The sequence below is a fragment of the Enterobacter quasihormaechei genome (genome assembly GCF_004331385.1).
Lineage (GTDB): Bacteria > Pseudomonadota > Gammaproteobacteria > Enterobacterales > Enterobacteriaceae > Enterobacter > Enterobacter quasihormaechei.
This window is the reverse complement of sequence record NZ_SJON01000023.1, coordinates 1-56,104: the sequence shown is the minus strand read 5'-3', so window position 1 is coordinate 56,104 and position 56,104 is coordinate 1. Positions and strand designations below refer to the sequence as shown.

58 protein-coding genes and 2 pseudogenes (1 of these 60 cut by a window edge) are annotated in these 56,104 nt (G+C 53.1%); 13 read left to right on the top strand and 47 right to left on the bottom strand.

The features are described from left to right. Positions 1-482: the 5' portion of a LysR family transcriptional regulator gene (locus E0L16_RS20600; protein WP_053065097.1), read on the bottom strand. Its footprint begins 415 nt before the window's first position; the window shows 482 of its 897 coding nt (coding positions 1-482); it begins with the start codon at positions 480-482; its stop codon lies beyond the left edge, outside the window. 99 nt (positions 483-581) lie between these two features. On the opposite strand from E0L16_RS20600, the gene E0L16_RS20595 reads away from it, so the two are divergent. Then, positions 582-1,763, top strand: a complete 1,182-nt coding sequence (locus E0L16_RS20595; protein ID WP_063136847.1) for an MFS transporter — start codon at positions 582-584, stop codon at positions 1,761-1,763. 118 nt (positions 1,764-1,881) lie between these two features. On the opposite strand, the gene E0L16_RS20590 is transcribed toward E0L16_RS20595, so the two are convergent. Next, positions 1,882-2,490 (bottom strand): short chain dehydrogenase, encoded by a 609-nt coding sequence (locus E0L16_RS20590; RefSeq protein ID WP_049095464.1) that lies wholly within the window; start codon positions 2,488-2,490, stop codon positions 1,882-1,884. 97 nt (positions 2,491-2,587) lie between these two features. Between E0L16_RS20590 and E0L16_RS20585 the strand changes: the two genes are divergently transcribed. Beyond that, the gene (locus E0L16_RS20585; protein ID WP_063442867.1) at positions 2,588-3,490 is read left to right on the top strand and encodes a LysR family transcriptional regulator; all 903 of its coding nucleotides are present in this window, start codon (positions 2,588-2,590) and stop codon (positions 3,488-3,490) included. 779 nt (positions 3,491-4,269) lie between these two features. Here E0L16_RS20585 and E0L16_RS20575 read toward each other — a convergent pair. Next, the gene (locus tag E0L16_RS20575) at positions 4,270-4,710 is read right to left on the bottom strand and encodes a YybH family protein (RefSeq protein ID WP_207388514.1); all 441 of its coding nucleotides are present in this window, start codon (positions 4,708-4,710) and stop codon (positions 4,270-4,272) included. A 100-nt stretch (positions 4,711-4,810) separates the two neighbouring features. Then, positions 4,811-5,656 (bottom strand): SDR family oxidoreductase, encoded by an 846-nt coding sequence (locus E0L16_RS20570; RefSeq protein ID WP_023345593.1) that lies wholly within the window; start codon positions 5,654-5,656, stop codon positions 4,811-4,813. A 150-nt stretch (positions 5,657-5,806) separates the two neighbouring features. On the opposite strand from E0L16_RS20570, the gene E0L16_RS20565 reads away from it, so the two are divergent. The 4 genes from E0L16_RS20565 (at position 5,807) to E0L16_RS20545 (ending at position 8,510) form a co-directional block, all read left to right on the top strand. After that, positions 5,807-6,154, top strand: a complete 348-nt coding sequence (locus E0L16_RS20565; RefSeq protein ID WP_032638146.1) for a winged helix-turn-helix transcriptional regulator — start codon at positions 5,807-5,809, stop codon at positions 6,152-6,154. A 111-nt stretch (positions 6,155-6,265) separates the two neighbouring features. Beyond that, on the top strand, positions 6,266-6,850 hold the full coding sequence (locus tag E0L16_RS20560) for a TetR/AcrR family transcriptional regulator (protein WP_023345591.1): 585 nt from the start codon (positions 6,266-6,268) through the stop codon (positions 6,848-6,850). A gap of 67 nt (positions 6,851-6,917) precedes the next feature. Then, positions 6,918-7,760, top strand: coding sequence for a nitroreductase family protein (locus E0L16_RS20555; protein ID WP_048291887.1), 843 nt, complete (start codon positions 6,918-6,920; stop codon positions 7,758-7,760). A 492-nt stretch (positions 7,761-8,252) separates the two neighbouring features. After that, positions 8,253-8,510, top strand: coding sequence for a DUF2767 family protein (locus E0L16_RS20545; RefSeq protein WP_131638095.1), 258 nt, complete (start codon positions 8,253-8,255; stop codon positions 8,508-8,510). A 252-nt stretch (positions 8,511-8,762) separates the two neighbouring features. On the opposite strand, the gene E0L16_RS20540 is transcribed toward E0L16_RS20545, so the two are convergent. Together E0L16_RS20540 and E0L16_RS22260 are read right to left on the bottom strand one after the other, a co-directional pair. Then, positions 8,763-8,885 carry a Hok/Gef family protein gene (locus tag E0L16_RS20540; protein WP_223825188.1) on the bottom strand — a complete coding sequence of 41 codons (123 nt, stop codon included), beginning with the start codon at positions 8,883-8,885 and terminating at the stop codon, positions 8,763-8,765. Next, positions 8,833-8,943 (bottom strand): annotated as a pseudogene (locus tag E0L16_RS22260) (DUF5431 family protein); the annotation flags it as partial. The gene E0L16_RS20540 and the pseudogene E0L16_RS22260, both read right to left, overlap by 53 nt. 895 nt (positions 8,944-9,838) lie before the next feature. Between E0L16_RS22260 and E0L16_RS20535 the strand changes: the two are divergent. Beyond that, positions 9,839-11,275, top strand: coding sequence for a coniferyl aldehyde dehydrogenase (locus E0L16_RS20535; RefSeq protein WP_053065155.1), 1,437 nt, complete (start codon positions 9,839-9,841; stop codon positions 11,273-11,275). A 60-nt stretch (positions 11,276-11,335) separates the two neighbouring features. Here the strand turns inward: E0L16_RS20535 and E0L16_RS20530 are convergent, their stop codons facing one another. Further along, positions 11,336-12,214 carry a GntT/GntP/DsdX family permease gene (locus E0L16_RS20530; protein ID WP_117107725.1) on the bottom strand — a complete coding sequence of 293 codons (879 nt, stop codon included), beginning with the start codon at positions 12,212-12,214 and terminating at the stop codon, positions 11,336-11,338. Between E0L16_RS20530 and E0L16_RS20525 the strand changes: the two genes are divergently transcribed. The 4 genes from E0L16_RS20525 to E0L16_RS20505 all read left to right on the top strand — a co-directional run bounded on the left by E0L16_RS20525 (position 12,213) and on the right by E0L16_RS20505 (position 15,618). Next, positions 12,213-13,436, top strand: coding sequence for an IS91 family transposase (locus E0L16_RS20525; protein WP_053065153.1), 1,224 nt, complete (start codon positions 12,213-12,215; stop codon positions 13,434-13,436). The genes E0L16_RS20530 and E0L16_RS20525 overlap by 2 nt on opposite strands. A 226-nt stretch (positions 13,437-13,662) precedes the next feature. Continuing rightward, complete coding sequence (locus E0L16_RS20520; RefSeq protein WP_131638093.1) at positions 13,663-14,160, top strand: hypothetical protein; 498 nt, start codon at positions 13,663-13,665, stop codon at positions 14,158-14,160. Between the two features lie 349 nt (positions 14,161-14,509). Then, a complete protein-coding gene (locus tag E0L16_RS20510) occupies positions 14,510-15,280 on the top strand; it encodes a TraX family protein (protein WP_131638091.1) in 771 nt (256 codons plus the stop codon). 14 nt (positions 15,281-15,294) lie between these two features. Then, the gene (locus E0L16_RS20505) at positions 15,295-15,618 is read left to right on the top strand and encodes a hypothetical protein (protein ID WP_063624434.1); all 324 of its coding nucleotides are present in this window, start codon (positions 15,295-15,297) and stop codon (positions 15,616-15,618) included. Here the strand turns inward: E0L16_RS20505 and E0L16_RS20500 are convergent. From E0L16_RS20500 to E0L16_RS20320, 37 genes are all read right to left on the bottom strand, one after another. Beyond that, positions 15,596-16,399 (bottom strand): DUF4225 domain-containing protein, encoded by an 804-nt coding sequence (locus E0L16_RS20500; RefSeq protein WP_127849938.1) that lies wholly within the window; start codon positions 16,397-16,399, stop codon positions 15,596-15,598. The two genes, E0L16_RS20505 and E0L16_RS20500, sit on opposite strands and share 23 nt — an antisense overlap. A gap of 888 nt (positions 16,400-17,287) precedes the next feature. Beyond that, positions 17,288-18,301, bottom strand: coding sequence for a plasmid replication initiator RepA (repA, locus tag E0L16_RS20495; RefSeq protein WP_126497555.1), 1,014 nt, complete (start codon positions 18,299-18,301; stop codon positions 17,288-17,290). Positions 18,302-18,881: 580 nt separating this feature from the next. Then, the gene (locus E0L16_RS20490; RefSeq protein ID WP_131638089.1) at positions 18,882-19,670 is read right to left on the bottom strand and encodes a DsbA family protein; all 789 of its coding nucleotides are present in this window, start codon (positions 19,668-19,670) and stop codon (positions 18,882-18,884) included. A 28-nt stretch (positions 19,671-19,698) separates the two neighbouring features. Next, positions 19,699-25,113 (bottom strand): conjugative transfer relaxase/helicase TraI, encoded by a 5,415-nt coding sequence (traI, locus tag E0L16_RS20485; RefSeq protein WP_131638087.1) that lies wholly within the window; start codon positions 25,111-25,113, stop codon positions 19,699-19,701. Continuing rightward, the gene (traD, locus tag E0L16_RS20480) at positions 25,110-27,701 is read right to left on the bottom strand and encodes a type IV conjugative transfer system coupling protein TraD (protein WP_131638085.1); all 2,592 of its coding nucleotides are present in this window, start codon (positions 27,699-27,701) and stop codon (positions 25,110-25,112) included. Before traD ends, traI begins: the two co-directional genes overlap by 4 nt. 117 nt (positions 27,702-27,818) lie before the next feature. Beyond that, the gene (locus tag E0L16_RS20475) at positions 27,819-28,130 is read right to left on the bottom strand and encodes a hypothetical protein (RefSeq protein WP_069733725.1); all 312 of its coding nucleotides are present in this window, start codon (positions 28,128-28,130) and stop codon (positions 27,819-27,821) included. Between the two features lie 248 nt (positions 28,131-28,378). Further along, positions 28,379-28,711: a hypothetical protein gene (locus E0L16_RS20470; RefSeq protein WP_131638083.1), complete on the bottom strand. Its 333-nt coding sequence runs from the start codon at positions 28,709-28,711 to the stop codon at positions 28,379-28,381. A gap of 48 nt (positions 28,712-28,759) precedes the next feature. Continuing rightward, positions 28,760-29,491, bottom strand: a complete 732-nt coding sequence (gene traT, locus E0L16_RS20465) for a conjugal transfer complement resistance protein TraT (protein WP_069733724.1) — start codon at positions 29,489-29,491, stop codon at positions 28,760-28,762. A gap of 167 nt (positions 29,492-29,658) precedes the next feature. Next, positions 29,659-30,231 carry a hypothetical protein gene (locus E0L16_RS20460; protein ID WP_069733723.1) on the bottom strand — a complete coding sequence of 191 codons (573 nt, stop codon included), beginning with the start codon at positions 30,229-30,231 and terminating at the stop codon, positions 29,659-29,661. 15 nt (positions 30,232-30,246) lie between these two features. Further along, entirely contained in the window at positions 30,247-33,657 is a 3,411-nt protein-coding gene (traG, locus tag E0L16_RS20455; protein ID WP_131638081.1) for a conjugal transfer mating-pair stabilization protein TraG, read from the bottom strand. Further along, complete coding sequence (gene traH / locus E0L16_RS20450) at positions 33,657-35,021, bottom strand: conjugal transfer pilus assembly protein TraH (RefSeq protein WP_069733721.1); 1,365 nt, start codon at positions 35,019-35,021, stop codon at positions 33,657-33,659. Before traH ends, traG begins: the two co-directional genes overlap by 1 nt. Further along, positions 35,018-35,281 carry a hypothetical protein gene (locus E0L16_RS20445; RefSeq protein WP_131638079.1) on the bottom strand — a complete coding sequence of 88 codons (264 nt, stop codon included), beginning with the start codon at positions 35,279-35,281 and terminating at the stop codon, positions 35,018-35,020. Before E0L16_RS20445 ends, traH begins: the two co-directional genes overlap by 4 nt. A gap of 17 nt (positions 35,282-35,298) precedes the next feature. After that, the gene (gene trbB / locus E0L16_RS20440) at positions 35,299-35,910 is read right to left on the bottom strand and encodes an F-type conjugal transfer protein TrbB (protein WP_069733720.1); all 612 of its coding nucleotides are present in this window, start codon (positions 35,908-35,910) and stop codon (positions 35,299-35,301) included. Beyond that, positions 35,900-36,118, bottom strand: coding sequence for a hypothetical protein (locus E0L16_RS20435; protein ID WP_047959889.1), 219 nt, complete (start codon positions 36,116-36,118; stop codon positions 35,900-35,902). The genes trbB and E0L16_RS20435 overlap by 11 nt, the downstream gene beginning before the upstream one ends. Then, positions 36,115-36,606, bottom strand: coding sequence for a hypothetical protein (locus tag E0L16_RS20430; protein ID WP_131638077.1), 492 nt, complete (start codon positions 36,604-36,606; stop codon positions 36,115-36,117). The genes E0L16_RS20435 and E0L16_RS20430 overlap by 4 nt, the downstream gene beginning before the upstream one ends. A gap of 9 nt (positions 36,607-36,615) precedes the next feature. Continuing rightward, positions 36,616-37,398: a type-F conjugative transfer system pilin assembly protein TraF gene (gene traF, locus E0L16_RS20425; RefSeq protein WP_047959887.1), complete on the bottom strand. Its 783-nt coding sequence runs from the start codon at positions 37,396-37,398 to the stop codon at positions 36,616-36,618. Further along, positions 37,395-39,254, bottom strand: a complete 1,860-nt coding sequence (gene traN, locus E0L16_RS20420) for a type-F conjugative transfer system mating-pair stabilization protein TraN (RefSeq protein ID WP_069733719.1) — start codon at positions 39,252-39,254, stop codon at positions 37,395-37,397. Before traN ends, traF begins: the two co-directional genes overlap by 4 nt. Next, a complete protein-coding gene (gene trbC, locus E0L16_RS20415; RefSeq protein WP_069733718.1) occupies positions 39,251-39,874 on the bottom strand; it encodes a type-F conjugative transfer system pilin assembly protein TrbC in 624 nt (207 codons plus the stop codon). Before trbC ends, traN begins: the two co-directional genes overlap by 4 nt. A 10-nt stretch (positions 39,875-39,884) precedes the next feature. After that, positions 39,885-40,883, bottom strand: a complete 999-nt coding sequence (gene traU, locus E0L16_RS20410) for a conjugal transfer pilus assembly protein TraU (protein ID WP_015572105.1) — start codon at positions 40,881-40,883, stop codon at positions 39,885-39,887. After that, positions 40,880-41,203 (bottom strand): hypothetical protein, encoded by a 324-nt coding sequence (locus tag E0L16_RS20405; protein WP_069733717.1) that lies wholly within the window; start codon positions 41,201-41,203, stop codon positions 40,880-40,882. Before E0L16_RS20405 ends, traU begins: the two co-directional genes overlap by 4 nt. A gap of 55 nt (positions 41,204-41,258) precedes the next feature. After that, entirely contained in the window at positions 41,259-41,480 is a 222-nt protein-coding gene (locus E0L16_RS20400; protein WP_015572104.1) for a hypothetical protein, read from the bottom strand. 104 nt (positions 41,481-41,584) lie between these two features. Then, positions 41,585-42,595, bottom strand: coding sequence for a hypothetical protein (locus E0L16_RS20395; RefSeq protein ID WP_069733716.1), 1,011 nt, complete (start codon positions 42,593-42,595; stop codon positions 41,585-41,587). Continuing rightward, positions 42,586-42,864 carry a hypothetical protein gene (locus E0L16_RS20390; protein WP_069733715.1) on the bottom strand — a complete coding sequence of 93 codons (279 nt, stop codon included), beginning with the start codon at positions 42,862-42,864 and terminating at the stop codon, positions 42,586-42,588. The genes E0L16_RS20395 and E0L16_RS20390 overlap by 10 nt, the downstream gene beginning before the upstream one ends. After that, entirely contained in the window at positions 42,855-43,247 is a 393-nt protein-coding gene (locus E0L16_RS20385; RefSeq protein WP_131638075.1) for a hypothetical protein, read from the bottom strand. The genes E0L16_RS20390 and E0L16_RS20385 overlap by 10 nt, the downstream gene beginning before the upstream one ends. Then, complete coding sequence (gene traW / locus E0L16_RS20380) at positions 43,244-43,879, bottom strand: type-F conjugative transfer system protein TraW (protein ID WP_069733714.1); 636 nt, start codon at positions 43,877-43,879, stop codon at positions 43,244-43,246. Before traW ends, E0L16_RS20385 begins: the two co-directional genes overlap by 4 nt. Further along, complete coding sequence (trbI, locus tag E0L16_RS20375) at positions 43,876-44,289, bottom strand: type-F conjugative transfer system protein TrbI (RefSeq protein WP_015572098.1); 414 nt, start codon at positions 44,287-44,289, stop codon at positions 43,876-43,878. Before trbI ends, traW begins: the two co-directional genes overlap by 4 nt. Beyond that, positions 44,286-46,895 carry a type IV secretion system protein TraC gene (gene traC / locus E0L16_RS20370; protein ID WP_015572097.1) on the bottom strand — a complete coding sequence of 870 codons (2,610 nt, stop codon included), beginning with the start codon at positions 46,893-46,895 and terminating at the stop codon, positions 44,286-44,288. Before traC ends, trbI begins: the two co-directional genes overlap by 4 nt. Beyond that, positions 46,892-47,146, bottom strand: coding sequence for a hypothetical protein (locus E0L16_RS20365; protein ID WP_015572096.1), 255 nt, complete (start codon positions 47,144-47,146; stop codon positions 46,892-46,894). Before E0L16_RS20365 ends, traC begins: the two co-directional genes overlap by 4 nt. Continuing rightward, positions 47,143-47,682, bottom strand: a complete 540-nt coding sequence (gene traV / locus E0L16_RS20360) for a type IV conjugative transfer system lipoprotein TraV (protein ID WP_015572095.1) — start codon at positions 47,680-47,682, stop codon at positions 47,143-47,145. Before traV ends, E0L16_RS20365 begins: the two co-directional genes overlap by 4 nt. A 58-nt stretch (positions 47,683-47,740) precedes the next feature. Then, complete coding sequence (locus tag E0L16_RS20355; RefSeq protein ID WP_015572094.1) at positions 47,741-48,136, bottom strand: hypothetical protein; 396 nt, start codon at positions 48,134-48,136, stop codon at positions 47,741-47,743. Positions 48,137-48,299: 163 nt separating this feature from the next. Further along, positions 48,300-48,764: a hypothetical protein gene (locus E0L16_RS20350; protein ID WP_126497522.1), complete on the bottom strand. Its 465-nt coding sequence runs from the start codon at positions 48,762-48,764 to the stop codon at positions 48,300-48,302. Continuing rightward, positions 48,757-49,179 (bottom strand): hypothetical protein, encoded by a 423-nt coding sequence (locus E0L16_RS20345; RefSeq protein WP_015572091.1) that lies wholly within the window; start codon positions 49,177-49,179, stop codon positions 48,757-48,759. The genes E0L16_RS20350 and E0L16_RS20345 overlap by 8 nt, the downstream gene beginning before the upstream one ends. Positions 49,180-49,188: 9 nt before the next feature. Then, a complete protein-coding gene (traB, locus tag E0L16_RS20340; RefSeq protein ID WP_015572090.1) occupies positions 49,189-50,592 on the bottom strand; it encodes an F-type conjugal transfer pilus assembly protein TraB in 1,404 nt (467 codons plus the stop codon). After that, positions 50,589-51,329, bottom strand: a complete 741-nt coding sequence (gene traK / locus E0L16_RS20335) for a type-F conjugative transfer system secretin TraK (protein ID WP_015572089.1) — start codon at positions 51,327-51,329, stop codon at positions 50,589-50,591. Before traK ends, traB begins: the two co-directional genes overlap by 4 nt. A gap of 11 nt (positions 51,330-51,340) precedes the next feature. Continuing rightward, a complete protein-coding gene (locus E0L16_RS20330) occupies positions 51,341-51,922 on the bottom strand; it encodes a TraE/TraK family type IV conjugative transfer system protein (RefSeq protein WP_015572088.1) in 582 nt (193 codons plus the stop codon). Positions 51,923-51,928: 6 nt separating this feature from the next. Next, on the bottom strand, positions 51,929-52,231 hold the full coding sequence (traL, locus tag E0L16_RS20325; RefSeq protein WP_015572087.1) for a type IV conjugative transfer system protein TraL: 303 nt from the start codon (positions 52,229-52,231) through the stop codon (positions 51,929-51,931). A 3-nt stretch (positions 52,232-52,234) separates the two neighbouring features. Beyond that, complete coding sequence (locus tag E0L16_RS20320; protein ID WP_015572086.1) at positions 52,235-52,588, bottom strand: type IV conjugative transfer system pilin TraA; 354 nt, start codon at positions 52,586-52,588, stop codon at positions 52,235-52,237. Positions 52,589-52,784: 196 nt separating this feature from the next. Between E0L16_RS20320 and E0L16_RS20315 the strand changes: the two genes are divergently transcribed. After that, the gene (locus E0L16_RS20315) at positions 52,785-53,426 is read left to right on the top strand and encodes an Arc family DNA-binding protein (protein ID WP_063136877.1); all 642 of its coding nucleotides are present in this window, start codon (positions 52,785-52,787) and stop codon (positions 53,424-53,426) included. A gap of 38 nt (positions 53,427-53,464) precedes the next feature. Here the strand turns inward: E0L16_RS20315 and E0L16_RS20310 are convergent, their stop codons facing one another. Further along, positions 53,465-53,851 carry a relaxosome protein TraM gene (locus E0L16_RS20310; RefSeq protein WP_023338043.1) on the bottom strand — a complete coding sequence of 129 codons (387 nt, stop codon included), beginning with the start codon at positions 53,849-53,851 and terminating at the stop codon, positions 53,465-53,467. Positions 53,852-54,449: 598 nt separating this feature from the next. On the opposite strand from E0L16_RS20310, the gene E0L16_RS20305 reads away from it, so the two are divergent. Then, positions 54,450-54,989 carry a lytic transglycosylase domain-containing protein gene (locus E0L16_RS20305; RefSeq protein ID WP_063136878.1) on the top strand — a complete coding sequence of 180 codons (540 nt, stop codon included), beginning with the start codon at positions 54,450-54,452 and terminating at the stop codon, positions 54,987-54,989. A gap of 28 nt (positions 54,990-55,017) precedes the next feature. On the opposite strand, the gene E0L16_RS20300 is transcribed toward E0L16_RS20305, so the two are convergent. Beyond that, positions 55,018-55,839, bottom strand: a complete 822-nt coding sequence (locus E0L16_RS20300; protein WP_063136879.1) for a DUF932 domain-containing protein — start codon at positions 55,837-55,839, stop codon at positions 55,018-55,020. Positions 55,840-55,855: 16 nt separating this feature from the next. Beyond that, positions 55,856-56,104: pseudogene (locus tag E0L16_RS22135) on the bottom strand (hypothetical protein); the annotation flags it as partial.

Here is a 56,104-nt window from a genome sequence, read left to right as displayed (position 1 = left end):
AGCCCAAGTATCTTCGCATGTAAGCCGGAGTCTTTGAGTTTTCCGATGCAAACAGCAACATCACTTCTGTGTTCAAGCAAATCATAAACATTGTCATTTGAAATTATTTCAATTTCTATCTCAGGATAGCATTTCTGATATCGATGCAGAACCGGTGTAATGACGTGCAGTACAAGAGACGTGGACGCAATGATCCGAATCTTCCCGGATGGATGACGACGTTTCATGGTGACATGTTCTTCTGCATCCTCTACTGAAGCAATGATTTGTTTGGCATATTCCAGGAATGTCCTTCCTTCTTCAGTGGATTCCAGTCTCCGCGTTGAGCGTCTGACCAGTACGGTATCTAATTTCTCCTCCAGTCGTCGAAGCGCTCTGCTAACAGCTGATACGGTAAGATCCAGCTCATACGCAGCTCGTGATAATGTCCCTGTTTCTATAACAGCAATAAATATCTGCATTTCTGCTAAAGTTGTTTTCATCTTTGCCTTGAAGTCAAAAGTGTTTTAACGGCATAAATCTGTTCTTATTCACAGAGATATTTCAGTATTAATCCTTACATTTATCGATTAAGGATTTTTATGCCAATAGCACTCTTCGCTTTGACAATCAGCGCTTATGCTATCGGGACAGCTGAATTTGTCCTTGTTGGAATCATTCCCATCATTTCAGCTGATTTATCAGTTTCAGTACCGTCAGCGGGTCTGCTTGTCAGTCTCTATGCGCTGGGGGTGGCAGTAGGTGCACCTCTTTTAACTGCAGCCACAGGAAAAATGTCCCGCAAAACGCTTCTTCTGTGCCTGATGGTCGTTTTTACTCTTAGCAATTTGTATGCCTGGCAAGCTCCCGGGTTCGTTTCGCTGATTGTGGCGAGGATCATCACCGGCATGGCACACGGCGTGTTCTATTCCATTGCTTCAACCATCGCTGCCAGCCTTGTTCCAAAAGATAAAGCCACGAGTGCAATAGCTATCATGTTCGCCGGGCTGACCGTTGCTCTGGTCACCGGTGTTCCCCTGGGGACTTTCATCGCTCAGCACCTTGGCTGGAGAGCCACATTTTTGTCAGTGTCTGTTCTCGGGATGATCGCCTTTGCAGGCAGCTTGTTACTGATCCCTCGCGGCATAAAAAAATCTGAACCCGCGCCAGTAAGATTTCTACTCAGGGTTCTGACAACCCCCCAACTGATACTGGCATATTCCCTGACAGCGGTCGGGTACGGGGGATCGTTTATAACGTTTACCTACCTTGCCTCTACTCTTGAGGAAATATCCGGATTTTCACCCGCTGCTGTAAGCGGTGTCATGCTGGTATACGGTTTTGCAGCTGCACTGGGTAATCTGTATGGCGGACGGATCTCTGACAAACACGGCCCTATTAATGCCCTGAAAATTATATTTTTATTACTGTCCCTGGTGTTGTTCGCTTTATATCTGACAGCATCTAATTCATGGCTGATGCTGGTCACTACATTTGTCTGGGGTGCTGCCGCATTTGCAAACGTCCCTGTACTGCAATATCTGGCTGTCAGGGAGGCTGAGAAATTCGTTCCTGAAGCTGTGGATGTGGCATCAGGGCTGAATATATCGGCCTTCAATATCGGTATCGCCGGCGGAACCTGGATAGGTGGCCTGGTCGTAATGCATTTCGGTCTCCTGCATACCACTTGGCTTGCCGGTGCGGTCGTTTTCTTCGCTTTCCTGCTCAGTATTTTCGCGGGAGCGCTACAAAAAAGGGAAAGAAGCACTGAAGCTGCGTACTGAAAACCGTCGTGAGCATCACCCATAAATTCATTTAGTTTTCAACGCATATAGCCTGAGTCCGGAGCTATGCTCCTCCTCAGGCTATAGCAGTTACGCTGAATAACAGACTGACTGGCAGTTAGGCATCGACAAAGAGAACTTTACCGTTGATAAATCCGTCAACAGAACGCTGGAACGCTTTTCCGACCAGTTTGCCCGGAACTGGCTGGAACCCTGGGAGCATAGGGCCGTAAACATCCCAGGCTTCTTCCAGTACGGTTGGGTTCACTACATTGATACGGATCCCGCGGGGCAGTTCGTTAGCCACACACTGTACAAATGTGTCGATAGCACCGCTGGTTGTTGCGTCAGCAATAGAGCCGGGGATAGGTTTCACATTATGAATGCCGGAAATTAAAGTGAATGAGCCGCGGTCGTTGATGTACTCAAGGCCAATTTTAACAACATTGATCTGACCCAGCATTTTGCTCTGGACAGTAAGCTCCCACTGCTCAGCCGTCATATCGACAAAACTGGCATACTCGCAGTGACCAACTGCGTTAACAACAGCATCAAATGCGCCGACGCTTTTGAAAAGAGCTCTCAGAGATTCATGGCTGGTAATATCTACCTGATAGTCCGTACCTTTTCCTGAGCGACTGGCGGTGATAACTTTGTGATCCCCCAAACCGGTCAGCGCCGCTTTACCCATCTTCCCCTGAGCACCAATCAGAATTACAGTTTTCATTATTTGCCTCGGATATGTTTATGAAATACGGGAGAAATCATATACGAGGTGTGATACAATTTAAATAAATAGGTAATTGTATGAGGTACAACTAGAATTGGATTTCATTGATATCAAACACATGCGTGTATTTCTACTGCTGGTTAAAGAACTCAATGCCTCAAGGGTGGCTTCAAAGCTGGATATCTCTCAGCAGGCGGTCAGTGCATATCTTAAAAGACTCAGAACTTATTTCGGAACCGAGCTGTTTCTACGCAGGAATGCAGGACTGGAGGCGACCGACTATGCCCTTTCTCTGGTGCCTAAAGTAGAAAAAATCCTGGATGAGGTTAGCCAGCTTCGTTCACCCCAGGTATTTAATCCGAACATTCAGGACTTCAGCATATGCATAATGGCAAACGAATATGCTCAACTTACTATCATTCCATCCTTACTGAAGACACTACATATGCAGGCACCGCGGGCCAGCGTTGAAATCAAAGACTTCAATTCCAGGCACCACGTTGAAAGTCTTAATTCCGGCGATGTCGATCTGGTACTGGGTTTTTCGAATCATATTGATCCCGGACTGATACGCAAAAACATCCGGCGTGAAGAGTACTGCTGTGTGGTCAGACACGGCTCAGCTATTCCGGGAAAACTTGAAATGAAAATGTCCTTTTCAGACATTCCTGCCGTTAAATTTGCTCCGAGTGCCGGTAATATTGAAAATCTGGTTGATGATTTTTTTAACAAAGCCGGAATGAAAAATAATGTCATCGCTACGTTACCGTGTTATACGACGCTCGGCGCTTTTTTCACTGCGAATGACGCCATTGCTTTCATTCCATCAGCGATAGGAGCGCAGGGAAATTACTGTAAACTGGAGATGCCAGAAAAAATGGTCCCGTTTGATGTTACTGTCGCCTGGCATCGGAAAAGTAATGATAATCCGCTCCGAGTATGGTTGACCAAAATACTGGAAATGACGACTATTTCCGGGGGCACGAATTGTGTTTAACATTTGCGATCAGTCAGAAAAACTGATCGGCCTATACAACATCAAATGGCATATAGCTATAGTTCCAGATTCCCTATGAATTTTCTCCTGCTTTTGCATCAGCTCAAACTTATTCATTTGTAATCCTGGCTTTGATATTCAGAAGGAGGATTCTCATCGCCAGTTCTGATCCACTTAGTCAACAGATCATGCAACGTCTGTAGGTGGGATTCGACCTTCTTCCATTCGCTGTTCTGACATAAGCCAGCAAGGATTAGCGCAGGTTCCGACTTTACTTTTTTAGGATCTAAGCAAAAGAGGGAAAAGATTAATGCATTTATTGCAATAATTCACAATGATTATTGTGATTTAAGAATTATTGTCTTTTGGGAAGTAAAAGACACTGATTATTGCCGATAAAAGACAAGTTATCCTGACGGCGCATCAACGACGAAGCGGTAAGCATCAGTTTCCCTCTGAACGTCCGTCCTCCCCTTTTACATTGTGGCCGCCCTAATGTCCGCTTTGTGCCAAAAGCTGGCGTTGCTATGGCTGCTGGGTATCAACCGGTAGGGGCCAGGTCAGGGGCACGGGCGGTATGGAGGCTGGGTAATCATGCCTATGACGTCCCGGCCGCTTTAAAGGTGAATGATTATCTTCATCTGTGGGCTGGAGCCCTGGATGTAGCCGGCAACGTTTTGAACAGCAAAAACGCATGCCCTTTAAAATATTGCGCAGTTCAGGGGGGAATGTCTTGGAATGATGTTCACGCCTGATAAGCTTCCCCCCCTGTATCAGCATCAGAATCCTTCACCTTCGCCTGTTACCGCCGGGCCAGAATAATGAACCTGTGCAATTTTCCAGTTTCCGTCAGGGCCTTTTAACAGCACCTGGCTTTCGCGCCCAGTAGTATGAAGCTCATCGCCGCTATCACGAAAGGTTGCAACAAAGTCCCAGTAAAACTCTACTACGGCCGTATTTTCACCATAGTAACGGATGTCAGGCGCACCTACGGTTTTCAGTAAACGGCTGGAAAACATTTCATCCATTGTCATGCGATAAAAGTTTTGCTCAATCTCATCCCAGCCTTTTTCATGTCCGCGGGGATGAATGAAACTGACGTCATCGCCAGCCTTCCATATAGAGCGCGCTAATTCGTAATCGCATCGGATAATTGACTCGATATAATCACTGATGACATTCTCAGCTTTGTCATGCTTCAGGTTCATTTTTAACCTCATTTTTTACCGGCATCCAGATTCAAAAATTCTGGAAGAAAAGACTTAGTTAATTGACTTTGACTGTCGATGAAAGGTGCCCCGAAGTGACGGGGCAACATTGTCAGGCAAGCGCTTTCTGAACGCTTACTGCGATAGGCGTAGTTTTTCTGCCAATCAGTTTTGACAGAACATGGCTGTCATCAAACAACGCGTTCTGAGAGGCACCCGTATCCCATGACGCAATCGCCTCAGCAAATCCATCAGGCAGGCCTGCATTTTTTAGTGCCGCCGCGTAATCTGCTTCCGGGATATTACGGTAAGGAATATCTTTGCCGCTCTGAGCCGTAATTTCCGCAGCTAAATCAGTCAGCGTATAGAATTCATCTCCGGCCAGCTCATAGGTTTTGCCTTCGTGGCCTTGCCCGGTCAGCGCCACTACAGCGGCTTCTGCGTAATCCTCACGAGGCGCGGAGGAAATTTTACCTTCGCCAGCACTGCCATAAAAAGCGCCAAGGCCCAGCGCAGGTGCAATAGAACCCGTGTAGTTTTCTGAATACCAGCCGTTACGCAGGATTGTATAGTCCAGCCCCGAGTTTTTGAGAGCCTGTTCTGTCTGGACGTGTTCTGGTGCCAGGTTGAGTGGTGACTTGTCAGCATGCAGCAAGCTCGTATACACGATGCGCTTTACACCATTTTTTACAGCAGCACGGATTACATTTTCGTGCTGCACCGCACGTTGCCCGATTTCATTGCCGGAGATAAGCAGCAGGGTATCAACTCCTTTCAATGCTACATCCAGCGTATCCTGGCGAGTGTAATCAGCTTCGCGTGTAGCTACACCCAGGCCAGCTGCTTTCGCAGGGGTTCTTACCAGAGCGACAATTTCAGAAGCGTCAACTTTTTGTTTAAGTTTTTCAATAACTAACTGGCCAAGATGGCCTGTTGCACCAGTGATTGCAATCGTCATTTTATTCTCCGTATCAGGTAAAAGTTGCTCACGTTTAAACTGAAAAGGTACTATACCGATATAGATTATTTTAGTAAGTACTTACAAAAAGGTTAGTGTTAAATGACATTGATTAAAGATCAGGTTCGTGACAATGCTTCAGCGTCAGAGATGCCTGCTATCACCTGCAATGTGATGGCTGCAGGATGCCCGTCAAGGCAGGTACTTCAACACCTGAGCAGCCGCTGGGGCGTTTTGATAATGGTCGCCCTGCTATCTGAGACCCATCGTTTCAGCAGCTTAAGACGGCGTATTGAAGGGGTAAGTGAAAGAATGCTGGCCCAGACTCTACAGTCTCTTGAGAGTGATGGGATGATTAAACGGTACTCATATGACACCATACCCCCGCATGTCGAATACTCACTGACGCCTCTGGGACGCGTTGTGGCAGTGAAACTGCAGGAACTTGTTTCAATAATTGAGGCCAGCCAGGCAGAAATCCTGAATAATTCGCGTTAAAAAATTAATGTGCTGACGTTATCGTCTGCCTGCTTTTAACGATACTACTAATTATTGACTGACCGTTCCATAATTGTTAGGGTGATAACAGTTCTGAGGCAGGAGTAAGCGATGGCAGGCAGACCAAGAGAATTTGATGACCAGCTGGTAATACAGGCAGCCATGGATGCATTCTGGCGTAACGGTTTTGAAGCGACTTCGGCGCAGGAACTCGTTGACAGCACAGGTCTGGGCCGTGGCAGCCTGTATGCTGCTTTCGGCAGTAAAGAAAATCTTTATCATGAAGCCCTGCGACGCTATCACCGCTCCAGCATTGAGTTTCACGAGGAAGTTTTCCGCCAGCCCGGAAGCGTGAAAGATCGACTCCGAATTCTGCTTGAAAAAGGCATTGAGCTTGATTTCAGCGACATTGAGCGTAATGGCTGTATGGCGATATTTTCTCCTCTCGAAAGAGCGGCTAAAGATAAAACCGTTGAAGGCCTGAGTCGCAGCTATATCAAAGAACTTGAAGGGATGTTTGTTGCGCTTTTTTCTGCCGGTATTACGACCGGAGAGTTTGAAAGGGGCCGTCAGGCTCAGTCGATGGCGAAAGCATTCATGTGTGCCTACTTTGGCTTCCGGGTGTTTGGCAGGATCGTGCATGAACCTGAATATCAACAGCATGCGATTGAAGCGCTTATCGGCAGTATTCAGTAAAAGGCCAGAAGGCCTTTTTATTTAACCTATTTTTGAACGATCATTACAATTTACGGGGAGAAAATTTATGACTGACGATTTTCAGAAAGAACAGCTGATAGCGGCACGCTATGGCGAGAAAGACAGGCCTGAAAATATTATCTGGAACAAACAGATAGAAGGGTTACTCTGCCACCGTTCAGTCAGAAGCTTTTCGCCGCAACCTCTGCCTGAATACTGGTTTGAAACTCTGGTGGCAGCCGCACAGTCTGCCTCAACATCCTCAAATCTACAGCAATGGAGCGTAGTAGCGGTTACCGATCCTGAGCTTAAGGCACAGGTAAGAAAGCTGTCCGCTGGGGATAGCGGTCTGGCTAATGGCTACATTGAAGAAGCGCCTGCGATACTTTTATGGGTGGCTGACCTGTCGCGTAATCATGATATGACCGTGGCGGATGGTCTGAATCCGGGTGTGCATGAATATCTCGACTCATTTGTTATGGCGACTGTGGATGCCTCGCTTGCCTCGCAGAACGCTACTGTGGCGGCCGAATCAATCGGACTGGGAACCGTTTATATCGGGGCTACACGAAACAAGGCAAAAGAACTAGCCGAACTTATTCAACTGCCCCCGCACAGCTACGTTGTATGCGGACTGGTTGTCGGATGGCCCGATCCGAAAAGCAACGCAAGTATTCGCCCACGCCTGCCTCAGAGCGTGGTCGCTCACCATAACCGCTACAACGCATCTGACTTTGACGCACATGTTAAAAGCTATGAAGAAGCGTTCCATGCGTTTCGTGAAGGACTGGGAATGAAAGACAAAACCTGGAAACAGGCCGTACAAAGCTCAGCAACAAGCATGGACTATATGGACGGACGCCAGAACCTTCGCGCTACGCTTGAAGATCGCGGATTCGGTTTTAAATAAATCTGTTGCGGCTGTGTGTGCAGCCGCAAAAAAAGCGTCGCTTACTGCTATCAAATCAGACATAAGTATTACGTCCGCTTTTCGCTCTCAACGGACCTTAAGCTCAGCTGGATCGTCCGCTCAGTCCCGTGAGTTTAAAGCGGACATGACCTCAAACTATTTACAATAATGCTTCATTACGCGCACAGCTCAGACGGCCGGAGCGCGTTTCTGACAGGAACCGGGTGAAACAGGCAACAACCCACCAACAAACCCGCCAGAAACGAAGGAGATGAATTTTACCTCAATGCATACAAACGCACAAAAGTGCTTAGACTCTAATGTACAGTGAGGCCCTAGCTCTTCATTCCAGTCATGCTGAGAGCCATCAATCTGGATAAGTTCGCCATAACCGCGCAGCGGGTCAGGAGCTGAAGGGGCCCTTTGGTGTAGATCTGTGGCCTTTGAAATATGCTGAATCAGAGCGGAAAACGTACAGATGAGGCGGTAGCCATGCCAGAAAATAAAAGCACTACGGATGATGAAGAGAGTCTTCTCTACGATGAAGCCTGCAGGATGGTAGGGCAGTGCTGCCTGATGCTGGCCAGTAACGGTGCGGAAACCCATCGCGACCAGCTGGTTTATCAACTGAAAAGGCTTCACTGGAAATTCATGGTTGAAACAGACGTTTCATACAACGGGATTCTGTTTGCCATCGAGCAGCTCGCTACCGCGCGGGATGACAAATTCGGTTCACAAACCGGGTCATGACATCTCATACCGGCACAGTCTGTATCACATTTGTAATACAGCGAGGGAAGAGAGCGGACGCGCCGGAGGCGCTGCCGCCCTGCCCCGTTCCCCGGAGGGGAACCGCCCTTCTGTAGTCCATGCGTGCGGTCGCGCAGAAGGAGGAAAAAGGGGCTGCCAGCGAACTGACAACCCCTTCATAAAGGCGCTTGCGGTCTGACCAGACGACACCAAAAGCCCTGAAAAGGCGGGGTTTCCCCCGCCTCCAGGTTGCTACTTACCGTTGGATTCGTAAGCCAGCACTGCAGCGACCTCCCTGTCTCCGTCCTTGATCCTGAATTCGCATAAGCGAGATCGGGTAAGGCAGGTGAATATTAACAGCGTTAAACACACGATTAATACGCACCAGATAAGGGCGTTTCGCGGCAGTTTCATGGATTACTCCTCCTTGCATTGAGCACGGTAAGAGGCCATACTGGTGTTGTTGAGACATACAGTGGGCCTCGTGGTTTGGTTAATGAAAATTAACTTTACTACGGGGCTTTCTGCCCTCTGCCTCACAACAACCATAACAAACCCACAGAACGTCATGAGGCATCAGGCCTCAAGCGCCAGCGCCATTATACCCGGATGTACACTTCCTGCCCAGGATTAACAGTCTGAAAACTGTATAAATCCTCACCATTTTTCGTCAGTCACGATCCCGTGACGCAGCTTACAAGTTATCTAAAGAGGAAGTGGCAGAGCTGATTGAAAGAGCAAAAATGAAATAACACTTAGCAAGATAACATCTTCGTAAGATGTTATCTTGCTATCTTGTTATCCAGAGGGTTGAATGTCTGGTAATGAAGCTGAAATTAGCACTTACATAATATTAGGTATCTTGATGTTCACCTGTGCTTCTGTTTTCTGCAAAGGCTTACTGAGCAGTCTCGGTACTTTGGCTGCTCTGGGGATGTCAGTGTTTTCGTTGCTGACTTGGTTCTGAAAGTTCCTTTTTTCTGCCCGGTGTCAGCCATTTACTCAGGAGGGATCATCCGGCTGTCCGAATGACATGCAGGATTAACCTGAAGGGTCTGGTTAGCAGACGTAACATGATGCGTGGCCCTAACGTCCCCGGCAATGGTGTCCGCGCCGGCCGACGTCAGGCTGTCGATGACTATTTTGTCGATTATGCTCTCTGACAGACTGCATCAGATGGTAAAAGCTATGAGTCGAAACGCTTTTACAGGAGCAGGGCTGGTGTTTGTCTGATTTATGTTCTACAGTAGACGCGGCATATAACTTCAAATCACTCTTTTAAGTACACGTCTTTTGGACGTGAGTATTTCTGTGCATTTGAGGTTACCATGAAAAATCTGCCTGTCATTTTCAACAATCAACATTCAGATACCCATACCGTATCAGCTGCTTTATGTCAGCTGAGGCACGATTCCAGATCTAAACCGCTCCCACACGAGCAACGTTATTCCCTTCTTAAGGGTTGTATTCGTTTGTTGCAGGAAAACAAGGATGAACTGTGTGAGGCCTACAGTCAGGATTTTGGTCACAGGGCACATGCCAGCACATTACTTTCCGATATTTTGGGTTCAATTGAAGCACTGAAGCATTCACTGAGCGGTCTGAAAAAATGGTCGCAGGATGAACCCCGTGAATCACCCTTCCCGGATACGTGTTCTTACATTCAATACAGACCGCTGGGGGTTGTAGGTGTAATGAGCCCGTGGAATTTTCCACTGGTGTTAACTTTCGGACCACTCTCCGGTATCCTCGCAGCAGGTAACCGGGCAATTATTAAACCTTCCGAATTCACGCCATCGGGAAGTCGGCTGCTCTGTCATTTGATTTCAGAATATTTCCCTCCGGATGAAATTTTGACTGTTCAGGGTGATGCCGGTGTCTCTGCATTCTTCGCTTCCCTTCCTCTGGATCATCTGGTGTTTACCGGTAGTTCAGCAACGGGCCGACATGTTATGCGTGCAGCAGCCGAAAATCTTACGCCGGTAACGCTGGAGTTAGGCGGGAAATCTCCTGTCATCATTTCAGAAAGCGCCAACCTGAAAACGGCTGCTGAAAGAATAATGACGGCCAAAGCATTTAATGCGGGGCAGATTTGCATCGCCCCCGATTATGTTATGGTTCCAGCAAGATACGCAGACGAGTTCATCGGTTACGCTGTAGCGTTCCTGAGAAAATCATACGGTTCTTATCTTAAGAATCCTGACTTCTCGTCAATAATTAATGCAGCCCACAGCAGCAGATTAAATGAATTGATCGACGATGCCACGAAAAATTGTGAGCGCATCATTTCAGCCAGTGAGGAGCTGGATTTGCCGTCTGAGGGGAGAATCATTCCACGACTCATTCTCAATCCCTCCGACAATTCACGCATCATGCAGGAAGAAATTTTCGGCCCGCTGCTTCCGATTATTACGTATGAAAAAACGGATGAATGCATTAATCGGATCCGGAATGGAGAAAAACCGCTGGCGTTGTACTATTTTGGACAGGATGAAAATGAGTTCAGAGAGTTACAATGTTCAACCGATTCTGGTGCCCTTGTCTTTAATGATGTGATGAGTCATGTTTTGGTGCACGATCTGCCGTTTGGTGGCGTGGGGCATTCCGGTATGGGAGCCTATCATGGAGAGGATGGTTTCCGTCGATTTTCCCATGCACGCGCCATTTTTATTCAGTCTGATACAGGTTTATCGAACCTACTCATGCGGGCACCATTTACGGACGAAAAAATTAATCAAATTACCTCCCTGATAAATCAGCCCTGAGTCTGATCATCTCTTCTCGCAGGAGGATGGTGGCCTGATGCCATCCTCCTGCTTTTTCAGTCAGATGAAGTGATCAAGAATAAGGGTGGCAATAAGCGCCACAACCGAAGCAAGGATCGTTGCCCCCGTAAACTTTTTCAGCGCTTCGGATAATGAAATTCCCAGGTATTCCCGAACTATCCAGAAGGCTGAATCCGTCACGTGAGCCCAGCTAATTGAACCCGCACCAATGGCTATTACCAGAATTTCTGGAGTCAGTTGATGATCTGCGGCAAGCATCGGACTGATCATACTGGCTGCGCTTATCATTGCCACGGTTGCCGATCCCACTGCCAGGTGCATTATCCAGGCAATAAACCAGGCCAGTATGACAGGATTAATATGGGTGCTGAGCAACATTCCTGAAATAACTTCCCCCACTCCGCTTTTGAGCAGAACAGAGTTGAAGGCTCCACCTGCGCCGATAACGAATACAATCCCAGCAAGCACCGGGAAACTGCGCTGACTTATTTCAAGTAGTTGCAGCATTGAGCGTCCCTGTCGCAGACCGAGCGACCAGAAGGCAAATACCAGAGATATCATCAGCGCAGTCAGGGGCGTACCCACTGCGAGCGTAAACCGGCGTATCAGCGTTTCTTCTGCCAGACCCGAAGTCAGAGTTTTCACAACCATCAGTAACAGTGGAAGGCAGATGGTGAACAGGGTAATCCCAAACCCGGGTAACTCCCTTACCGTTTCTGTACTGTCTGTCCGGGTTCCCAGGAACTTTATTTGTGCAGGCGTAATCTCTTTTTTACACGTTATTCTGACCCAGACTGGCCCTGCAAAAATGATTGTCGGGATACCCACCGGAACGTAGCACGCCTGTGGCGTGAGCGGCGCTGCTGCGCAGCTTCGGGTGTTTGCATGACCGGAGCTCCGCTTTATACTCTGCTCCATGCATATCCCCCGTCCCGCTAAACTTCTTTTCACCGTCGATGACGGCTGGAACCGTTACCTCGAAAAACACGGCGACAGCATCAGCCAGTGGACCCGCCTCTGCGTTGAGCGCATGCTCGCCTGCGGGACCTGCGCTATGGGTGTTCGCCGCTACTGCTGCGCCTCGCCGGACTGCACACACTCCCGCTTCTTCTGCCAGAGCTGCAAGTCAAAGGCCTGCAGCGCCTGCGGCATGAAGTCCACCGAGCAGTGGATCGCGGAGCAACAGCACGTCCTGCCCGACTGTGAATGGCAGCATATCACCTTTACCATGCCCCACCTACTGTGGCCCTTCTTCAACGACAACTGGTCCCTGCTCAACGACCTGTTCCGCTGCGCCACCCGGGCTATGCTGAAGTGGGCACGCCGGCAGGGTATTGAGGTCGGTATCTTCTGCGCCCTGCATACTTACGGCCGGCAACTCAATCAGCACCCGCATATCCACGTTTCCATCACCCGCGGTGGACTTGACGTAAAGCACGGCGTCTGGCGCAGCCTTTTCTTCAAAAAGAAGGCCGTTGAGGAAATCTGGCGGGGAGCCGTTATCCGCCTGCTGCGCGGCAGCTATGAGCGGGTCAGCCCCGGCACCCTGCCGGGACTGGGACACATTCGCGATGAGCGCCAGTGGCGGCGTTACCTGAAGGCACAGTATGGCCGGCACTGGAAGGTACACTTCGCGAAGAAAACCCGGGGAGCCTGGCACAGCGTGAAGTATCTGGGCCGGTACCTGAAGCGCCCGCCGGTGTCGGCTTCCCGCCTGCGACACTACGCCGGTGGAGCGGTGGTACACCATTACCTCGATCACCGCACGGGAAAGCATAAACGCCAGACGCTGAGTCAGGAAGAGATGATCGGGCGCTTTATCAGCCACGTTCCGGCGCGTCATTTTAAGATGGTGCGCTACTCTGGCTTTCTGGCCAACCGCAAGCGGGGCTCGCTTCTGCCGAAGGTTTACAAAGCGCTGGAAATGACGGTCCGGGAAAAACCAAAACGTCCCGGGTTCGCGGTACTGATGAAAGGCTTCCTGGGCACGGATCCGTACCAGTGCATCCTCTGCAAAGGCCGGTTGCGTTTTGCCGGCGCCGTGGCGGGTGAACACGCCACAAAAATGCTCTCAGACAGGCTGCATCAGATGGCGAAAAAACGATGGCTGCGGATGCCTGAGCTGAATCAGTTCGCCTGAAAAACAGGTTTCAGGTTAAAAATACGGCGAAGATAGTATTTTCACATCAAATCCCACGCAGATCAGCAGCAGCAATGGAGTAGGCGGTGCTACTTTTCATGGTCAGGCGCTCCCAAAAGAAGCGATTCAATCTCCTAACCATGAACCGGGTCAGACAGAGCCCTGGCGCTGGCGTAGTCTGCATCAGGAAGAGCTAAAAACGAATAAAAATTAAGGAGATTATTGTATGACTTTAAAATTAACCGAAAGCAAACTGGAAATTCTTGTCGATACGTTAAATGCCATTATATGCGGTGAAGTAAATATTACGCGTGAGCAGCGCGAAAATATGGTCAGGACGGTTGCAACCCTGGGAGGCTTAACGGAACGGCAACGCCTCATCACTGCGGAAAAGGAAGCTAAAAAGCAGGTAAAAGAAGAAAAGGAAAAAAAACCACGCCTTCCGGATGAAGTGTTTCCGCGTTCAGGAAAACCGTGGGCACCGGAGGACCTGGACCTTATTCATTCGATTATTGCTGATATTCCGGATGACAGAATCGATGATCATATACTCTGGCTGTCGAAGAAACTGCAGCGTACCCCTTATGCCATCACCCTGAAAATTGTCAGTGAAGGCCGAATGAACGAGGAGTGGGCTAAAGGGTGGAAGCCTGCCGCCAAATCTATTCGTGAGGATTTTGCTCTGGTCAGGGCAAAGACTACAGCAAACAATACAGATAATTAATAAACGGTCTTAACTCACTCAAAATGAGTCGATAAATTGACTAAGGTTTAGAACGTTAATATGAAAATTTTATTAGGAATTTTCCTACTCCATTAAATATAATATTCATGCAGCCGATAATAAGAGTGTAAGAAAGGGGGCGGTGTGAACGATTTTCATAATTTAAGTATTTGTATTCAGAATAAGGATGTGGCAGGCGCAATGCGCGTGCTGCGTGATAAATCAGAATTTGCGGTGCGCAAGATTCTGGAGAAACTAAAGATCAGGGTCACAACGCAAACCGGCAGGGCATTCTGGCATTATGTCCAGGGCTGGCTGTTAACCGCGTGTCGCCAGGGGAATATACAGCATGAATCGTTCAGTACCCGACGTTCTTCCCACTATCCGGAACGCCAGCCAGCTCAGTCCCGCTGCTCTCGATATGGTCAAGCTTCTCGCACTTCTGGCCATGATTATCGACCACACCAATACGGTGTTTCTGTCGCCAGCCTGGCCGGTGATGTATGCGCTTGGCCGGATGGCCTTCCCCCTGTTCACGCTTATATGGGCGATGAACGTACAGCGCACCCCGGAACGACTGCAGAAGAGAGCCAGTCGCCTGTGGATCTGGGCAGTCATCACGCAGCCGGTGTTCAGCCTGGCCTTCTGGCATCACCAGCCCTGGTGGGCCATGAACATTCTGTTCGTGTTTGCCGGCGTCACGCAGCTGCTTGCCCTGCAGTACCGGCACGGCCGGAAAGGAATGCTCGCCGGATATCTGCTCCTGTCCCTCATGATTTGGCCCCTGCAGCCGGCAAGCTACGGGCTGGCAGGAATAACGCTGGCCATCAGTATGGCAACGGTTTGTGGCAGCGATACACCCGGAGTGCAGCGGCTGGCAGCCATCACTGCCGTGCTGTCACTGATTTGTTTAAACGGGTTATCGCATCTCCTGGATATGCCCGCAGAAACATTATTACTGGCCACGCTGCCTACTCTGGCATTCCCCCTGGCAGTGGTTTCATTCTGCAGGCAAATCTGTCCGGAGGGCCGCAGGCGTTTCATGCCGCGTAATTTCTTTTATTATGCTTACGCCGGTCACCTGGGGATTATTGGTCTGGTACAGTATACTTTCGCCTGATTAGGGAGGACGTGATGGCTATCAGTGAGAAAGAGCTGCTTGAGGCAGGTTTCAGCAAAAGCGAAGTGGACAATTTACAGGGCCGGCTTGCAGCAGGCGGAGGCACCATGCAGCATCTCATCGATGCGCTCTCACGGCGCTTCCGGATGTCGGTATGGATCACTGTCGCGCTGGTTCTGGTTATGCTGGTCACCCTCATTGCCGGCAGCCGGACACACATTCTTTCCGGGAGCATGAGTTCCCTTGTAGTCCTGATCATCGCCTGGGTGACCTTCCCACCTGTACTGGGCTGGAAGGCATTCCGACTGCAGAAGACTATTTCCCGGAAGGTTCAATAGTCAGTAAATCAAGCGCCACTTTGGCTTTAACCCCCCATCCCGCAATTTTAAGCGCCATTGCGGGACGTGGCGTGCCGGATACTTTCCTGAAGAAATCGGGCCTGGTCCAGTACCACAGCCGTTGTGCTTCGGGTTTCAGTCTCAGGCCATACGCGCCGTAGACTTCGCTGAAGAGTGTGACAGCCTTATAAGTCCCCAGCCCCTGCTGCCGGCTGAAGCCCAGAAATTCAGCGATCTCCATCGAGCCGTCAGCGAATATTCCCTCCGTCTGCTTATCACCGAGGAAGTTGTGCGCGGCTTCCCGTGAAATCGTGTTAAAGCCATTTACGACAATCACCGCGCCGGCCACCACGCCCACCGGCGTCATTGAGGACATCATGACGATCCCACCAAAGATGGCCGCACCGGCCACCACGACGTCGACCGCTGAAATGATGTAGCCCACAATTTTGTTCTCGTCCCGGACAACCTTCACCTCAGCATAGAGTTTTGCATAGCCGGTTCTGAGCGATCGGGACTGCTCCAGCAGGCTGGTATTTTCAGCCCGTAAGGCACGCAGACAGGCCATACAGTCATCATCCGTTTTTGCCCGGCGTGCGGCCTCAAACTGGGCCATGATGAATGCCCTGATCTCATCCACAAACTGAATCCGGATAAAACCATCCTGAAGGTGCATAGCCGCCACAGTGTTTGCCGTGTTAACCAGTTTCCTGGCCTCCAGGTTGATCATGGTTTCCGCCCAGGCACGGGGATTCTGGCCGGGTAAAAGCAACGTGTCCATTTTATCGCCTCGCTAATCTGTTTCTGAAAGCATATTCATGAAACGATTTTTGACAACAAAAAATGGGCACGCTGTCCTGCAGAACTCACTGATGCCGCATCGCGGCATGGAGGCGCCAGCTGAGGCCAGACAGGGAGAGAATGCCGACGGGCGCCGTGACCGGCGTAAGCCGCTGCGGTTTGAAAGGTTCTGCCTGTCCCATCCCTTACCCTGCAAAGCCATATCCGGTAACCGCCACGCCTGATGGTGATGTGCGCGGTCGGAGTGAGCCCGTCGAGGCCAGAGGCCGCTGACGGGCTGTATCTCCGCGTTAGCGCCGTGAGGCGCTTACGAGCGTGTACAGCGGGCTTGCCGCGACGCTAACTGCAACTGCTTTGATTTCTAGTTACAACATCCCTCTTAAAGCGAGGGTGTTCCGGCCCTATGGGCCGGGGCGGCGTCGGTTTAGCAGGGGTCAGGTATGTATGCGATGCGAGGTTCTGGCCAGAATGGGGCCCGGCGCTTGCGACGGGAGGAACTTTTGATTTCCTTCTGAGCGCGCGGCCGTGAGGCCGCTGCATGCGAAGGCATTTTACGTTATCCACAGAGTTGCCGAAGACAAAGATCTACTCTGGAATGTAATGAACAGAGAGATAAAAACGGTGAAGTAAGACTGTTTTGCGGAATGCCTTTTATTCATTTCCGGGTTACTTAACTTATTCGTTTGCGGATTTCTGTGTAAAAAAAGAGATAGTGGCCATTGCGGACCATAGCGACCTGCAGAACGTCATGGTGACCGGAAGGAGAAAGGAGTAAAGGATGAAAAATGAGCAGGATGGCCGAAAAAAACCAGCACGAAAAGCCCCGGTTAGGGGCCTGTAAACAGAAAGACTGTTGTTTCGTCTGTGACTAGTCAGGTGGAGAAAGCGCCAGATCCAGCTGGTAAAGATGCTGGATGGCCAGAGCCTTCAGGCGCTCAGATGTGCACCAGTACGCTTCGTCAGGCGGCAGGGTGCGGTAAATCCATTCAGACATTGCATGGAGTCGTTCATCTGCCGGCAGCTTAATCAGATTGTTGGCACGTTTACGCTCCGCGCCTTTTTTGCGGCGGTAAACGAGTGCCTCCCGGCGCTTACGGCCGGACCAGCATTTCCGCGCGGAATGGGGCTGAACATCATCATGTTCGCTCATCACCCCTTCCCGGATCAGCTGCTCACGCTCGGCGCTCTGACGGAGCTTCTTCTCCTGCTCTTTAAACAGCTTGTCCATATCGACGCCCAGCATCTGGAATCCCACGGGGGTGATATAGACATATGTTGGCAGCCAGGTGCGGGATTCACGATCCCAGGCGCGTTCTTCTGCGAGGCCCAGAACGCCAAACCGTACCTGTTCCTCAATAAGCCGTGAAAGGCGTGACACCGTCACTTCTGTTTCCGGAATGACATTGCCTTTTGCGTCCTTTGCACTGAGTTCTTTTGCAAGACGGGTGATACACATGCCAACGGTATGCTTGCCGGCATCACAGAAGCTGATGAGCACTGGCCAGAGCGCATCGAGCAGGCGCTGACGTTCCGGACGGAAGCCATATTTACGTCCCGCTTTACGGCGGCCGGCAACATAGAGAGGGTGACGGGAAACATGCATGCGCAGGCTGACCTGCCCCGTTTCTTTGTCTTTTTTCACCAGGCGATTGTAGGCATGACCGAGCTGTCCGGAGAGCTTTTTATAATGCTCAGGACGGAACCAGGACGGGTTTTCACATTTGGCTTTTGTGGAGTGTTCACCGCGCTTACGGCGGGTCCGCTTTTTGACCGGCTCAGTAAGAAAATTATCCTGTGTGCCGGCATCGACGTCCTGCCAGAAACGGATTAACTCTTCGGCCGGAAGCTCAGACCAGTGAACAGAAATCTGCTTGTCATTCACGGCGGCCTGTTCTTATGGCGGCCGGGTGTTGTTTTCTATGGTGCATGCGTTATAATCCTTCACAGGCAACGCGCCTGCTTTTGGACCCCCTGATATCTGACGTTCCGCCAAGTTCGTAGCAGATATCGGGGGGTTTGTGCATTCAGGCTCCGGGAAATCCCGTCACCTGCTCCTGAACGTTTTACTGGACACGTCCTGTCCCTGTCTGTTTCCGGAAGTCCGCATTTCTTCCGTAAAACCATCTTCTGCCACCCGCCTGCCTCACCACAAAGCAGTCAAACCGTCAGTTTGAGTTAGGTCACAAAAGTAATCTGAATCAACAATCTGTCCCACCACAAGACGATCGCTGACGATCCGAATACTACCTTCTCGCTGGCAATATTTCCAGATGTCAGGCCAGATTAGCGTTCATTGTTTGCGTGCTAATTGTCCTGAAGGGACGTTTAACCGGCAGCGCTCGCCGCAGTATCAGGCCGGCAGGTCTGATCGAGGAAGCGCAGGAGAACGGAACAGGAAGATGGCATTTACGCGCGGAACATGAAAAACAGTCTCTGGCGGGAGACGTTCTTCGGACTGAGGATCATTTCACCCTGGTGGCTTTCCGGATTGCAGCCTGGAGTTTTTCAGCGGTAACGGCTTCCGGGAAGACCGTGATGGTGTCAGGAGTGGCTCCGCTAACGGGCATGACGATGATCCCCGGCGTTCCGGTGAGTCCCAGCGCCTCTGCCAGGTTACTATTTTTCTCAAGGGACGCGGTATGGTCGCCAGGAGCTGGAGTGGTCAGCCCCGCCTTTGACGCTGCCCCGTGAATATCCTCCGCCGTCAGCTTGCCTTCATTATGGCCGGTGGCGTAGATGGCATTGTGATAGGTGACATAGGCCTGCGGCCCTTTCTTTTGCCAGACCGTCAGCCCCTGCTGCGCTGCCTGAAGTGAGGCTTCCCAGCGACCACCAAAAATTGGCCACTCCTTAAAGAGGTAGCGGACGTCCGGCTGCGCTTTCATGACCTTCTCCAGCTCCGGCGCGAAGCGGCTGCAGAACACGCACTGGTAATCAAAGAATTCAATCACCGCGACCTTTGCATTATCAGGACCGTAAACCGGTGTGTCCGGATCATGCAGAAGGTTCGCCTGATTCTCCATCACGCTGAGTGCAAACATCTTCTGCTTACGTGCCTCCTGCTGTTCCTGCAGCTTATGACTGACCGTTACCAGTATCTCCGGGTGGGACACCAGGTAGTCTGCTGCGATTTCCCCGATACGGGCCTCCTGCTCCGGGCTGAAGACCAGCTGCGGGGCCGAAGCGTGTGCCGTTGCAATAAAGCCCATGTATGTTGTAACTATTAATGCAGCTAATTTGTGTACTTTCATCGTCTGAGTCTCATGGTTAAAAGGGAGATTAACGTTCTTTCTGAATGGTACGGGTGAGGGTCTGTTCTTCTCGCTCCGGCATGCGGCCGCGCTCGCTATTTTCGGGTTGCCGGATAATATCCCGCTCGGTATTGGCCAGCTCATTCACAATGCGGCTGACTCCCGCACGTTCCGAAGCGACTTTGCTGGCCAATGGTTCCTTTTCTGCCCTGATATGACGGCCAATCTCATCGTGGCTAACGCTGTCCGAGCTGGCAACCTGAATGAGCACTTTTCCGTCAGGAATCGTTGGCTCATTCCGGTCGTCAACCTCAAGCATCCCGGGCGTAATACGCACCGCGTCCTCCACCGGCACAACAATACGCTCCTGAGTCTCACTCTTTTCTTTTTCCGCTTTAACGGCTTTGTTAAGCATGTCTTTTTCCGTCTGTCGTGTGGTTTCCTCCTGGTCACGGATCAGTTTGTGTTCTGATGCGGCCTCCGTAACGATACCTCCGCTGACTTTCAGCAGATGTGCTGATGGTGGCTCATCGCCGGTCTGCCAGACCACACCGTCCTTCGGGTGATGTCGTACTGCATCAAGCGCGGCCGCCAGGTCACTGGCCACAATCGTGTTGCCTGACTGGCTTCGCTGCAGTACCGCACCACGGGCACGTTCTGTCATGACCATCCGGGTCTCCCCCTGTGTCATCCGCCCTTCCGGGCTGGCAACCAGGGAAACCAGAGCCAGGCCCGCACTCCGGCCGTTGTTGTCATACACCGGCAGCGCCAGCGCCGGTTCGGGAAAGCGCCGGGTGGCCGGGATGATTTTTGCCGTCAGTGACGCGTCCTGCATGCCCTGATGGCGCACCCAGGCACGGCCCATGGCCGTTTTATTCACCGGCTGTCCCATTGCCCAGATGGCTTTCGCCTGTTTACGCTGCGTTTCTGGCGCCAGCGCATCGTGCGCCGTTTTGATATCCCGCTCCGGCGTTTTTACCGCCTTAACCCAGTCCGCCTTCCCGTCGGTATAAATCTGGACGTGCTCTTTCACGCGCGAGGCCGAGATGTAGAAGGCGCGACGGGAGGCAAGTGCCTTACGCCCGCCTTCCGTGCCCTCAAGCGCAATGACATAGTCGCTACTGGCCCCCTGAGCACCGTACCCGGTGACGGCCCAGCCGTAGTCAATATGCTGCTGCGCCCTGACCGCTTGAGGATTGATGGTAATGCGGCCGTTTTCCCCCTTCAGACGAATATTGCCCGTTTCGCTGACCGACTCGACCGTATAGCGCTGGCTGGCCATCTGTCCCTGCTCCTTGTCTGTCGCCGTGAACTTCAGCAGATCGCCGGCACGGACTTCCCTCTCGCTGCGGCGAAACAGCTGCACGTCGCCGGTGATGAGTTCCTTCGGGGAATACAGTCCAATCTTCCCCTCCTCATCGCGTACCGTGACCGTACTGCCGTTGCGGTCAACGGCCAGCACGTCCTGGTAACGATCGCCGCGTTTAACCACCATCCCGGCTTCCCAGGCATCGGTTTTATTGAACTCATGACGGGTGTGGGTGATTTTATCGAGCACCGGCACCGTAATGGCCTTCTCCCCCAGTTCTCCCCGGGCAGCCAGCACAGCATGAATGCCGGCATTTACCGCACGACGGTCGGCGTTCAGCTGGGTGATAATGAGGGTACGGGACCGCGCCTCCGGCGTCCGGTCCGTCCAGTCAGCCACGATGTCGTTAACAGGCGTCTCCGTTTCCTGAATGGCACTCCCCGGGAGCGAGGCTGAAGCGCTACGCGCCACACGGTCAGCCGGCTGGGTTTCAATCCGCTGCAGGGCCGCATCGATCCGGTTATCAATAATGTCGTGAACGGCACCGCGCAGCTGCAGGTCTTTCTGGCGGACGATTTGCTTCATGATGGCCACATCCATCGGGCTGCGCTCCTGCATCAGCTTAAACGGTGCGCCCACGTCGACCGATTCAAACTGGTCGATATCCCCCATCGAGACCGCGCGACCGCCGCCGCTGGCAATGGCCTGGAACAGTGCCGCCGTATCCTGGTTGCCTGCCATTGAGGACTCATCGATAAGAAACACCTGTCCTTTATAGTCGGGCTTACCGCCTGCGGCCGTCGCCTGGTCATGTTCAACGATAAAAGATTTGATGGTCTGCGCCCGGACACCGACGTCGCTCATCTCTTTCACCGCCTGGTGCGTCGGGGCAAGCCCCGTCATCACCGGACGAACGTCCGCCGGTATGGTCTCCAGTGCAGATATCACCGCCTTCAGCTGCGTGGTTTTCCCCACGCCGGCATAGCCCTGAATCCCGATAAACTGATCCGTGGTTCCCAGCACCAGGGTGGTCGCCTTTTTCTGGCCATCGGTGAGTCCGTTCAGCACGGCTTCCGGTACCTGTTCCAGCAACGGCTGCTGTGTGCCTTTCCCTTCCTCCACCACACGCAGAATGGCTTTCTCCATCTCCCAGGTGGACCGGGAAACCAGTACCGGCTCTCCCCCTGCGGATACGGACAACAGCTCGCCATTTTTAATCATCGCGCCAATTTCATTCCCGATAGCTTCAAGGTCGGGATGATATTTCTGCGCTTCCGTCGCCAGCTTCAGTTCGCTGAATACCACAGTGCGCTGGTCATTGATGGCACGCCAGACGGCCAGCCCGGCGTCCGTCCGGACGCTGTCATGCAGTGAATCCACCGCCTGACTGATGTCCTGGTGACCGCTCAGGTTTCTGACCAGCTGCACGGGAGAGGCACTGGTCTTCATGCGCTGCAGCCGGGCTTCAGCCCGGTCCTGTACTTCGGCTGTGAACACTTCCGCCCGGTGGCCACTCTGTGCCAGCGAATTCATGGTCTGGGTCGATATGTCGCGGCTGTTCAGTGCGGCCAGCACCACGCCGGTGTCGTTATCCCGGCCGCCCGGCGCGGTCACGTAGGCATGCGACAGGTAGAGCGGCTGGTCTTTTGGCAGCGTCAGGGTCTCTTCCCCCCGTTTCACCTCAATCCCCTTTTCACTTATCCCGGTCACCTCAAGACGGTCTTTTGCCTTCAGGCTGTGCTCACGATCCCCCGCCACGGCCAGCAGTTTTTCGCCGGTGGCCACGCTGAGGGTTTCGCGGCTGAAGAGACGCCAGTCAGCGCTGATATCGCCGATTTTCATCCGGGTCAGCACGCCGTCCCCGTCGATGAGCGAGAGGACTCGCGTGTCCTCATGCACCCGGTCAATCACATACGACTTACGCGCTTTTGCGTCCGTGCGATCTTCAAGTACCATCCCGGGACGGTATGAACCGGGCATGCGGCGCGTTTTGCTGTCGAGCCAGACCGGCTGCCGGGCCTCTATCTCCACGCCGTCGCGCCCCAGCTGTCCTGCGTTCTGCAGCGCCTCACGTACCAGGCCCGTCAGCTGTGCCTGTTCACGCCTGCCGACCACAACGGCGGTGACGTTTTCAGTTCCTCCGCTCAGCTCTGCAAACCGGTTGGCCAGCGCCTCGTAACGGTCGCGTTTGTTCGGAATACTGACCACTTCGGCCTCAAGCCCGGGCGCCGGCTCCGTGCGGCGGGAGCGGGCAACCCCCGCGGACTCCAGCACGGACATGGCGTTACCGTTCGCCTGACGTCCGGCACTGTCGAGAAAGACCAGCTGTGCATCCTGCGCGCGCGCTTCGCCCAGTAGAACCAGCGTCTCCTTTAACCCCAGACGCTCTGCCCCTTCGATAATCAGCGTGCTCTGGGGTTTCAGGTGGAAATCACCGCTCAGAACATGCTGCCGGCTGATGATCCGTTCCCGCAAATCGTCGGATTTCGCCAGCGAAATGGCGCGCTCGGCAGAGCTGGCCAGCACCTGCACGTTACGACCGTTCGCGCCGGCAATACCGGCCAGCTGCGCGGTCAGGTCACGGATACCCGCCACGCCTGACGGGGCATTCATCAGAACCAGGGCGTCTTTCTCCACCACTTCCAGCGCCGCCGGCGCGTACTGCGCCGGGCGGGTGAAACTGACGACTTTTGTGGATTTGAGATGTTCCTGACTCAGCGCCTGGATCGAGAGTTCATCAAGCAGGTGAATACGGGAGGTAAAGACCCCTTTCTCACTGTCCAACGGTACAATCATGCCGTCCTTCAGCGCCGCATCGATGGCCACACGAATTTCCTGAATCTCCGGCAGCTGTTCACTCAGCTCAGCGGTGGTCATCATCAGCTCGCCAAAGGTGAAGCGCGTTTTACTGTCGCTGAGCTGCGAGATGGCCAGCCGGACAGCCTCAGTCAGTTCCGGGCGGGGTATTTCAGTGTCCAGCTGCGCTGCAGGAACGCTCCTGGTCGCCGGCGTCTTTTCGGGGCCGGTCTGTACCGTCTGACGCAGTGTGTCAGCCGGCTGTGTTACAGCCTGACGGGACTGGCTCTCCCGTTCTGCGGGTTGAGCAGGTGTATCGACGCTCTTTTCTGCCGTGGACGACGTCTGCAGAGAAGCCAGCTCATGCCCGGCAGGAACCGGCTTAGCCTGGTGATCTCGCTCCGGCTGAGGCGCGGTCTCACGAAGACCTGCATCACGCGGCACCACGCTCTCCTGATACGCCTTCAGGTCAAATCCCTTCTCCTTCATCTGGCCCAGCCAGCGTTCCATCAGGCGCATCCTCGAAGGGTCGACTTTCGCCCTGCGGGTGTCTTTGGCGGCCACATCCCGGCTGCGCAGCGTGGCTTCAGCCCCCACGGCACCCTGAATTTCCCTGCCCCGGGAGGAATATTCGTCCCTGACGTCTTCCGGAACGCCCTTAATCTCCCACATGCCATGCTTGCCTACTTCTTCCACTTCATGGCCGAGCGCTTCAACCCGCTCACGCAGCGCGCTGCGATAAATTTTCCCGAGCGTGACCTGATGCTTCATGACGGTTTCGATAAAGCCCGCGTTATGGATATAGTCCGTGGCCAGGGCTTTCCATTTGCCCGCATACTCCGTCATGTTGGCAATCAGGAGATGGGTGTGCAGCTGCGGGTCAAGATTACGTGACGTGTCATGCGTGTAAGCAGCTGCCACCATCTTGCCGGTATGTACGATGGACGTGACGCCGTCTTTCGTGTCGCGGGCCGAGATGAGCTTCTCCACATAGCCGGCCGCCACACGGACCGCGTGGTTATGTGCTTCCACCATTTCTTTATCGTTGCCGATAAGTGCCAGAATGGACACGCTTTTGGGGGCGGAAAAGGTCAGGTCATGGCCGGGACGGTGGACGTGCTGCCCGTTAACCTCCTTGCCAAGCCGTGAGCCGTCCGGCAGACGTCCCTCGAGCACGGCCGTCAGATCATCGCCACGGACGTTGCCCTCCAGACCCAGCGCTTTTGCACCCTCTCCCATCCAGAGGCTCTGAAGGCTGCCCAGAAAATAGTAGTTATCGGAATTGCTGTAGTAGCCTGCAGCCTCGCCGGCTGACGCTACTGGGGCGACTGACATCATAATTCAGGCTCTCTGTCGTAATAGTAATGGTCGTTTTCGTCGTAACCCGGGTCGTCCGCGTGACGGTGAAGTAAAATGTTCTCTTCTTCCTGCGCCAGCTGCCGGTGAGTACCGTGGGCTTCATCCGGGGTTTTCGGTGTCACTGACTTCCCTGCCGTCGTCACACTCAGGCCGCCGTCAGGCAGTGCCGTCACTTTCATGTCGAGGTTCATGGACTCACCGCCGTTTTCTTCTGTCTGCGGATCGCTTTCCGAAGAGGCCGGCCGCTGGCGTGCCCTGTGCAGCATGCTCAGAGGTGAGGCGACAGGTGGTTCCGGTACATGATGTCGGTTTCGCAGGGCCTTGAGGGCATCGGGCATTGTTTGTACAGAGTCAGCGGTACCCGGGTGACCGGTCACTCCGTTGGAGACCGGTAATTTGCCCGGTGCTTCAGGCGGTTTTTTCATTGCGCCAACAGAACGGAGAGAAACAACGTTATCTTTTTTCTCTGCAGTGACAGGAGGTGTCACCGTGTTGTGTTTTCCGGCCCCCTCTTCCGGTACGACTGTCGCAGAACCGGAGATAACAGGCTCCATGACAGCTACCTGTTTCCGTTCAGGCACTGTGCCCTGAGGAGGCTTCGGCGCTGTCTCTGGTGTTGCTGTCTTTTTTTCGACGGGCGATGATGCCGGCGTACCGGCAGAAGCAACATGAGCCGTACCGTCAGCTGCGGCTGACATTTCGCTTCCCTTCTCCAGCACTTCTTCACCGGTCGGGAACGTCAGACCGGCAGCTGCCGCTGCGCGCTCGTTCTCCTGAATAACCCTCTCAAGCTCCGGACTGAGCGCATCGCGGATATTGCGCTCAATGAGGCCTGCCTGCCGTTTCTTCAGCGCGCGATATTTCAGCTTCAGACGGACGACCGGATACTCACCCGGGAGGCGAACATAAAAGTTGAGGTTTGGCAGACGCATGATCTGCTCGTAGTCGACAATCGGGTTATTGACCTCGTCCTTACCGAGGGACACACCGTCACGCACCTGGTCCAGACCGTAGCTGTTCTGCTCACGGATTTTGCGCTTACGCTGGTTGCCCAGCTCCTCTTCCACCACTTTGGCCATCTCGGCGCTCGGCGAACGTCCGTACATACGGGTGTTCATCAGGTCAAAGATGCTTTTGGCCAGCTCGCGGCCGTAGACGTGAACCAGCTGCGCCATGTTCTGCATGCCCAGCACGAAACAGCCACCAAATTTACGCGCCTCTGCAAGTGTCTCGGCCAGCTCGGGTATGCGCTGCAGGCTGGGTGCTTCATCGATAATGAACCATACGCGGCGGTCGCTGTTTTCCCCCATGCTCTGCAGCATCAGCGTGGCCAGCGACACCCAGAGTGAGATCAGCGGGCGTACACTTTTGCGATGCCGGGCCTGAGTGGAAATAAACAGCCAGCTGTTGTCATAGCGTTCCTGCGTCATCCACTCCCTGATAGTGAACGGCGGTTTCGTTCCGTCATCCAGCCCCTGCAGATAGCGAAGGGCTTTAGCGTAGTTGGTTACCACCGAGCGAATGGAAATGGCCGTTTTCTCGATTTTCTCCTCAACCAGGTTGGCAGAGGGCGTGTTGGCCAGATAGTCACGCAGATTTTTCATGCTGAGGGACAGCAGGGTTTTCAGGAACTTCTCAATGCTGCGTTCCGGGTCCGTCGACATACGAATTGCGAGATCGGCATAAATGGTTCGCGAGCTGGATACCCAGAACGGATCGGATTCCCCTTCCACCGGAATGAGGCTGGCGGCCAGGTTGTCGTAATCGACCGCGTCAACGCACTCACCCCACATCTGCCAGTTGGCACATCGCTCGTCGTGGGCGTTAAGGATGATATCGGTAGACGGGTTATAGTGGGTTTCTGTGAAGGTACAACCTGAGTCGTAGATGATGGCCCGGTCACCGCGTTTGCGGATGTAGTCGAGTAACCAGCGTATCAGCGTCGACTTCCCCACCCCGATAGTGCCATGCATCAGGAAATTGAGTACCTCCGCCATCCTGACCATATGCAGATCACCCACGCGCAGGTCAGAGATCTCACCGTTTTTGCGCAGTAATTTATTCACTTCCGCTGGCTTGTCGGTCAGCTGCATGCCGGAGAGATATTCGTCCTCGCTCTCCTTTCTGCCGATATTCGCGATAAACCAGGTCACGGCGATAAACACCACCATACTGAACAGCCCGCTGGCACCGGCTGCCCACTGCAGCTCACGCAGGCACTGGTCGCCCATCGCCTGCATGTACGGGTCGGTATAAATCTGCGGCAGGGTCATCTTCAGAACCATTGCCGTCGCGGTAGGCGCATACCAGTAGTGAACGTCGTAGATTTTTGGCGTTCCCGATGCTGGCATCAGGTCGATAAAGCTGCTGTTGATACTGGCGAACCACCACAGGGAACCGTTATCCAGGGCTTCCTGAGGGATTCGCCAGAGAAAGATGGCGGTAGTCAGTACGGCGAACAGGATGAAGATCCAGAATCCTATCCAGTTGTTCACCTGAATGAACATGCGCCAGCGGTAGGCGGTCATCTGCCCGCCCTGGGTGAGGTTTTTTCCTGCGAAGCTCATAGAGTGTTGTCCGGCCGTTATCGCATCACCTGCGTGGTGATGTTCGTTATCAGAGAAGAAGCGTTGAAAAGGGTGATGAAAAAATGTGGTACCGCGTGGGGATTAATCGTCAGGTTATTACATCTGACTCAGTTCATACCTGGCCTGCTGACATCCGTCCTCCCAGTCCTGTTTATTAATGCATGCAGCCACAGAACGGACTGAAGAGGCCACATCCCTATAAACCGCTGAATGCCACTCCCGGGACTCCAGACCATAAAGGGTAAATTCATAGCCAGCCCAGAAAGCAACAATGGTCATTCCCTGCCCCTCAGGAAGTGAACCAAATACATTCATCCAGGCCCTTGCTGCCATCAGCTCACTTTCCAGATGGATAAGTGACCAGAATTCAGCTGAGTAATCTGCACGTTCATTTATCTGATGCATCATGATGGACGAACTCCTTTGAAATTAAGGACGCAACGCTCGCCGCAGACAGGGCTGCGCCTGGCGCAGTCATGCGAGGAAGCGTAATTACTGGTAACTGACAGAAAGCACTGACGCACCCTGCCCGAAGTGAACTCGGTCTGGTGTCAGTTGGAAAGGAGAGGTAATAATTACCGCACTGAGATGTGGGATATCTTTTCAGTGCGGTTTTAATGATAACGAGCTATTAGCTCACTATTGTTGCAGGCGGCTCAACCACCAACAGTAAACCCTTTCGCCTGCATGCAGTTGCGCCATGTTGAACCCGGCTTACCGTTATCAAGAGACGTGGACTCAACGTAAGGGAATCCCTTGATAAGATGGGTTTCCTGAGAAGAATCACCAACCCGAACAATGGTGGCTTCATCTTTCATGATTGACGTTAACTTCGTTGTACCCGCTTTATTTTTTGAAGCGGTGAGCACCTGATCAGAGCACTGGCGTGCAGCTGTCATTTCTGGTTCTTCCGGGGTAGATTTTGGGGTGGAACATCCTGTGAGTACAGCCACGACCAGTGATAAACACACAATTCCTGCTTTTTTCATGCTGATTCCTTATTTTGGTAAACGGGCGGCCTTTGACCGCCAATGCAGTTACATAATGCCGGCGATGGATTTGGCCAGCTGCGCTTCGAGAACAGGTTTCGCCTCTTCAAACTTGAGGTTCACCTTGTTGGCGTTGGATACCACGCGGGTCTGGTATTTAGCGCGGTTGCCTTGCTCGCTGCTGGTTTGCAGCTTAACGCCTGACGTTCCCTGCTTCAGGGCGGCAATATTGTCTGTCGTGACGGTCGCCTTGCTGCGCTCGGAAATTTGCAGATCGGTCACCATCGTGTAGTTCACGTCTTCAACCATTGCATCTGCAGCCATACCAATCAGGCCACTGGCCAGCCCTACACCCAGCGTTGCGCCAGCTGAAGACGAGTTATACGCCGTAATACCCGCGCCCAGTGCCGCTCCCATTGCCGCACCTTCGTACCCGGTCTTGAGGAAGCCCTGCGCATCACGCAGATCCATTTTTTCGGCTTTCAGCACGTTTGCCTGAATCCAGTAGTAGGCGGCGTCCGGAGAACTGGTGACGCGGTAGCCTTTGGCGGCCAGTTCATTTGTAATTTGTGCCTGCAGACCAGACATGTCCTTGTCAGAGGTATTACGGATCTGAAGATAAACCGTTTTCTCTGATGATGGCTCCAGCCAGATGGTTTCACTCATCTGGGTTTTGACATCCAGATTACGTTTCTTCACCGCTGTGGACATGGCGCCACAACCAGACAGAGCGATAGTAGAAGCGATCAGACCAACAACGGCTAATTGTTTTAATTTCATGAATTCTTCCTGTGCATAGAAAAACGTCCCCGTTAGCGAGACAGAACTAACAGTTTTGTTATCGGCAGATGGGGGAGAAGTTTTAATAAGAAATAACTAAGGTGGTAACTAATGATTATAAAAAAGCCACTATCCTTTAGTGGCTTTTTTGGATTTTCACGCAGGTTTCAGATTTTTTTTACCAGTTTGTTAAGTTTATCCAAGACAGCAGAGAAACCATATCTAGCAACCTCGGCATTAATAACCATCTGAGTAATGAACAATGACATCAATAACATTGCTGGGGCAGCGCATAAGAAAACAGTACTTACCATAACCCCTAACAATGAGAAGAGCCAATTGAGCACTATCATAAACACGACTGTCTTCTTACAAGTTCTTCGTAGGCTTGAGATAATAATTGATCCATCTCGTACTTTTTTCGGTACTGTAAGATACGCCAGTGCTGGACCGTATAAGGCAAAGCCTATAATCACAGAAAACAATAGCGCAAATCCATTAGTTGCTAATTCAGCACTCATCGCATCATTGAAAGTAACGACATCCCCAAAACTATTCATGTGGGGCACGTATTGGATTTTCACGATAATCAAAGCGATTAAGTATCCAACAACTATTGAAACTGGAAAGAAAAATGAAAGCTTCAAAGCGTGGATTGGTTTAACTAATTGTTGCGACGTGTCGGATAGGTTTTCTGACACCATGCGAAGGTCTTCATTGATGTTAGCTTGGGTAATCATAAGCGTTTACTCCTATTAACCTGTTCTCCGTCTCAATTCAGCCAATTTTGAATTCATTTCACTTTCGCTGGGTTCTTGAGTAATCAGATGTTGTTTTCCCTTTTCAGTCTCATGCTCTTTAACGAACTTGCTCTGAGCTGAATAATTTTCTCCTTTTAGAATATCACTGGATGCCTGAACAGTGGATTGTTTTTTATCGATTTCGCCAGAAGATTCGTTGATTTTATGCTCATTTTCAGATCTTTGTTCCGCTACACGACGCTGGATATCATTTTGCGGACCAAAACCCTGACCTGACTGTTCATGCAGTTTTGCCTGGTTTTCTTTGAAAGACTCCTGCATCGCATTACCCTGAACCCGCTGCTCCTCAACATTCATTGTTGCATGGCTATGGCTCATTTCGTTCCCGTGGCCTGCTGCTCCCCATTGCTCTCGTATGGTCCCGGATTGGCGTAATTCCTGCTGCATCCCAGCGCTGGAATCAGAGCGTTGCCTTTCAGCCGAATGTCTTCCGGTATCATGATCACTGGATTTAATGGAGAGGCTATCCTGTTCGCTTCTGTGAGTGCCTGACTGGGTTTGGGAGCTTTGTTCCTGTATGCCGTAGTCAGAACGTACTTCGTTATGGCTGATTTCCCGTTGACCAGCTAAGTTCTCACTGTCCGTTTGATTTTGCGCTAACAATGATGACTCATGGCTACCCGAAGCAGAACCGCCTGTTCTTACAGACACGCTTCCCCCCCCAGATGAAACCTGACCACCGTAAGTGCCCGCATATTCCGTCACCTGAGACGCTCCGTCTGTATGGTGGTTCCCCGTGTCGTTCGAATTATAAGAGCCACTCTCGACAGGGCTGTAACGTATACCTCCATCATTACCTGCCGGGCCTGCTCCTTGCTGACGGCTATGGGCCGGCTGAACAATATGCTCACCGCTGAATGCCGCATGCTCATTACCGCTTCTAAGGTCCGCTCTCCCCTGCTGATAATCCCCCATGATTTCAGGTTTGAGACGCTCATTCACGAACTCCATCGCCGCCTCGCGCGCTGAAGGGGCGCTTGTCAGCATGGATTGTGCCTTATCACCGTATTTATTCGCAGCCCAGTCCACAAACTCTTGGGTATAGTTCGTGTCAAGGCTGGCACTCTGGTTCTGGGCCAGTGTGGCCATACGGCTGAACTCATTACTCTGGGTCGAACTGGTAGTGTACTGATGGTACTGGCTCTGGGCATCGTTGAGCGTTGCCGCCAGCTGCTGAACATTGCTGCTTGCCGCGTTCTCGGTATGGTTAGATCCATCACTCACGCGACTGCTGGTAACCATGTCCATTCCCTGACGGAAGTCATTAACCGCCTGGCTGTTTTTATCGTGCCTTGCATCTATAGTGCTAGAGCCAGTTTGTTGAGTTCCATGGCTCTCGTTCATGTTACCCTTCCATTCAGCTCCTGCGTGAATATCACCACTAATTCCCGTAGCCCACTGACCCGCTTTACCCCACAATGATTTACTTGTATCTAACTTAACGCCAGCACCAACATTTGCGCTGACATCTTGCGATTTTGCCATCAGCTGATTATAGGCTTCCTGCGTCGAGATATTGTTCGCTTTCGCATAGCTTTCAGCGGCCGACATCATCATGCTGCCGCCGCGCGTTGCGTTAGTGACCTGGCTGTTTTCACTGCCTCTGGTCAGGCTGTCGCTGGTACCGGTCTGGTGAGACAGCTGTGAGAGCTGCGACCAGCCACTGGTGACGCTGTGGTTGTAGCCATCGAGCGCCGTCTGCGCCTGAACCTGCGACTGGCGGGCTGACTCCTGGAAACCACTGCTGGCCAGCTGGCTGAGCTTCATGTTCACCGGCAGATTCGACATTGCACCCGAGCCGTCGATAACCGTATGGCCACCGGCCGTCTGCGTCTGCGTGGAGCCGTTATCTGCCTGCCACGTCTGCTGACCCTGACGCTGCATCAGGTTGGTATCCATCTTGTTCTGGCTGACATTGTCCATCGACATGTTGTTAAACGACCAGTTTCCGTCTGCTGTGGTCGCAGCCACACCTGCTGACGTGAAGGCGCCCGAGCTGAGTACACTCCCCGCCACCTGAGAGCCCATCGCCGCAGCACCTTTGGTCAGATAAAACGACAGCACCGGAATGGAAAGAGACAGATAACCTGCCAGATTCGCCACGTCCGAATGCTGCAGTGCCACCACATCCTTGTTGGCCAGAACCAGGGGCGTGCCCCCGGACTGACTCTGCAGCCAGTAGTTGGCGGCATAGTTAAGAATGGCGAACATAACCGGCCACATCTGGAAGTAGATAAACCCGGAAACGTATATTTTCAGTGTGTTCAGACCAAACAAAGTGTGATTTGATGCGGCCAGCGCAATCATCAGCGGGAACAGGCATACCAGGATAAGCATCAGCAGAGACTGTGCAAATGGCAGCGTTCGGGTCGCCAGCTCGTTGCCTGCGGCCCAGGCGAGACGCTGTTTGGTGGCAGCGTTCTCGGTGGCCAGATTAAGCAGGTTAGCCGTGTCGGAAGAGCGAGCGGCAAAACCCTTGATCCCCTGCCGTACTGCACTGTTCGTGATGTTATTCTTCATGATCTGCGCAGCAGTCATACCACCGGCATAGAAGTACCCGTAACTTTCTCCCATAGCATTGGCCAGAAGCGCCGCGCCATTCAGTTTGTTGCCGAATACCTTTCTCGTCAGCCAGGTGAACGTCGCACTGCCCGGGTTGACGTCGGTATTGGCCAGCTTCTGTATCTCCGTTGCGGCCTGCTGACAGGTCAGGAACTGACGTGAGGTGGAGGTCATCTTAAAGATGCCCCGCAGCGGGCTTGGGTTACTGGTTATCAGCGTCAGCGGGTCAGTAGAATTGAGCAGCTGATTGATAGTGTATTTACCATTCAGAAGAATGTCGCCGATCACACAGTTTTCCACGTAATCCGGCAGCATCTGAGCCAGCTCCGGGTTTTGCGTAGAGAAGTCACTGGTTTCTGCCACAATCTGCGAGCCAAACAGCATCCCGGTTTTGCTGTAGGTCACCGAGTCGGGTCTGGCCATCAGCATGTCGTAAACTGACGCCATCTTGTACCCGATACTGGTCGTCAGCGACGCGATAGCCGCCAGGCCAACCGGTACGTTATCGGTTACCCAGACCGCACCGGGATCGGACAGGTCAATGACCTGCACTGATCGTTTCGGTACCAGAAGGATGGAGGTCAGGATCATGAAGACCGCCAGCCACTGGACGAAGACCATCGGGTTACGTTGTTTAATGAAAGTGAGCAATACGGCCAGCACCCCGAAGGTACCGGCAATACGCATTAAGGTGTGGAAGGTATTCTGACCGACAAGGGTGACAACGGCGTCCAGCGCCGTTTTCCACATTCCCCCGCCATAAATGGTGTATATCTCAAGCATCAGCGATCACCCCAGTGATAGTTGCTTTGGAAGGAGCCTGAAACAATGGTGGACACCTGCTGCTGCAGGTACTGCATGTTGCGGTCGATACCGTCCAGCGCGTTCTGATCAGCAGCTGACTGCAGCTTCATGTCAGCGAGAAGTCCCTGCGCATGAATGATGTTGTCACGTAGTTTGGCGGCAGCCTCTTCAGGGAAGTTCTTGCCAGCCAGCGACAGGCTTGCCTGTTTTACCAGCTCCTGGAGGTACTGGATCATCAGGTCCTGGGCAATGAAGTCAGAAACCTGCAGCAGGTAGGTGGCGCTCATCCCCATACTCTGAGCGTTAGTCAGGTACTTCAGCACCGGCACAGAGGTGGTGTTCACAAAGCCTTTTTCCTGATCGGTCAGCGCAGTATCGTCAACCAGCTTGTTCTGCATTGAGAGCATCAGGTTTTTGACCAGTGTGACCAGAGCGTTGGACTCGGAAATAGTCAGATTGGTGACAACAGGTCCCAGACACAGTGTGGATTCGTCACATCCGTAGACCTTCGCCGTACCCCCGCGCATCAGGACTTTAATCAGGTCGCGATTATCAACCAGCGGCGTCAGAATTGTCACATCGCCATTCTTGTTGAAAATAATGGAGCCGACGGTACTCATGACCAGTTCCTTCAGCGCGCGGTCGTTGCCGAGAAGACCATTCTTACTGAGAGTATCCCAGATAAGGTTTTTGTTTTTCAGCACCTGATCTTTCTCAGCGTCGCCTGCCTTAGCCGTGACTTTGTCGCCCTGTCCTCCGACAGTGCAGCCCTGCCGGGAAGCCGCCCAGTCGGAGAACATGTTGGTTTCGCCGGCAATGTCCTGGCAGATTTTCTGCTGGGAAACCTGCGTCACTGGCCACAGCCCGCCGATAATGCCCTGAGCGGCCTGGCACGAACTCATGTTCATGGAGTTAACATCACTGGCCAACTTCTGAAGGAAGTCTTTAGCCTGCTTCAGCTCCGGTACCATCGTCTGCAGTGCCAGGTCGAATGCATAGCCGGCGGCGTTACTCATGATTTGTTTCACGAATCGCTGAATTTCCTCGCCGCTGATCATACTGAACGCCCCGAGATAGGCGTCGATACCGCCGCAACCGGCGTTCAGGGATGGCAGTTGCATCGAGACCAGCTGGACATTTTTGACGGGGTTCCGGAGGTAGACAGAGCCGCCGGAGAAGTACCCGGCCGCCTGCCCCTGCCAGGCCTGCGCCTGAGTGACGTTGCCGCTGTAGCCAAGATTATTGAAGAAGCCGTTCAGGTCGCCGTTGACGTCCGCCTGAGCCGTCAACGCAGTCAGTCCTCCAACGAACACGGCACCGGCTGTTATCAAAGCCTTAATCATGCAATCTCCTCCCGGGGTTTCCTGGCCAGGGTCTGCCGGCAGACGTACAGCCCGGTGACGGTGAGTAAAAAACCGATGCTCAGCGAGATAAGCAGGAGCACCGGAAAGTCCTGCAGGCAGGTTGTCAGTTCAGGGCGATCCATGACGCTGACCACCCGGTGGGCCAGCACCCCATAGAAAGCTGCGGACACAAGCAGCGTCACGCTGAATAACAGCCACACGCGCTCGGTACGCGATAACGCATACGTGTTTGTCGTCATTTTGTAGTCCGTTTGTATTACTGAGGGGTAACCTGCGCGCTTGCCGGCATGGGCGGCAGCGTTTTCGGGTCGACGTGGTCCATGTCAGCCTGAATCAGACTGGCCATACGGCTCTCAAGAGCGGGGATGTCCATCACACCCTGGGTCAGCGGGTAGGCTTTCAGGGTGTTGACGTTGACCATAAAGGCCGTCGGTGTCGCAATCGGCAGCCCGTTTCCGAAGAAGGTCACAATCTCGTCTGCAATGGGCGATTTAAGATCGCTCTTGCGCGGGATCATCGGCGTCGGAAATGAGATATCGCCGCCGCCGTCCAGGGTGTACGGATAGACCTTAATTGCATGCTCATCGGCCCAGCCCTTCAGCAGCGGGTCAAACTTCGCGCTGTACTGGCAGTGTGCCTGCATAAAGAGCACCACGGCATAATCTTTCATATTAGCCCGACGTCCGTCCGGCAGCGCCATCAGGCTGGCTGGCGCAGGTACCGGAATGGTGGAGGCGGTGATGGCTGTAGCGTCTGCAGATGAGTTCGTTTTTGACGCTTCAAGCGCCATTAACTCCTCACGCGCACCGGCGTTCGCCAGCAGGGGCAGAGATAACAGGAGCGCAGTGAGTCCGGTTTTAATGTTCATGATCGGCTTCCTTATGCGTCTGTCCCCTTTCGTAACGGAACCAGCGATAACCGGCATAAATCACCATGCCAGCCGCACCGGCCCACATACCATTACACAGCCACAGCAGCCCCTGCTGCGTATGCTCCACGGACCAGGTCATCAGCTCGCTAAGTACGCGCGCCATCGTGCCCCAGAAAATCAGTCCTGCGAGAAGAGTTGGTTTCATTCCTGTGTCTCCTTGTTCTGCCGTACCAGAACCGAATGTCTGTCTGGTGAAATGCGACGCTGAGCGGCCCGGGACAGGCCATATAAAACAAACCACAACCCAAAGCCCAACATAGCGGCCATCATCCAGACGGAGCGCAACGTTGCATCTCCCGAACGCACCCATGAATCGCTGTCAACGGGCCCGCGCTGACATAACACTTCAGGCGGGGCTTTCGCTAAGGCAGGAGGCACAGGCTTTAATGACTCTCCGGGTTCAGGTGGCGAGAAGCGTCCTGCCATCTCATGTTCATTAACGCACCCCATCACCTTGCCGGCAGGCACCCCCTCAGTCAGGTGATGAAAAGTCGTCAGGAATTGCCGGGAAAGAGAGCCGTCTGATGCCGCCAGCATCACAAACACATACAGCACCAGTGCCGGGCCGAGGACGAAGGAATACAGGGCAGCCCGCCCTGCATCGCGGATGAGGGTAAACAGTGTTTTTGTCATAAGGATCTCTCAGGAATTGGGTTTAAAGCCGGTGGCCACGTTCAGGAATCGCTTCGACAGATCATCCTGAGTCATGAAGCCGTATGACAGCGCGCGGTAATTCTTGCTGCGCGGGTCAACCAGGAAGAGCGCCGGAAAGTGCGTGATATTCATCGACCGGGACTGTCCGGTGTCCGGACGACTTTGTGGCAGGGTGGCCGCAACCTGTCCGTCAACCGATACCGGAATAAGTGAAATCCCGTTGGTTTTCGCAAAGTCAGCCACCACGCCCGCCATCTGCACATCGATCGGGTCACTGCCCCGGTAGAAGTAGAACAGACCATACTGCTGCGCCAGCTGCTCCACGGCGCTCTGCCGCGTCTGCTGGTCGCGGGTCTGCATAAACGGCGCCATGCTGTTGTAGTGCGGATACTCCAGGTTGTAGTCGAGATCAGGATGGCTCAGTTGCGCCGCCGCAAAGGACTGGCTGAACATCGATGCCCGGTCTGTCCAGAACTTCTGCCAGCGCAGGAACGTCGCCGTGTTTTCCCGTGAGGGGAACAGGATGGCGCGGTTAAGCGCCTCCTGTGTGTACCCTTTAAGTACCCGGGCCTGCTCCATTGGGGACATCTTACTGAGATCCGGAATGGCCTGCGGTGCTGGCTGCTGCGGTTTCCGGGGCTGCTCAGGGGGCTTTTTCGGTTCGTTGTACCAGGACCAGCCTGTGAACGGCTCTGCCGGCGTCACAATCTCCTCGGCCATCACCGCATGGCTCGCCAGCGCCATGAGCAGGCCACAAAGGACACGCTTCATTTACCACCTCCCTGCTGGTTCACCTGCGCGGCAATGCGTTCCTTAATCTGCTGAACCTGCGTGCTGGTATCGGGGATTTTCTGGTTCTTCATCAAATCCTCGTAGAAGTCAGAGAAGTTGATTTTGTCGAAGTCGATGCTCTGCAGCTCCGGAACGGTGATCCCCCGGCAGTTCGGGCTGTCGCCGCTGCCGAACTTAACGCCCAGCTGGTCGCGACGCCCCTGCTCCTGAATGATGCGGGCAAGCTTGCCGTCAAAGACGCAGTAGACCTGACTTTTCTGGATGCAGGCACCCAGCACCTTGCGATCGCACCGCTCGCCGACGCTGACGGTGATTTTCTTCGCCTTCGCCTTCCCTATAGCCTTTTCTTCATCATCACATGCGGCCAGTCCGGCACTTTGTCCCCAGCCAGAGTCTTTGCAGCAGTTAGAGAAACCGGCAAAGGCCTTACGGCAGCGCATGGCTTTCCCCGTGAAGGCTTTTACCTCAATGGAGCTGCTGGCGTCTTTTGCATCTTCCGCTGCCGAGGCAAGACCTGCCAGTTTTGCCACCGCCGTATCGAAACCGCTGCTTCCGGCACCATTGGTGTCATCACACTCGCCTGACTTACAGATGTAGTCGCCGCCGCAGACCAGGCCACCCGACTGATGCGTGGTCTGACACTGGTAGGTGTAGCTCATATGGGTACACTGCCCGTCGGTCGATTCAGTGCAGGTGTTGCCTGCCGCCGTACAGGAGGGGTTTGTCATCAACGTTCCGCAGGTTCCCGTGGAGTCTGACGGTACGACATAGTTATCGGTGTACTCCCAGCAGTCGCTGTAAACGTCATAGCTCTGGCCATTGTTAACAATGGTTTTATTTCCGCCCGGAGAGGTGCAGGTTGACGTGGTTTTTTGCGCCTTCGACATATCCAGACCGCAGGATGAAGTCCAGTTCACTTCGGGGACAAAAGTGGTCTCGACGGCATTCATAACGAGGACCAGCGTGAAACCTGACGCGCCGGACTGGAAATCCGCTATCTGCTCCCGGATATGTTTTCTACAAACACCCTGATTTCCGCTGGTACATCCGGTGCTTTGATAGGAACCGGCAGGTAACGAGCCCCCCTGCGACAACGGTGTCCCCGGAGCGCCCGGCATTTCCCAGTTAAAGGCTTTTCCGACAATCGTCTGACTGACGCCCCACCAGGAGATTTTCCCGGCATTGACATCGCGATCCGCCCAGTAAAAATGCGCGCTGATCACCGGTCCTGATGCCGGCGCTTTAAAACTAAAACTGAAGGAAGTACCGTTGTTCGTGAAAACAACATCGCCATTGGCCGCCGTCAGTGTGAACGTTTTCTGCACTGTCGTGGTGGATGTATGTCCGCCAGGTGTTGCAGTTCGTGAGCAGGCTTCCACTGAGGCCACATCCTTGTCGCAGGTGTAATTTTCAAAGGTGGTTTTCGATACTGTCACCTCCTTACACTGGTTCGCGGTTCCGTTAAGCACACCGTCTGCGCCGGCTTCGGCATTTTTACCGATAGTGATGAAAGGGGCCTGTGGGTCGATGGCGGGCGTCGGGTTCGTTTTTCCGGAGTTGATAACCGACTGTGCTGCGTCATTACCCTGCAGCGCGGCCTGCCCTTTGTTGGCCAGCCCGCCGTCTCCGCCATCCACACCGCCGTAATACCCTTTCTCCGGTGGGTTAGCGGTATAGCCTGGTATTGCTCCTGTGACGGTATCCGGGTTTTTCAGGGCTCCCGTCCCGGCGGAAGCATTGCCTTTGCCAAAGCTCGCTCCCGCTTCAAAGGCAGGATCAGCTGCGCCAGCCAGGAGCGGAAAAAGCATCAGCACCGTTGAAAGTATTTTTTTCATTTCGCGGCCTCCAGAAGATGGCGTGCCGTTGCCGCACAATCACCACTTTCTGCCACTTTTTCGAGAGCCTGCTGCAGGGGCAGACTTCCCCGAATTACGTCATGGTGGCCAGGACAGGTCACCACCAGGGCGGGTACCGTGGTGATGTTGTACTGAGTAAACAACGTTGGATCGATTTGCACGCCGGCGTCCTTGTCCTCCTTACTCAGCTCAAACATGGCCGCCGCGGTCTGTCGCATGTCGTTATTGACCAGGCCGCGCAGCGTTGGCGGAATGTTGAAACGGCGGGCATCCTTCAGCATGGGTAGCAGACCTTCACGCGGAATACCGAGGCTCACAAAGTAAATAGCCGGGAACGTGTCTTTTTCCCCCATCGTGTTGTTCTGGGCTGCGATATCGCCCTGCAGGCGGTTTATCAGATCCTGTTGCCGCTGCGGCAATACGGGCGCGGCCGCCGGATGGCCCTGCAGGTCTTCCTTCATCGCTGCCAGCGCGTCCTGCTGACCTTTGATCCAGTTATGGTCGGAGACGGAAATATCGGTCTGAGCGCTCGCCAGGGCCAGCGGCGCGAAAGCAACCATGACGCTGATCGTCAGCGCCCGGAGATAAGCGTTTTTCATTGTCATGTCCTTAAAGGAATACGCAGTTACGTTTGCGCCAGAAGAGATAGCCGAAGTTCTTTTTGGAGGATGGAGAGTTATGCGTTGTGCCCCAGAGCTGCGTGCTGGCCCCGAAAGGATGACAGTTACCCGGTTCGGGGTACATGTTGACCATCTGGTATCGCCATCGCTCTTTCGGGATGATCGGGGATGGATACTGGTTACATACGGCGACGTCCGCGCCCACAGAGTTCCAGACCAGCCCCTCACGATGCATCTTGAATGCCATTCGCTCTCCAACCAGAAGAGAGGCCTCGAGCGGAGAAAACTCACCGCTGGTATAGCCGGTTAGCGGGTAGATAGACCCCTGACTTCCCGCGCACCAGAACAGCGGAGACAGAGGAAGACCCGCTGATGAAGCAGCTGCGTCAGCAGCGCAGGCCCCCTGAGCTATCAGGTTGCCGAATAGCGCTGCCTCGGGGTTTATCAGCATCGAGAGCGTACTGTCATTCCAGAGAGGATCGACTTCGGAGAGATAGGCTATATCCATGTCGCCGGTTTGCAGACACCCCAGACTGGTGATGATGTTCAGCCAGAAAATCAGCGGGTATTTGTACCAGTGGACATGGTAGAAGGTACCGGCAGCGGGACGGTCACTCTGCCCTGCGGTTCCCGTTCCCGTTCTCCCGAGATCGATTTTAAAGCCCCCCATGTTGACCATGACGCCCGGCTCACGGGTTACATCCACCATCGCCATTGGCTCCCAGAACCCGATGGCCAGACCGATGCGGTAAAACACACCATATGGGCAAATCTGGATCGGCGAAGCCGGGTTGTTGGTATCCTTTTGGGGGCCAGCGGCCAGCTGAATATTGCCGAGCGTCATCGGAAACAGGCACTTCCAGCAGACATCGCTTATCGGGTTAACCCAGCGGCCGTCACCGGCGTTACTGGCTGCGGCCGTTGCCTGGGATGGCATACAGGAAATAAGAACCAGTAACACACCGGCCAGCCATGAAAAGTGCTTCATTTCACCTCCCGCAGCCATACACAGACCGGGCCGTCCTCAGTGTCATGAATGGAGCCAATGAACCAGCCTTCGCCCTCTGGCGCGGAAGGGAGCCAGTCACTGATGTTTTGTTTCCCCTTTTCCCAGTCGGCGATCACCTGGGGAGGCGCGTCGTTTTCCATCCAGCGGGTGGCACAGGTCAGATTGTGCTGGCGCATCCAGTCGCCAAATTCAGTCTGTGTGACCTCATCACTGGCCGGTGCAAAATAATGAGGGTGCGTCCAGAAGCCATAGCGGTCACGGGTAACCGTCACCGGCCTGACAGATTCAGGGTGAGTCATGGGGTATCTCCGGGAGTGCCGCAGCCACCGGACGGCGGGAGGGCTTAAGAAATGGTCAGTGGTTTTTGGCTTTATCAGCCGCTTTCATAATGATGGCCAGGCGTTGTTCCTGGCTCATTTCGTACAGGGCAAGAATGGCTCCGCGCAGCACGTGAGAGGGTTTGTACAACGGGTTATCGTTGAGGATTTCATCCAGCTGTCGGGCCGAACCCTCATCGTGACGTACTGACGAGATGGTGACATTCCGGCCCTTTTCAGTATCAGGGTCTTTTTTCATGGCGTTACCTGGTCGGGGGTTAATCGGAAACCGGGATGGCATTCAGGCTGAGGCGTAGCGCAACGCAGTGAGCACCGAACATCCTGAAGGGCAGCGCGGTTGTATCAGGTCGTGTTTTTTGCAGGCGTCACGGCGAAAGCGTAGCCGCTGTCATCTTCGTAGCATGCTCCGCTGGATTCCCCCTGTTCTATCCTGCGACCCGCTTCATCAATATAGAAGGCAAGTGCAGCCGGGGTATAAAACCTTCCTGCCTGCGCCCGGACAATGAAATGCCGGTATTCTGACATCCCCGCCGGAGGGAATTGGCCTTCGGAGATATCGTCAGGAACATCATTTCCAGACGGTGAACTAAACCAGCCTGGCGCCACCTTTACCTGTCTCTGATCGGCCCCATAACACAGTTCACTGTTAATTACCTTTCCTGCAATACGTTCCGGTGTTTCAGGAAATGAACGCTGTTTTTTCACTTTTTCAGCCACATCGTTGATGATTCTGACGACATCCCGCGTAAGGACAGACTGTTTTGCACTGACAGTTATGGTGACCTGTTTTAACGGAAAGTTCGTCGGGACAAATTCAGGCACCGGTTTTGTGATGTACCACCCTGCACTTTCACTTCCGCGAATCAACACACTAAGCCACATGCCGGCATAACCATCGTTCACCGCCGCGTCTTCACTGTCTTTTACCTGCTGCTCAGTCACTCTCGGCGTCATCTCCAGCAGACGCGCCCGGAAAACCCGGCGGCTGAGCTTATGCCGGTCTGCCTCTGGCAATATCCAGCGCTGTGATTTATCCCGCGTCAATAGGTAACCTGCTTCAGTCAGGCCTTTCTCCAGCTCAGTCAGCATCACCTGATAGCATTCGCGGTTAGCAAAGGCGTGAACCGCTTCGGCATGTCGGGCACCGCCAAATTGCGCCAGAGGGACGGGTATTCCCGGTCTGCTCTCCCGCGCACGGCGTTCACGGCGTGCATCTGCAAGATGCTGAACAACAATCCAGCCAGCGAGTAGCGCAACGACGACCAGAATACCGGTCATGCCCTCAGTATCACGCAAACATGTGAGCATCCCCTGCAGCCCCTGAGGGCCGGTGAAGCAGCTGATTAACGCCATGCGTTCATCTCCTCCATTCTGTTACGGATAAGCCTGACGAGGTACAGGGGAAACGCCTCATCCCGTTCTTCCGGCGCTATAGGCTGACGCTGGTTATTCGCACACCACTGGTGCCAGGCACCGGCGATCAGCGCCGGTTGCCATGAAGCGATTTCAGGGTACAGCTGACAGAGGCGATTCACTTCCTCTTCACTGCCTTTGGTATCAGCATTGAAACCTGTCATGTGCTGAGACACAGACGGCGCAGCGGTATTGTGTATCAGTGACATTCGGCGTTCTCCTGCCCTTCACCTGCAAACAACCTGTCGAGACGCTCGGAAAGTGACAGCGTCTGGCCCTTTTTACGTTTCGCGCTGTCCTCGGCCCGCATGTTCTCCAGTAAGAGGTGAATGATGTAGTCCGGGAAACGTTCATCACGTTTCGACGCCTCCCGGCTGTCCTGCTGGTTCTGCTCACACCAGTGGAGCCAGGCTTTGGTCACCAGTACCGGATGCCAGGAGTCAATTTCGGGGTACAGCGTCTTCAGCCGTTCTGCTGTTCCCATGCGAGGAGTTATCTCAGCGGGTTTACGCGGTTTTCTGGCGTAACGGCGATGGGATGTAACCGCCTGCCGCATTTCGGGAAACAGGTCACCTAACGTTGTTGCACTCATTTTTTCGCTCCTGATACCGGAATTTCTTCCACTTTCATCACGCGGCCATCGCGCGATATCCGCACGGGGATGTGTTCAAAACCGAATTTACGGGTCAGTACGCCAGACTGGTCGAAGTAGATACGTTCATTAAGCGCATCACTGGTTTCTTTGATGTTGCCGTTCACCAGGATGACCTTTACGCTGGTCTGACCGGCGAGCTGCTGTCGGGTCCAGTTCACCTGCTCCTTATCATCGCCGTCGATAAAAAAGAGCACCTGGCTGAAGGGCACCTTATCCAGAGGATTGACCGTATCGCCCTTTCGGGCGATCACGTTGCCCTGCATGTCAGTGATGGTCTCCTTCACGGTAAATGTCGGGTCCCAGGCAAAGCTGCGGTATTCCTTCGCTTTCGTGAGCCCTTCCACCGGCGTCGGACGTACTGCATGCTCCTTCACTCTTTCCGTTGCCTCTTGGCGCAGACGGTCAAGTTCGCCAGTCTGCTCCATTCCCTTCAGGCGATTCTGGATAAACGCCAGCATGTCCTGCTCTGCAGGCTCGAAGACGTTGCCCCAGGTTCCGAGATCTTTCGCCCCGCTGCCGGCGGAGAGCATCAGCAGCATCATACCCATCAGCTTCAGTCGTCTTTTCACTGGCCCCCCTGAGTGCGGCGCGCAATGTCGGCACGGATCTCATTCGTGATATCCCGCTGGTCGCTCATCACCGCCGGTTTAACCAGAATGATGGCGTTATGTGAGGCCTGCCATTCACCGAGACTCTCTGACAGCGCTGAATTGAAACGCGTTGTCAGCACCCTGGCCTTGTCTTCATCGAGCTGCAGTTGCGCGGACTGCTGCATGAACAGGTCGACTGTCCCCTTCATATCGAAGACCACCACCTCCGGTGTGACGGCTTTCGCCGTCACATATGCCACACCTGTCATGGCCAGCAATCCTGCCAGCCCCAGCATGCTGGCTTTAACCCAGCGGGATGTTTTGCTGGCGATAGTTGCACCATCGTTGACGGTATCGACGTCATACGGCTTGTCCTGTTGTTCACTCATGCTGCTTTCACCCATTCTTCAAGTTCACGAAGTTCATTGCCGAATTTCTTCTCCGCCAGCAGATATGCAGCTTCCTCCGCAGTGGCCCCGGCTTCTCTCTGCAATTTCTGCATGAAGGCAAAGTCCTCACCACGCGAGCTGAACATGGCGCGTGTGACGGGGTCGACGAACAGACGGTGGAAGGAGCTGTATTCCCCGGCGTTTATCAGCAGGGAGCTGTAGCCGGTCTGCAGGGCTGGCTGGAAGCCACGGATAACTTCTTTTTCCATGTCCGAGAACTGATCCGGGTTATCGGCAAGGTACTGTTTAAACGCCTTCGCATCCTGCAAGAGGGTGATTTTGGTGGAACTGTTGTTCCAGGCGGCTTCCGCTTCCTTACTGGCGCTGAAGTCCTTGATGCCCTGGGTGATAGTGATAAACGCGCCACGGTGACGACGCACGGTTCGGTAGCCGGTTTCGATAAACCGTGCCGCGTGCGGGTTGGAGCCACCCAGCAGACGCCAGGCCTCGTCGATGATGCAGACTTTTTTGAGGTCGCGCGGGCTGTGGTACATCTTTTCCTGAATCGCCAGAATGAGCGAGAACAGGATCGAGGAGAGCAGCTTCGGCTTGTCTTCCAGACTCAGCAGCTCCAGTACCGCGAAACGGGTTTCACCATCGAGCGTAGGGGTGTCGGCGTTAAAGTATTCTCCGTCCGGCCCCCAGGTGCAGTAGGTATCGAGCAGCATGGCCAGCTCAGCAAGGCGCGAGATGATGGTCGGCTTGTCTGCAAACGCCTGATTCACATCCTCGTTAGTCAGGTAATTATGGACGTCGTCGATACGGGCTTTGTTTGCCTTTTTCTCCCACGCATCCATTACCGCTTTCTGCAGGATCGCCTCGCAGACGCCATCAAGCGGCTGCGTCGGGCTGGCAAGTACCGTCAGCAGACGCACAATCCCTTCAGCAGAGTGCTTGATGTCTTTGACGTTGGCGAACGGGTTAAAGCGCAGTTTAGAGCCATCGAGATAAACCCCACCGGCCTGATGACAGTAGTTTTTGTAGCTGTCCCCCATGTCAATAACCCAGCCGTAACCGCCGGCGTTTAGTACATCGCGCAGCACCCCCTGTATCAGAAACGATTTACCTGCCCCGGACGTCCCGGTAACCGCGATGTTGAAGTTGGTACTACCATTCTCCTCGCCAAACATGTCGTAGAACGCGACCTGGTTGCGGTAGGTCGGCAGCGGCATACCTACATTCGACAACTGGCGTTCGGCCACGACCGGCATCAGGCTCACCGCGTTCCATGACTTGGCGCGCAGCGTCGCGCCTGTTGTTTTCAGGTCTTCCCACATCCCTTCCTGCATGACGAACGGGAAGCCGGCCAGCCAGTTACGCATCTGCTGGTACTGTATCGTTACCATCTCCAGCTCGTTCTTGCGGAACACGTTCACGGCAGCCAGCTCACAGGCCTGTGCATCAGTAGTGTTGTCCGGCGCGAACAGGGTCAGGTTAAAATACGTGTTGCAGAGTGCAATTTCGTTATTGTTCAGTTGCTCACGGGTACGTCGCCATTCTTCTGCGGCCCTTTTGGTGCCGGGAAAAAGTGCGGCGTAGGCTGAGTTGGCCTTTTTGGACAAATCGGTATCTTTACGAAATGCCTCACTCTGGCTTTTCGTCTGCTCCTCCAGCTCCGTCGTCCAGGTCAGCATAAAGGGACAGGGTATTCCGAGGTCAGGAAAGCGCAGGTTCTGCAGATTGTCAGCCCCCTGCCACAGGGCGAAGCGTTTAGGCGTTTTAGCAAGCTGCATGTTGATGATGCGGCATGCCGATGCCGGCAACCGTGTCCCGCGCGCGTCGATGGTCTCGGGCAACGTCATCCGGAGATGCGACGGATAGACATCAAGCCCTATACCCTGATCAACCACCTGGCGGTTCAGCTTTTCATCCTCGTTGTAGTCGCCTGAGGACGTCAGCACCTGTTCCTGGCGGTAGTTCATCTGCTCGCGTACCGCAGACAGGAAGCCGTTCACATCGACGTTCACGCTGTCGATGCGCGCAGCGCCCAGGGAGACGCGGATGGTGTTGCGGATCTGAATCAGGTCATCAATCACCCGTTGTGTCTGGGAAGCGCGCTTCAGCGGCTGACCATAGACAAGAAAGATACGGTAGTTACGCAGGTAAAGCGGGTAATCGCGTTCGTTGGCCAGACCGTGCAGCGCAGAGCGCTGCCAGAACGCGCGGGTGATTTTATTGAGGTGATCGGCCATCCCTCCTTTCCACATGTCGTTACTCACACCGCGATCGATACGTTCCCCGACACACTTGCTGGCGAGCATGATGACGGTGACGGGAGTCTGGCGGGGCAGTTTTTTGCGCAGCATGTCATCGAGCGCGGCCATCACCTGTTCGTTCGCGCCAGGCAGCGGGGCGGCTTCCATGATGAAGCCTGCAGAGCCGGCGTTGACGAAAATCTCATTGATGTCGTCGTAATACCGGTACGGCAGTGCCGCAACCAGGGACGGGTAGCCCCACGTCTGGGAAAGATTCTCGCGGGCCGTGGCGGCACCGTCTTCCTCTTTCCCGTTTTTCAGCATATCCATCAGGTTGTCGACAAAACTCATTTTCGACCCTCCGCAGCGGCCCGGATTAACTCCAGGCGACGCAGCTTCTCTTCGTTCATTTGCCCGGATAGCGGTGCATCACCGGCTGTTTTAATCTGCCAGTCACAGCTCACGCTCAGAACGGCCAGCGTTTCATCGTCGGTATCGACTGACTGTGTGGCGGTGATTTGCGTCGTTCCTTTCCGTGAATGGACTAACGATTTCGCCAGATGATCGATGCCGTTCTTGCCGGTAACGTAATGGCTGCTCATTCCCCGCCCTCCCCGATAACGCGGTAGCTCTCATCCCAGTGGGATTTGTTTTTCACGAACTCAACCACAGCCGGCTGATGAAAGTTGTCGTCCGTGTCCACCCAGGGGGCAATCCACAGGCGCTGCGTGGCGTCAGGAATACGCTGAACCGGAACGCGGCCCGCCGTGTTAACCGGCACGGGGGTCGCATGACTCGGCGTGGCCAGCGGCGTGACCAGTGAGCCGGATGTTTTCGCGGGCGCAGTGGTCAGAGGCCTGGCGGCGGTGGTTCCGGTTGCTGCGACGGAGACAGGACGGAACGGATTCACGACCGGTGCCGAATTGCGCAGTGCCGGCAGGGTTTCACCCGCAGGCTTTTTTGCGGTTTTCTCTGCCGTCAGGTCATCCAGACTTTTACCCTGAGCGGCCAGCTTGTTGGCCTCACCGGTGGTCAGGCACTGGTCAGTAGCAGTCTTGTTACAGTCGAAATCAGAATTGAGACCGGCGCAGCCGGTCAGTGCGCTGCACAGCAGTGCAGCACCCAGTAGTTTTTTCATGGGGTAACTCCGGTTTTAATTTAAGGGGTATTCAGGGAGGGGTAATACTCAATTTCAATTATTTGCAGTTGCACTGAATCACAGTGAAAACCAACTGCACAGCAAGGCTGCCAAACACGCCGGCATAAAATAAATCCAGCGTCAGAAAGTTCAGGTTCATCTGGATAAAGCCATAAATACTCGCCACTATCAGCATTCCGCCCCACGGAACGACTGAACCATACATAAGAAACCCACCATCGAGTTTGTTAAAGGCTGAGTCGCTAAAGCATACGAGGAACAAGCTTAAGAGCAGACACACTCGCCAGGAGACCCAGCCCATATCACCCACGCCTTTAAGATTGAGCACTGCCCACACTGTCAGTTCGATAGTGAATACCAGTGCTGGAATCAGGATATAGCGATAGTTGTGCAGGATTTTGAGTAATGGATAGCGCGCCATGTTGGCAGACATAAACACTCCAGTGAAATGAATTACAGGAAGACGTTGATGACATGAGCAAGTGCGCCTATGGTCATCAGGGTGAGTAACACTGTGAGCCCTCCAGTATGGTTGTAAACAGAAACACCGGTCGCTCCGGCTGTTATTACCAGTAGTGCAATGGCTCTCGTACGCTTCATTCCTCTCCGATTTTCTCGTTACCGTCAGTGACTTTATGGAGGAACTTCAGGTCAGGTTTCTTTTCTGGCCAGACGGTCCTCACTTCTTCCTGATACCAGTTGCTGACAATGCTGACCTTCAGCCCCTCCGTTTCGGCCTGGTGCTTAAGATGTTCCCAGGCGGGAAGATTTAAGGGTTCATACTCAGAAAGCATCCTGTCGAACACCCCCGCCCAGCTTTGGTTGTAGCGGGGGACAATTCGCCTGCATATCCATTGAGTCAGAAATAGCCAGAAAACCAGGAAAACCAGCGCCCACAGTGAGAGGTAGTACGAAAGAACCGGCCCCCCAACACCGAGAAAGATGGCAACCACCAAGAACATGTACCTGCTTGCTGCCGGAGTGGGCCGACCAGCCTCCCAGTCAGCAATATGCATCCGCATGCTCCTGAGCAGGTTGTTATTACGCTCTTCGTCACGCATTCCGGCTTCCCCCACGAAGAGCGGCATCAGAAATGGCGCTGAACTCCGCGTCCAGCCACTTTCTGAGTTCTTTCTGCGTCAGCTCATCCTTATGAAAAACAGAGAGGGCCAGGGTGCGCATGGCATCAATATCAAGCGGCTCATATGACCGAATTTTCTTCTGTATTTTCTCTTCCCATGTTTCACCAGTCTGTAGCAACCCGGCCAGAATCAATGCCATTCCTATTGCAAAAGAAACCACAGTAAGCCTTTGATTGCCTGACCAGAAGCTGAAAATCAACATCCCTGTAGCGGTTAATGTCCCGACCCAGAATATCCAGTGAGGCTTTGTTTTTTTTCCAGCCATCCAGCGGTTAAGGTCCTCTTCGATACGCTTTAGTTCGCTTTCGCGCCTCATGGAACCTATATCATTCATTTGCCCTCCTTAGTTGATGGTGTCACCCAGACGCAGCTGGCTGGCCTGGCGGAGAACATCATCAGGGTTGATGTTGCCGACTGAGGTGGTGCTGGATGCAGTGGTCTGGCTCGCCGGTTGAGGAGTCACGGCGTTCTGCGCGGCGTTGCCGGCTTTCTGCAGTTCCTCTTTCGCTTTAGCGTCCTCAGCGTCTTCCAGGGTTTCAAGGCGGAAGCCCTTCTGGAACACGACAGTTACCAGGTTGCCAGCACCGATATCAATCACGGGGTGATACTGCTCGGCGCGCTTAATCCAGTACTGGCTCAGCGTGTCGGCCGCCTTACTGGCTCCGCCGCCTATACCCTGCTTAAACACGTCGCCGGCACCGACATCCGCTGTGGCACCGAGGCCGACAGATGGTGTTGCCGCAGATTTGATGCCTTCACCAAAACCTGACAGGAGGCCAGCTGCACCGGCGTAGCCGACAATCATGCCGTTCCGCATGACTGGCTTGCCACGAACGCCGCCTTTCCCCTGATAGCTGACATGGCCATCGAACTCCATATCGACGTGCTTGCCGTTTTTCAGTACGCAGCTGAGTGATTTCGTCCGGACAATCCCGCGCTCGCTGGAGATGTCACCCCAGATTTCCCCCACCACAAAGCAGCCGTCTGCGCTGTATTCTTTGTTGTTCGGCATCTGGATATTGCCCAGCAGTCGGATGGTGACGGGCTGGGTGTTCTGCTGGCCGGTAACACTGGCGTTGGCGTCGGCCCCTTCAATCATGATGGCGTCAGAGAAGGAGCCTGACGGAATCCAGGGAAGTTTTGTTGGCTTTTTCTTCAGGCTTTCATAGCTGAACTTTGTGGTGCTCAACCCACCTGTCATTCTCTGGCCAGAGCCGCCCGGGTAGAACGCTGCGCCCTGCCCCATATTCACACCAGTGGCGGCCGGTGTGCCTGATGGGGTCACGGTGTATTCGGGTGGCCGGGCCTGACCGGCAGCAACAGGACCGGGGAGTGGTGTTCCGTTCTGACCGGCAGGTGGTGTCTGCTGGCCAGTGGTCGTGTTGCTGCCGGGGGCTTTCGTTAGCTGGTCATTCAGGCGCTGAATTTCTTCATCCTTTTTGGCCAGTTGTTGCTCGGTGGTGAGCTTGTTCTGTGCAAACTGCTGGGTGAGCGTGGCGAGCTTGTCCTCAAGTGCGGAGGTCTTGGCCTGCTGCTGTGCCAGTGCGGCATCATTAACCTGCTGGTTAAACGCTGCCGTGACCACGCCAGTCATGTTTGGGGTGGCGACCGGCGCGGGGTGTTTCTGTTCCTGCTGATGTTGCCCGTACCAGATAACGCCGCTCGTGGCGGCGGCGCCTCCCACGATAACGGCGGCAAGAATGGCCAGCTGTTTGCGCCGGGTTTTCAGGTTTTTATTCAGACTCATGGGCGGGTGTCTCCGTCATCTGAAAACACAATCCAGGCGTAGCCTTCGCCGCCAGCGTAGAGCTGATTCTGCGACAGCATTACGGCCCGAACGCCCTTGCGCCAGAAATCGCGCTCGCGCAGGCTGCGGGTGATGCTGCCCGGGTTGCTCATCCGGAAGCGCACAACGCGCAGGTGGTTACCAACAAACTGGCGTTCCGGTGTCAGGCGTACATCACTGGCGGGTGTGTATGCAGGCATGCGGCTGACCGGATACTCCTGGTAGTCGTCCGGCACCTGACCGTTGACTACGGCGCGGGACAGTGCGACCAGTGTTTTTTCGTAGGTCTGCCCTTCTTCCCATGCCTTCGCATCGTCGTTCTTGCGAAGTGGTGGTGACATTGGGGTGAAGCGCAGTGTTTTGCCGTTACCCGGCTGCGGCCTGATGTTAAGGCTCAGGGATGAGCCGCGGTCGGTCTGAATAAACAGCGTGAAGTTCTGGCTGACAAGTGGAGACAGAATAAGTGCTCCGTCGTCGGTCTGGCTCTGGTCATAGGCACCGGTTGGTCCGCTGATGCTGGTAATGAGTTCTCCGTCGACAACAACCTTGCTCGGATTGGTGTTGCTGAGAGTGACGTTAAAGGCGGCGTCGTTCTCAAACGGAATGGCTGCGGGTGCGGAAGCGGCCCGGAGGCCGCTGGTAAATAATCCCGCTGCCAGAAACACAGCAGCAGCTGCCGGTGAAATACGAAATTTCATGGGCAGTCCTGTCAGTTGGTGGTGGATACCGGCTGGAGTTCTTCGAAGCTGTGGAGGTTAATCACACCGTTCTCATAGCTCAGTTTCAGGCGGTAGGTTTTTTCCTGGTCTTTCATTGGCGTGATGATTACGCCGTTAGTGGTGGAGGACTTCAGAACTCCGCTGTACTGCACGGAGCCATCATCCATGACGCGAATTTCTTTCGTGTCGAACTGGGTGGAAATGCCCGCTTTCCTGATGCGTTCAGCTTCAATGTCCAGAGCTTTCTTGAGTTCGTCCCGTTCGTCGGAAGGGACGAATCCAAGAATCATTTTCTGGTTGTTGTCGATGTTTTCCGGGGTGACGTTCAGTCGCCAGTAAATAAAGGAGGCGGCGAATTGTGTCAGGCCTGGGGCATCGACACCTTTTGAATCTGATGTGAAGGGGCGATTAAATGTTAATGGTGTGGTAATGGTTTTCTGGGTGGTGGCAAAATACCATGCAAGCGAACCTGTCAGTACGTTACCGGCCCCCATAAGTAAAGTTAAAGCTGAAAGACCAATAAACGCATAGCGGAGTTGTTTATCGCGCTCTCCTTTAATATTCAGTTTCATGAAAAACTATGCCCTCCAGTGCCGGAAACTTGAATCAGGTATCTGGCGAAAGGTTACTTTGAATAAAAGTGATGGCAGGTGCCAGTAACAGAAATTAAGTAACCAGTATGACCCCTGCCCTTTTTTCAGATATCTGACGATAAACCAGAGGATTCCCGCGATTACACCAAGTTCAACTGACAGGTTGTTAAGCACCCCCAGAACAATAAGGGGTGCGGTAACAATTAACTCATCAATTGGCAAACCTAAATAGCGGTCCTGCTGGTTCATTGTTTCCGGGAAGTTGTATTTATCCTCCTCCCCGCTCATCGTTTAACTCGCGATGCCGAAGGCTACACGGGTAAAGATGATTGCCATTACGATACCGACGAATACCAGCGGTGAGCGGGCCTTGATGTAAATAAACAGGCCCATGATGATTTCGGCAATGTAAAACCATTTAATCAATGAAGAGCCAGAACCGAAGGTGGAATTAACCGTGGTGTTCTGTGAGGAAAGAAGGTCGGTGCCGCCAGCGAATGCCGGGTGAGTGACCATAAGTGCAATTAAAAAAGCGCCTGCTGACTTTAAGTAAAATTTAGTCTGGCGATTTTCGCGTGCTTTGCGGAATAAAGACGCTACCGCCCATCCCTTACCGACGTTAAGGGCACTGCCTTTGGTTAACATGTTTGTTTTCTCCGAAGTAAACAAAAGTGATTCGCGTAAGTGCTTGTTTACGCGGGCGCAATTGTCCCATGACCCTAAAAAAAAAAAACTGTGACGCATGTCACACTTTTTGGAATCATTCAGATTTATCCGAATATGTAAGTGAGTAGGCTTTGTTGACCAGAAAGTATGGAAATGGCCTCCGGGATCTATAGCTATGAAAGTTAAAGAGAAAATGTGGGATGGCCGCGGCCGTCCACGTAAGTTCCAGCCGGGTGAAGCTGTGGAGTGGCGATTGCGCGCTCCGGATAATCTGCTTATGGAGCTGAGAATATGTGCCAGAGCTGGCAACAGGAGTGTGAATGAGGAAATTATTGCCAGGCTTTTGTTGTCGCTGAATTATCAGCCGGGTAAGCCTGTGATTAAAACAGCGGAGGGTGAGAGGCTCATTGCGCTGGCGGTGAGATTTGAGGAATGGCTTGGAAAATTACTTGATGGTGAATCCGTTGATGCTGTGAAGGAAGTTAATATCCCGCTCAAGCAAGAGCAATTGTGGATGTGGCGTGAGGGTGAAAGAATTTTGCTTCCGGGCAAAACAACCGGATATAGCATGCGTATTCCTGAGAACCTTGCGGATGAAATCAGGGCAATGGCGAAGGTGCATAACCGTAGTCTTAATGACGAAATGCTCACCCGCCTGATGAATACGCTGGGTTATTTCACGGAAAGGTTACTTGACCAGAACGAGGATGCGCAGGCACTTAAAGTTCTTTGCATGGAGTTCGAGGTGTTCCTGAAGGAAAAAATAAGGGAGGTGGAGAAAAGTGACCTTCCCTGGGATGAAAAGCCGTCTCAGTGATCGATTCTGGCCGGAGTGTTCCGGCCAAAGAAGTTATTTTACCCTGCCAGGAAGTGGTCTTTTTCGGCTTTATCTTCCGCATCGTTAATTGCACTGATGTTGGTGTTTATTAGCTCTTCCAGTTTCACGCCAGAGTCGGGACCTTTGAGAGTAACGAAGATGTCAGAGACAAGGGCAGTCAGAATCATAATACCTTCTCGTGACCCGGAGACTTTCTTTATAAGGTCGCGCCTAAAACCATCCAGGTCAAATGAGCTTCCTTCTTCTTTCGATTTGTATACCATTAGCCCAAGGCGTACTAATTCGTTGACTATCGAAGAGTAGTTCATCTCAGAAGAGGTGGCCCCTTTCTGTAGCTCTATTTCAAGAATATCATGTATTTCGCGGTCAATTTTGTCTTTAAAGTAAATGTTCTTTCTTGGCATAATAGTTTCTCGATGTTCTAATGCAGTGCCTGATGCGGCACTGCAATGGCGAACTTTAACAGCTATCCGTGGTGCAGGGTTCTGGTAACCAACTGATTTTATATATGACTCATCCCTAAATATGTGTGCTAATCAGGCACTACGGTGTGTGTGCATTAGGCACTATGATGTGTGTGGTTCAGGCACTATCTGCTTTTAACTTACTCTATTAATTGAATACACACAATCCCCACACTTCAGAGTGCTGTATTAGCACACATTGCAGTGCCTGATTAAGCACTGCAATGTGTGTCAGTCCACACACCTTAATCGCACATACTCAAAAATCACGAAATAAAACACACATCATGCCACTGAATTTAAAGAAAAAATCTGCAAGACGAAGTCTTGCGTGGGGTGTGATGTTTTAAAGGGTTAGTAAAGAGCGGCATGTTAATACCGTCTACCGCTCTGGCATGTTTATTTCGGACAGGTGTTAAATCCCTTCAGGAGAGCGCTCACGCGCGTTTGTAGTGAATTTACTTGATTACGACGATCCGCCGGGGTATTTTTTAAAGCGCCTCGCCAGAGCCCGTTTATTTCGCTAAAAGGCCAAACCATGAAAATATCGTTACTGCCTGCTGCTTTACTGACTCTTTCACTATCTGCTGGCGCAGCTCCGCAGATGTGCTTTGATCAGGCCGGGAAAGATTACCAAATTGATCCGCTGCTGCTTATGTCAATTTCGATTAAAGAGAGCCATCTGGTAGCGGATGCGATAAATGGATCAAACAGGAATGGAACGGAAGATGTCTGCGGTATGCAGGTGAACAGTTCCCATTACGGTAAACTTAAAAACTTCAATATTACCCGTGAGCGCCTGTTAAATGATCCATGTATCTGTGTTTATACTGGAGCATGGGTACTGGCGCACAACTTTCGGTCATACGGAAAAAACTGGGACAGCGTGGGGATGTATAATACGGGACCGAGCAAAAAGCTCATTGTACAGCGCAAGGCCTATGCACAGGACATCAAAAATATATATCGTGTATTACTGGCCAGAAAAAAGTTACTTTCTGAACGTCTCGCGCCAGCTGCGGGAAAGGAGCATGATATTAAAATTGCAGAAACAACATCGTCACATAGCGGGCAGTAAAAAGCCGCTCTGTTGAGCGGCTTAATTTTCATGCCTTCAGTTTTGCAAACTCCTCCGCCATTTTCCAAAGCACCTGATTTAATTTGATGTCACCATCTATTCCGGTGACTTCCCGCGTTCTGGTCATCTTCCCTTTTTCCGTTCTGCCACGAATTCCCCCACGGATCACATTTTCCTGCACCACGTTAAACGTGGTCCATAAATCCTGGCCTCTGTCGAGCACACGGCGAGGGTTAATAATTTGCTCCGGTGTAATCGGCGCTGGTTTTCCATCGTATTTAAGTTCCAGGGCGGTCGCACCAAAAAGGCGCTGCTCAGGCAAAGTGAGCTGAATGCTTTTCATGAGGTCTATATTTTCATCAACCGCGTCTAATGTTTTCAGCACCGTGTAAGCGCCTTCAATAACCTGCCCGACAATATCCCCTTTGTGGGGTACGCGGATTTCACCAAAATCCTTCCATGCAACCAGACCATTACTGCAAACCTGACGGAACATACCGGGGATCATTTTATAGCTGCTTGAACCATCATGGCTATTCAGCAGAATAATTTCCGGTACTTCTTTTCCGTTAATCTGGTCATGACGGCGCAGGCGAAGCATATGCTTTGTAAAGTCGCGTTTATCCTGGTCGCGTGTACGTGACTGAGTGGCATAATATGGCTGAAAACCTTCATCACGTAAGCGATCAAGAATGTTAATGGTCGGGATATACGTATAACGTTCAGAGCGTGAATCGTGTTTATCCGATGAGAACGCGCTGGGAACGATGCGCTGTAATTCATCATTAGTCAGCGGACGGTCTTTACGGATCGAGGTAGGCATACGATAACGGCTTGCGAAACTGACCATTTTTATTTACTCCTGATTATTTAGTTAGAGATGAAGAAATAACGCGGTGAAAATTATCCATCGGCATTGCAGCTGCCACCGGGCGACCATCTACAAACCAGACAGAGATATAATCCGGGCATTCGTCATTTATTAACGTCAGCTCAGTGGCATTCTCTGGCGGCGTAAAAATTGCCGGTTGTGGCTCCCCTTCCGATGCTGCCAGGACCCAGCAAAACAGATCCGTGAACTGGGACATGGTGAGGTTTGAATCACATCTTCCGGT

Excerpts from the sequence above, each read along its gene's own strand:
- E0L16_RS20385 (WP_131638075.1), bottom strand. The coding sequence starts at position 43,247 with ATGAGTGCAACAACGTTAGGTGACCTGTTTCCCGAAATGCGGCAGGCG.
- E0L16_RS20575 (WP_207388514.1), bottom strand. The coding sequence starts at position 4,710 with ATGAGGTTAAAAATGAACCTGAAGCATGACAAAGCTGAGAATGTCATC.
- E0L16_RS20565 (WP_032638146.1), top strand. The coding sequence starts at position 5,807 with ATGCCTGCTATCACCTGCAATGTGATGGCTGCAGGATGCCCGTCAAGG.
- E0L16_RS20475 (WP_069733725.1), bottom strand. The coding sequence starts at position 28,130 with ATGATGCATCAGATAAATGAACGTGCAGATTACTCAGCTGAATTCTGG.
- E0L16_RS20505 (WP_063624434.1), top strand. The coding sequence starts at position 15,295 with ATGGCTATCAGTGAGAAAGAGCTGCTTGAGGCAGGTTTCAGCAAAAGC.
- E0L16_RS20560 (WP_023345591.1), top strand. The coding sequence starts at position 6,266 with ATGGCAGGCAGACCAAGAGAATTTGATGACCAGCTGGTAATACAGGCA.
- E0L16_RS20430 (WP_131638077.1), bottom strand. The coding sequence starts at position 36,606 with ATGACAAAAACACTGTTTACCCTCATCCGCGATGCAGGGCGGGCTGCC.
- traL (WP_015572087.1), bottom strand. The coding sequence starts at position 52,231 with ATGAGCGGGGAGGAGGATAAATACAACTTCCCGGAAACAATGAACCAG.
- traH (WP_069733721.1), bottom strand. The coding sequence starts at position 35,021 with ATGATTAAGGCTTTGATAACAGCCGGTGCCGTGTTCGTTGGAGGACTG.
- E0L16_RS20490 (WP_131638089.1), bottom strand. The coding sequence starts at position 19,670 with ATGAAAGTACACAAATTAGCTGCATTAATAGTTACAACATACATGGGC.
- E0L16_RS20590 (WP_049095464.1), bottom strand. The coding sequence starts at position 2,490 with ATGAAAACTGTAATTCTGATTGGTGCTCAGGGGAAGATGGGTAAAGCG.
- traN (WP_069733719.1), bottom strand. The coding sequence starts at position 39,254 with ATGAAAAAAATACTTTCAACGGTGCTGATGCTTTTTCCGCTCCTGGCT.
- E0L16_RS20355 (WP_015572094.1), bottom strand. The coding sequence starts at position 48,136 with ATGTCTGCCAACATGGCGCGCTATCCATTACTCAAAATCCTGCACAAC.
- E0L16_RS20400 (WP_015572104.1), bottom strand. The coding sequence starts at position 41,480 with ATGAAAAAAGACCCTGATACTGAAAAGGGCCGGAATGTCACCATCTCG.
- E0L16_RS20520 (WP_131638093.1), top strand. The coding sequence starts at position 13,663 with ATGACTTTAAAATTAACCGAAAGCAAACTGGAAATTCTTGTCGATACG.
- E0L16_RS20345 (WP_015572091.1), bottom strand. The coding sequence starts at position 49,179 with ATGAATGATATAGGTTCCATGAGGCGCGAAAGCGAACTAAAGCGTATC.
- traB (WP_015572090.1), bottom strand. The coding sequence starts at position 50,592 with ATGAGTCTGAATAAAAACCTGAAAACCCGGCGCAAACAGCTGGCCATT.
- E0L16_RS20320 (WP_015572086.1), bottom strand. The coding sequence starts at position 52,588 with ATGTTAACCAAAGGCAGTGCCCTTAACGTCGGTAAGGGATGGGCGGTA.
- E0L16_RS20525 (WP_053065153.1), top strand. The coding sequence starts at position 12,213 with ATGCATATCCCCCGTCCCGCTAAACTTCTTTTCACCGTCGATGACGGC.
- E0L16_RS20510 (WP_131638091.1), top strand. The coding sequence starts at position 14,510 with ATGAATCGTTCAGTACCCGACGTTCTTCCCACTATCCGGAACGCCAGC.
- traI (WP_131638087.1), bottom strand. The coding sequence starts at position 25,113 with ATGATGTCAGTCGCCCCAGTAGCGTCAGCCGGCGAGGCTGCAGGCTAC.
- traV (WP_015572095.1), bottom strand. The coding sequence starts at position 47,682 with ATGAAAAAACTACTGGGTGCTGCACTGCTGTGCAGCGCACTGACCGGC.
- E0L16_RS20545 (WP_131638095.1), top strand. The coding sequence starts at position 8,253 with ATGCCAGAAAATAAAAGCACTACGGATGATGAAGAGAGTCTTCTCTAC.
- E0L16_RS20350 (WP_126497522.1), bottom strand. The coding sequence starts at position 48,764 with ATGCGTGACGAAGAGCGTAATAACAACCTGCTCAGGAGCATGCGGATG.
- E0L16_RS20445 (WP_131638079.1), bottom strand. The coding sequence starts at position 35,281 with ATGACGACAAACACGTATGCGTTATCGCGTACCGAGCGCGTGTGGCTG.
- E0L16_RS20405 (WP_069733717.1), bottom strand. The coding sequence starts at position 41,203 with ATGACTCACCCTGAATCTGTCAGGCCGGTGACGGTTACCCGTGACCGC.
- E0L16_RS20570 (WP_023345593.1), bottom strand. The coding sequence starts at position 5,656 with ATGACGATTGCAATCACTGGTGCAACAGGCCATCTTGGCCAGTTAGTT.
- E0L16_RS20390 (WP_069733715.1), bottom strand. The coding sequence starts at position 42,864 with ATGTCACTGATACACAATACCGCTGCGCCGTCTGTGTCTCAGCACATG.
- E0L16_RS20300 (WP_063136879.1), bottom strand. The coding sequence starts at position 55,839 with ATGGTCAGTTTCGCAAGCCGTTATCGTATGCCTACCTCGATCCGTAAA.
- trbI (WP_015572098.1), bottom strand. The coding sequence starts at position 44,289 with ATGAGTGAACAACAGGACAAGCCGTATGACGTCGATACCGTCAACGAT.
- traK (WP_015572089.1), bottom strand. The coding sequence starts at position 51,329 with ATGAAATTTCGTATTTCACCGGCAGCTGCTGCTGTGTTTCTGGCAGCG.
- traF (WP_047959887.1), bottom strand. The coding sequence starts at position 37,398 with ATGAAGCGTGTCCTTTGTGGCCTGCTCATGGCGCTGGCGAGCCATGCG.
- traD (WP_131638085.1), bottom strand. The coding sequence starts at position 27,701 with ATGAGCTTCGCAGGAAAAAACCTCACCCAGGGCGGGCAGATGACCGCC.
- E0L16_RS20330 (WP_015572088.1), bottom strand. The coding sequence starts at position 51,922 with ATGAAACTGAATATTAAAGGAGAGCGCGATAAACAACTCCGCTATGCG.
- E0L16_RS20535 (WP_053065155.1), top strand. The coding sequence starts at position 9,839 with ATGAAAAATCTGCCTGTCATTTTCAACAATCAACATTCAGATACCCAT.
- trbC (WP_069733718.1), bottom strand. The coding sequence starts at position 39,874 with ATGAAAAACGCTTATCTCCGGGCGCTGACGATCAGCGTCATGGTTGCT.
- E0L16_RS20555 (WP_048291887.1), top strand. The coding sequence starts at position 6,918 with ATGACTGACGATTTTCAGAAAGAACAGCTGATAGCGGCACGCTATGGC.
- traG (WP_131638081.1), bottom strand. The coding sequence starts at position 33,657 with ATGCTTGAGATATACACCATTTATGGCGGGGGAATGTGGAAAACGGCG.
- trbB (WP_069733720.1), bottom strand. The coding sequence starts at position 35,910 with ATGAACATTAAAACCGGACTCACTGCGCTCCTGTTATCTCTGCCCCTG.
- E0L16_RS20365 (WP_015572096.1), bottom strand. The coding sequence starts at position 47,146 with ATGAGCAGCCATTACGTTACCGGCAAGAACGGCATCGATCATCTGGCG.
- traC (WP_015572097.1), bottom strand. The coding sequence starts at position 46,895 with ATGAGTTTTGTCGACAACCTGATGGATATGCTGAAAAACGGGAAAGAG.
- E0L16_RS20395 (WP_069733716.1), bottom strand. The coding sequence starts at position 42,595 with ATGGCGTTAATCAGCTGCTTCACCGGCCCTCAGGGGCTGCAGGGGATG.
- E0L16_RS20460 (WP_069733723.1), bottom strand. The coding sequence starts at position 30,231 with ATGATTACCCAAGCTAACATCAATGAAGACCTTCGCATGGTGTCAGAA.
- E0L16_RS20530 (WP_117107725.1), bottom strand. The coding sequence starts at position 12,214 with ATGGAGCAGAGTATAAAGCGGAGCTCCGGTCATGCAAACACCCGAAGC.
- traU (WP_015572105.1), bottom strand. The coding sequence starts at position 40,883 with ATGAAGCACTTTTCATGGCTGGCCGGTGTGTTACTGGTTCTTATTTCC.
- E0L16_RS20500 (WP_127849938.1), bottom strand. The coding sequence starts at position 16,399 with ATGGACACGTTGCTTTTACCCGGCCAGAATCCCCGTGCCTGGGCGGAA.
- E0L16_RS20310 (WP_023338043.1), bottom strand. The coding sequence starts at position 53,851 with ATGCCAAGAAAGAACATTTACTTTAAAGACAAAATTGACCGCGAAATA.
- traT (WP_069733724.1), bottom strand. The coding sequence starts at position 29,491 with ATGAAATTAAAACAATTAGCCGTTGTTGGTCTGATCGCTTCTACTATC.
- E0L16_RS20305 (WP_063136878.1), top strand. The coding sequence starts at position 54,450 with ATGAAAATATCGTTACTGCCTGCTGCTTTACTGACTCTTTCACTATCT.
- E0L16_RS20315 (WP_063136877.1), top strand. The coding sequence starts at position 52,785 with ATGAAAGTTAAAGAGAAAATGTGGGATGGCCGCGGCCGTCCACGTAAG.
- E0L16_RS20595 (WP_063136847.1), top strand. The coding sequence starts at position 582 with ATGCCAATAGCACTCTTCGCTTTGACAATCAGCGCTTATGCTATCGGG.
- E0L16_RS20435 (WP_047959889.1), bottom strand. The coding sequence starts at position 36,118 with ATGAAACCAACTCTTCTCGCAGGACTGATTTTCTGGGGCACGATGGCG.
- E0L16_RS20470 (WP_131638083.1), bottom strand. The coding sequence starts at position 28,711 with ATGAAAAAAGCAGGAATTGTGTGTTTATCACTGGTCGTGGCTGTACTC.